The 57,671-nt window shown below is 42.6% G+C and carries 53 protein-coding genes and 1 riboswitch (1 of these 54 running past the window's edge); of the genes, 50 read left to right on the top strand and 3 right to left on the bottom strand.

Annotation, left to right across the window (positions count from 1 at the left end; genetic code table 11):
* The 6 genes from G587_RS0113340 to G587_RS0113315 form a co-directional block, all read left to right on the top strand.
* On the top strand, positions 1-408 hold the 3' portion of the coding sequence (locus tag G587_RS0113340) for a bifunctional 4-hydroxy-2-oxoglutarate aldolase/2-dehydro-3-deoxy-phosphogluconate aldolase (RefSeq protein WP_026492664.1). It extends 234 nt beyond the left edge of the window; 408 of the gene's 642 nt are visible here — the last part of the coding sequence; its start codon lies off the left edge, out of view; it ends in the stop codon at positions 406-408.
* Between the two features lie 7 nt (positions 409-415).
* Complete coding sequence (locus tag G587_RS0113335; protein ID WP_026492663.1) at positions 416-1,912, top strand: mannitol dehydrogenase family protein; 1,497 nt, start codon at positions 416-418, stop codon at positions 1,910-1,912.
* The gene (gene uxaC / locus G587_RS0113330; protein ID WP_026492662.1) at positions 1,909-3,312 is read left to right on the top strand and encodes a glucuronate isomerase; all 1,404 of its coding nucleotides are present in this window, start codon (positions 1,909-1,911) and stop codon (positions 3,310-3,312) included. Before G587_RS0113335 ends, uxaC begins: the two co-directional genes overlap by 4 nt.
* 65 nt (positions 3,313-3,377) lie before the next feature.
* Positions 3,378-4,475, top strand: a complete 1,098-nt coding sequence (locus tag G587_RS0113325) for a sugar kinase (RefSeq protein WP_026492661.1) — start codon at positions 3,378-3,380, stop codon at positions 4,473-4,475.
* 138 nt (positions 4,476-4,613) lie between these two features.
* Positions 4,614-4,853 carry a hypothetical protein gene (locus G587_RS0113320; RefSeq protein WP_026492660.1) on the top strand — a complete coding sequence of 80 codons (240 nt, stop codon included), beginning with the start codon at positions 4,614-4,616 and terminating at the stop codon, positions 4,851-4,853.
* A gap of 39 nt (positions 4,854-4,892) precedes the next feature.
* Positions 4,893-6,170, top strand: a complete 1,278-nt coding sequence (locus G587_RS0113315) for an O-acetylhomoserine aminocarboxypropyltransferase/cysteine synthase family protein (RefSeq protein WP_026492659.1) — start codon at positions 4,893-4,895, stop codon at positions 6,168-6,170.
* On the opposite strand, the gene G587_RS0113310 is transcribed toward G587_RS0113315, so the two are convergent.
* Positions 6,167-7,393: a ribonuclease H-like domain-containing protein gene (locus G587_RS0113310; RefSeq protein ID WP_026492658.1), complete on the bottom strand. Its 1,227-nt coding sequence runs from the start codon at positions 7,391-7,393 to the stop codon at positions 6,167-6,169. The two genes, G587_RS0113315 and G587_RS0113310, sit on opposite strands and share 4 nt — an antisense overlap.
* A gap of 267 nt (positions 7,394-7,660) precedes the next feature.
* Here G587_RS0113310 and rsxC point away from each other — a divergent pair, with 267 nt between their 5' ends.
* The 13 genes from rsxC (at position 7,661) to G587_RS0113245 (ending at position 20,921) form a co-directional block, all read left to right on the top strand.
* A complete protein-coding gene (rsxC, locus tag G587_RS0113305) occupies positions 7,661-8,977 on the top strand; it encodes an electron transport complex subunit RsxC (protein ID WP_026492657.1) in 1,317 nt (438 codons plus the stop codon).
* Positions 8,978-8,993: 16 nt separating this feature from the next.
* Entirely contained in the window at positions 8,994-9,944 is a 951-nt protein-coding gene (locus G587_RS0113300; protein ID WP_026492656.1) for an RnfABCDGE type electron transport complex subunit D, read from the top strand.
* A complete protein-coding gene (locus tag G587_RS0113295; protein WP_026492655.1) occupies positions 9,941-10,543 on the top strand; it encodes an RnfABCDGE type electron transport complex subunit G in 603 nt (200 codons plus the stop codon). Before G587_RS0113300 ends, G587_RS0113295 begins: the two co-directional genes overlap by 4 nt.
* 12 nt (positions 10,544-10,555) lie before the next feature.
* Positions 10,556-11,434, top strand: coding sequence for an electron transport complex subunit E (locus G587_RS22780; RefSeq protein ID WP_330364481.1), 879 nt, complete (start codon positions 10,556-10,558; stop codon positions 11,432-11,434).
* Complete coding sequence (locus G587_RS0113285) at positions 11,431-12,018, top strand: RnfABCDGE type electron transport complex subunit A (RefSeq protein WP_026492654.1); 588 nt, start codon at positions 11,431-11,433, stop codon at positions 12,016-12,018. The genes G587_RS22780 and G587_RS0113285 overlap by 4 nt, the downstream gene beginning before the upstream one ends.
* An 11-nt stretch (positions 12,019-12,029) precedes the next feature.
* Positions 12,030-12,824 (top strand): RnfABCDGE type electron transport complex subunit B, encoded by a 795-nt coding sequence (locus G587_RS0113280; protein ID WP_330364480.1) that lies wholly within the window; start codon positions 12,030-12,032, stop codon positions 12,822-12,824.
* A 102-nt stretch (positions 12,825-12,926) separates the two neighbouring features.
* Positions 12,927-13,694, top strand: a complete 768-nt coding sequence (locus G587_RS0113275; RefSeq protein ID WP_035786727.1) for a heparan-alpha-glucosaminide N-acetyltransferase — start codon at positions 12,927-12,929, stop codon at positions 13,692-13,694.
* Positions 13,695-13,807: 113 nt separating this feature from the next.
* The gene (locus G587_RS0113270; protein WP_026492651.1) at positions 13,808-14,290 is read left to right on the top strand and encodes a hypothetical protein; all 483 of its coding nucleotides are present in this window, start codon (positions 13,808-13,810) and stop codon (positions 14,288-14,290) included.
* A gap of 55 nt (positions 14,291-14,345) precedes the next feature.
* Positions 14,346-15,761, top strand: coding sequence for a pyruvate kinase (gene pyk / locus G587_RS0113265; RefSeq protein WP_026492650.1), 1,416 nt, complete (start codon positions 14,346-14,348; stop codon positions 15,759-15,761).
* A gap of 32 nt (positions 15,762-15,793) precedes the next feature.
* The gene (locus tag G587_RS26280) at positions 15,794-17,500 is read left to right on the top strand and encodes an N-acetylmuramoyl-L-alanine amidase family protein (RefSeq protein ID WP_051201035.1); all 1,707 of its coding nucleotides are present in this window, start codon (positions 15,794-15,796) and stop codon (positions 17,498-17,500) included.
* Between the two features lie 216 nt (positions 17,501-17,716).
* A complete protein-coding gene (locus G587_RS0113255; protein WP_026492649.1) occupies positions 17,717-19,102 on the top strand; it encodes a condensation domain-containing protein in 1,386 nt (461 codons plus the stop codon).
* A gap of 61 nt (positions 19,103-19,163) precedes the next feature.
* Positions 19,164-19,400 (top strand): acyl carrier protein, encoded by a 237-nt coding sequence (locus G587_RS0113250; protein WP_026492648.1) that lies wholly within the window; start codon positions 19,164-19,166, stop codon positions 19,398-19,400.
* Between the two features lie 27 nt (positions 19,401-19,427).
* Complete coding sequence (locus tag G587_RS0113245; RefSeq protein WP_035786686.1) at positions 19,428-20,921, top strand: AMP-binding protein; 1,494 nt, start codon at positions 19,428-19,430, stop codon at positions 20,919-20,921.
* A gap of 1 nt (position 20,922) precedes the next feature.
* Here the strand turns inward: G587_RS0113245 and G587_RS0113240 are convergent, their stop codons facing one another.
* The gene (locus G587_RS0113240; protein WP_026492646.1) at positions 20,923-21,495 is read right to left on the bottom strand and encodes a TetR/AcrR family transcriptional regulator; all 573 of its coding nucleotides are present in this window, start codon (positions 21,493-21,495) and stop codon (positions 20,923-20,925) included.
* A gap of 82 nt (positions 21,496-21,577) precedes the next feature.
* Between G587_RS0113240 and G587_RS24560 the strand changes: the two genes are divergently transcribed.
* The 31 genes from G587_RS24560 (at position 21,578) to G587_RS0113085 (ending at position 57,293) form a co-directional block, all read left to right on the top strand.
* A complete protein-coding gene (locus tag G587_RS24560; RefSeq protein WP_051201034.1) occupies positions 21,578-22,024 on the top strand; it encodes a DUF2752 domain-containing protein in 447 nt (148 codons plus the stop codon).
* A 74-nt stretch (positions 22,025-22,098) separates the two neighbouring features.
* Positions 22,099-23,175, top strand: coding sequence for an alpha/beta hydrolase (locus tag G587_RS24555; RefSeq protein ID WP_026492645.1), 1,077 nt, complete (start codon positions 22,099-22,101; stop codon positions 23,173-23,175).
* Positions 23,176-23,606: 431 nt separating this feature from the next.
* Positions 23,607-25,463, top strand: coding sequence for a hybrid sensor histidine kinase/response regulator (locus G587_RS0113225; RefSeq protein WP_155829545.1), 1,857 nt, complete (start codon positions 23,607-23,609; stop codon positions 25,461-25,463).
* Positions 25,460-28,945 carry a DegV family protein gene (locus G587_RS22760; protein ID WP_051201033.1) on the top strand — a complete coding sequence of 1,162 codons (3,486 nt, stop codon included), beginning with the start codon at positions 25,460-25,462 and terminating at the stop codon, positions 28,943-28,945. The genes G587_RS0113225 and G587_RS22760 overlap by 4 nt, the downstream gene beginning before the upstream one ends.
* A 16-nt stretch (positions 28,946-28,961) precedes the next feature.
* Positions 28,962-29,759, top strand: coding sequence for a response regulator (locus G587_RS0113215; RefSeq protein ID WP_026492643.1), 798 nt, complete (start codon positions 28,962-28,964; stop codon positions 29,757-29,759).
* Positions 29,756-30,901 (top strand): diguanylate cyclase domain-containing protein, encoded by a 1,146-nt coding sequence (locus G587_RS0113210; protein WP_026492642.1) that lies wholly within the window; start codon positions 29,756-29,758, stop codon positions 30,899-30,901. Before G587_RS0113215 ends, G587_RS0113210 begins: the two co-directional genes overlap by 4 nt.
* A gap of 28 nt (positions 30,902-30,929) precedes the next feature.
* Positions 30,930-31,138, top strand: a riboswitch (cobalamin riboswitch).
* A 172-nt stretch (positions 31,139-31,310) separates the two neighbouring features.
* Entirely contained in the window at positions 31,311-33,014 is a 1,704-nt protein-coding gene (locus G587_RS26275) for a sirohydrochlorin cobaltochelatase (RefSeq protein ID WP_242830085.1), read from the top strand.
* Between the two features lie 5 nt (positions 33,015-33,019).
* Positions 33,020-34,543: an ABC transporter substrate-binding protein gene (locus G587_RS22745; RefSeq protein WP_051201032.1), complete on the top strand. Its 1,524-nt coding sequence runs from the start codon at positions 33,020-33,022 to the stop codon at positions 34,541-34,543.
* A 10-nt stretch (positions 34,544-34,553) separates the two neighbouring features.
* The gene (locus G587_RS0113195; protein ID WP_026492641.1) at positions 34,554-36,023 is read left to right on the top strand and encodes a cobyric acid synthase; all 1,470 of its coding nucleotides are present in this window, start codon (positions 34,554-34,556) and stop codon (positions 36,021-36,023) included.
* A gap of 5 nt (positions 36,024-36,028) precedes the next feature.
* Positions 36,029-36,655 carry a precorrin-8X methylmutase gene (locus tag G587_RS0113190; RefSeq protein ID WP_026492640.1) on the top strand — a complete coding sequence of 209 codons (627 nt, stop codon included), beginning with the start codon at positions 36,029-36,031 and terminating at the stop codon, positions 36,653-36,655.
* 5 nt (positions 36,656-36,660) lie between these two features.
* Positions 36,661-37,803 (top strand): cobalt-precorrin-5B (C(1))-methyltransferase CbiD, encoded by a 1,143-nt coding sequence (gene cbiD / locus G587_RS0113185; RefSeq protein ID WP_051201031.1) that lies wholly within the window; start codon positions 36,661-36,663, stop codon positions 37,801-37,803.
* A 28-nt stretch (positions 37,804-37,831) separates the two neighbouring features.
* The gene (gene cobM / locus G587_RS0113180) at positions 37,832-38,590 is read left to right on the top strand and encodes a precorrin-4 C(11)-methyltransferase (RefSeq protein ID WP_026492638.1); all 759 of its coding nucleotides are present in this window, start codon (positions 37,832-37,834) and stop codon (positions 38,588-38,590) included.
* 36 nt (positions 38,591-38,626) lie between these two features.
* A complete protein-coding gene (locus G587_RS0113175) occupies positions 38,627-39,652 on the top strand; it encodes a FecCD family ABC transporter permease (protein ID WP_026492637.1) in 1,026 nt (341 codons plus the stop codon).
* On the top strand, positions 39,639-40,700 hold the full coding sequence (locus tag G587_RS22740) for an ATP-binding cassette domain-containing protein (protein WP_051201030.1): 1,062 nt from the start codon (positions 39,639-39,641) through the stop codon (positions 40,698-40,700). Before G587_RS0113175 ends, G587_RS22740 begins: the two co-directional genes overlap by 14 nt.
* Positions 40,687-41,712, top strand: a complete 1,026-nt coding sequence (locus G587_RS22735) for a cobalt-precorrin 5A hydrolase (protein ID WP_051201029.1) — start codon at positions 40,687-40,689, stop codon at positions 41,710-41,712. The genes G587_RS22740 and G587_RS22735 overlap by 14 nt, the downstream gene beginning before the upstream one ends.
* Complete coding sequence (gene cobJ / locus G587_RS0113160) at positions 41,705-42,445, top strand: precorrin-3B C(17)-methyltransferase (protein ID WP_026492636.1); 741 nt, start codon at positions 41,705-41,707, stop codon at positions 42,443-42,445. The genes G587_RS22735 and cobJ overlap by 8 nt, the downstream gene beginning before the upstream one ends.
* Complete coding sequence (cobK, locus tag G587_RS0113155; RefSeq protein ID WP_026492635.1) at positions 42,435-44,447, top strand: precorrin-6A reductase; 2,013 nt, start codon at positions 42,435-42,437, stop codon at positions 44,445-44,447. Before cobJ ends, cobK begins: the two co-directional genes overlap by 11 nt.
* Positions 44,448-44,493: 46 nt before the next feature.
* On the top strand, positions 44,494-45,882 hold the full coding sequence (locus tag G587_RS0113150) for a cobyrinate a,c-diamide synthase (protein ID WP_026492634.1): 1,389 nt from the start codon (positions 44,494-44,496) through the stop codon (positions 45,880-45,882).
* Between the two features lie 7 nt (positions 45,883-45,889).
* Positions 45,890-46,975 carry a nicotinate-nucleotide--dimethylbenzimidazole phosphoribosyltransferase gene (gene cobT, locus G587_RS0113145; RefSeq protein ID WP_026492633.1) on the top strand — a complete coding sequence of 362 codons (1,086 nt, stop codon included), beginning with the start codon at positions 45,890-45,892 and terminating at the stop codon, positions 46,973-46,975.
* A complete protein-coding gene (locus tag G587_RS0113140) occupies positions 46,975-47,517 on the top strand; it encodes a bifunctional adenosylcobinamide kinase/adenosylcobinamide-phosphate guanylyltransferase (protein ID WP_026492632.1) in 543 nt (180 codons plus the stop codon). Before cobT ends, G587_RS0113140 begins: the two co-directional genes overlap by 1 nt.
* Positions 47,504-48,286 carry an adenosylcobinamide-GDP ribazoletransferase gene (locus G587_RS0113135; RefSeq protein ID WP_026492631.1) on the top strand — a complete coding sequence of 261 codons (783 nt, stop codon included), beginning with the start codon at positions 47,504-47,506 and terminating at the stop codon, positions 48,284-48,286. Before G587_RS0113140 ends, G587_RS0113135 begins: the two co-directional genes overlap by 14 nt.
* Before the next feature lie 13 nt (positions 48,287-48,299).
* Positions 48,300-49,283, top strand: a complete 984-nt coding sequence (gene cbiB / locus G587_RS0113130) for an adenosylcobinamide-phosphate synthase CbiB (RefSeq protein ID WP_026492630.1) — start codon at positions 48,300-48,302, stop codon at positions 49,281-49,283.
* The gene (locus G587_RS0113125) at positions 49,267-50,292 is read left to right on the top strand and encodes a pyridoxal phosphate-dependent aminotransferase (protein WP_026492629.1); all 1,026 of its coding nucleotides are present in this window, start codon (positions 49,267-49,269) and stop codon (positions 50,290-50,292) included. Before cbiB ends, G587_RS0113125 begins: the two co-directional genes overlap by 17 nt.
* Before the next feature lie 16 nt (positions 50,293-50,308).
* Positions 50,309-50,539: a hypothetical protein gene (locus G587_RS0113120; RefSeq protein WP_026492628.1), complete on the top strand. Its 231-nt coding sequence runs from the start codon at positions 50,309-50,311 to the stop codon at positions 50,537-50,539.
* A gap of 24 nt (positions 50,540-50,563) precedes the next feature.
* A complete protein-coding gene (locus tag G587_RS22730; RefSeq protein WP_035786682.1) occupies positions 50,564-50,821 on the top strand; it encodes an Ig-like domain-containing protein in 258 nt (85 codons plus the stop codon).
* A gap of 24 nt (positions 50,822-50,845) precedes the next feature.
* The gene (locus tag G587_RS0113110) at positions 50,846-51,163 is read left to right on the top strand and encodes a hypothetical protein (protein ID WP_026492627.1); all 318 of its coding nucleotides are present in this window, start codon (positions 50,846-50,848) and stop codon (positions 51,161-51,163) included.
* Positions 51,164-51,360: 197 nt separating this feature from the next.
* The gene (speD, locus tag G587_RS0113105) at positions 51,361-51,726 is read left to right on the top strand and encodes an adenosylmethionine decarboxylase (protein ID WP_026492626.1); all 366 of its coding nucleotides are present in this window, start codon (positions 51,361-51,363) and stop codon (positions 51,724-51,726) included.
* The gene (locus G587_RS24550) at positions 51,723-52,805 is read left to right on the top strand and encodes a DUF4178 domain-containing protein (RefSeq protein ID WP_026492625.1); all 1,083 of its coding nucleotides are present in this window, start codon (positions 51,723-51,725) and stop codon (positions 52,803-52,805) included. Before speD ends, G587_RS24550 begins: the two co-directional genes overlap by 4 nt.
* A gap of 31 nt (positions 52,806-52,836) precedes the next feature.
* Positions 52,837-53,253, top strand: a complete 417-nt coding sequence (locus G587_RS0113095) for a DUF350 domain-containing protein (RefSeq protein WP_026492624.1) — start codon at positions 52,837-52,839, stop codon at positions 53,251-53,253.
* Positions 53,254-53,272: 19 nt separating this feature from the next.
* Positions 53,273-54,778, top strand: coding sequence for a polyamine aminopropyltransferase (locus G587_RS0113090; protein ID WP_026492623.1), 1,506 nt, complete (start codon positions 53,273-53,275; stop codon positions 54,776-54,778).
* 157 nt (positions 54,779-54,935) lie between these two features.
* On the top strand, positions 54,936-57,293 hold the full coding sequence (locus G587_RS0113085; protein ID WP_026492622.1) for an EAL domain-containing protein: 2,358 nt from the start codon (positions 54,936-54,938) through the stop codon (positions 57,291-57,293).
* 198 nt (positions 57,294-57,491) lie between these two features.
* On the opposite strand, the gene G587_RS25890 is transcribed toward G587_RS0113085, so the two are convergent.
* Positions 57,492-57,671 (bottom strand): transposase (locus tag G587_RS25890; RefSeq protein ID WP_026491028.1); only part of this gene is annotated, 180 nt, incomplete at its 5' end.

The raw sequence follows: 57,671 nt of genomic DNA, 5'->3' as shown, positions 1-57,671 counted from the left end.
AGAGCTGTAGCAGCAGGCGCAAAGTTTATCGTTGCTCCCGGCTTTAATCCCACAGTAGTTAAGCACTGCATCGAGAAGGGATATCCCGTAGCACCCGGTGTTCAGACACCTTCAGAGATGGAGCAGGCTATGGAGCTTGGTCTTGATTTTGTTAAGTTCTTCCCCGCAGAGCCTGCAGGCGGACTTCCCATGATCAAGGCAGTTGCAGCACCCTACACAAATCTTACATTCATGCCCACAGGCGGTATCAATAAGGACAATGTAAGAGACTACCTTGGCTTTAAGAAAATAGTTGCCTGCGGCGGCACATGGATGGTTAAAAATGATCTCATCAAGTCCGGAGATTTTGCAAAGATCCGGGAGATGACAAGAGAAGCTGCAGAGATAGTAAAAGAGATTAGAGGTTAAAACTATGCTGAAATTAACTAACGAAGGAATTCAGGACAGAGCATCCTGGGAGAACAAAGGCTATAAGCTTCCCCAGTACGACAGGGAGAAGATGATCGAGGAGACAAAAAAGAATCCTGCATGGATTCATTTTGGAGCCGGCAATATTTTCAGAGCTTTTCAGGCAAATGTATGTGAGGAGCTTCTTAATAAAGGAGTTATAAGCACAGGTCTTATCGTTGCAGAGGGCTACGACTACGAAATAATCGAGAAGTACAACAGACCTTCAGATAACCTCAGCATTCTTGCTACACTTAAGGCTGATGGCACAGTTGAGAAGAAGGTTATCGGTTCAATCGCTGAGTCCTGCATTCTTGATGAGGACAATGAGAAGGAAATTGAGAGACTTAAGGAAATCTTCAGAGCACCTTCGCTTCAGATCGTAAGCTTTACGATCACAGAGAAGGGTTATAAGACCAGAAGCTACATGAACAAGGTGGTAGGCCTTCTTCTCGAAAGATATAACGCAGGCAAGCTCCCTGTTTCCGTAGTAAGCATGGATAACTGCTCACACAACGGAGATAAGCTTAAGGAAGCTGTAACAGAGATCGCAGCACAGTGGATTTCTGAAGGTAAGTGCGACAAGGGATTTCTTGATTATATAAATGATGAATCAAAGATGGCCTTTCCGCTTACAATGATCGACAAGATAACACCCCGTCCGGATGATACTGTAAAGCAGATGATAGTAGCTGATGGCGTTGAAAACGCTGAGCCTATCATTACTTCTAAGAATACCTACGTTGCAAACTTTGTAAACGCAGAGGAGACAGAGTACCTTGTGCTGGAGGATAAGTTCCCCAACGGCAGAGCGCCTTATGAAAAGGGCGGCTTCATTTTCACAGACAGAGAGACTGTTGATAAAACTGAGAGAATGAAGGTTTGCACCTGCCTCAATCCGCTTCATACCTGCCTTGCAATATTCGGATGCCTCCTTGGCTACACAACTATTCATGATGAAATGGATGACGAGGACTTAAAGAGAATCGTTACTATACTTGGAAAAGATGAGGGAATGAAGGTTGTTACAGATCCCAGGGTTCTTTCACCTGAGGAGTTCCTTGATGCAGTCCTCACAAAGAGACTTCCTAATCCATTCATGCCTGATACACCGCAGAGAATCGCCTGCGATACATCACAAAAGCTCCCTATCCGCTTTGGAGAGACTATAAAGGCCTACAGAAAGGACGCTAAGCTCAGCACAGATGATCTTAACGTAATTCCTGCAGTGATCGCCGGTTACCTTAGATATCTTCAGGGAACAGACGATGAAGGCAATGCCTTCGAGCAGAGTCCCGATCCGCTTCTTGATGAGCTTAAGGCACTTTCACCCGAAGAGGTTCTTAAGAGAACTGACGTATTCGGAGTGGACCTTTACGAGGATAACCTTGCAGACAGAGCACTTGTAATCTTCGAGAGAATGCAGGGCAAAGGAAATGTAAGAAGGGAACTTGAAAAGCTATGAAAAAATTCATGGATGAGAACTTTTTACTAAATAACGAAACTGCAATTTCACTTTTTAATAATGCAGCAAAGGATGAGCCTATTATAGATTTCCATAATCATTTAAATCCGAAGGAAATCTATGAGGATCAGTGCTTTGACAACATCGCGGATGTGTGGCTTTCAGGTGATCACTACAAGTGGAGAGCCATGAGAGCAAACGGAATCCCGGAGAGACTTGTAACCGGTGACGGAGAGCCCTTTGACAAGTTTATGGCCTGGGCAGATACAGTTCAGAATCTTATCGGGAACCCTCTGTATCACTGGACTCACATGGAGCTTCAAAGATACTTTGGAATAGATAAGCCCTTAAATCCTGAAACTGCCAAGGAAATCTGGGACAGCTGTAATGAGAAGCTTAGAACCCGCGAGTACTCAGTAAGAAATCTTCTCAGAATGCAGAAGGTCAGCGTTCTCTGCACAACGGATGATCCGGCAGATGACCTTATGTGGCATAAGAAGATAAAGGAGGACGGCTTTGAAATAAAGGTCCTTCCTTCCTTTAGACCGGAGAGAGCAATCGGTATTGAAAAGGCAGACTTTGCAGATTATATGAAAAAGCTCGCTGAGGCTTCAGAGACCGAAATCTGCGACGTGACTTCACTTCTTGAAGCACTGGATAAGAGACTTTCATATTTTGATGAGGTTGGCTGCAGAGTTTCTGATCATAGTCTTGAGAGCTGCTTCTATGTAAAGACAAGCCTTGAAGAGGTAGATGGGCTTTTTAAAGCCAAGCTTGGCGGAAAACAGCTCACTGAAGAAGAGTGCGGTAAGTTCAAAGGTTATATGCTCACAGAGCTTGCTAAAAAGTATCATAAACGCAACATGGTTATGCAGCTCCATATCGGCGCACTTAGAAGTAACTCAAAGAGAATGTTTGAGAAAATAGGACCTGACACCGGCTTTGATTCACTTAATGACTTTGATTATGCTCCTCAGCTATCAGCTCTTCTCAATGAGATCGACTACACGGATGAGATGCCAAGAACAATTCTGTATTGCCTTAATCCCAAGGATACAGAGATGCTTGCAGCTATGGCCGGTAACTTCAACAGCAACGACGAGGGCATAAAGGGCAAGGTTCAGCTTGGCGCAGCATGGTGGTTCTGCGATCACAAGAACGGCATGGAGAGACAGATCGATTCCATGGCGGACGTATCACTTATTTCAACCTCAGTGGGAATGCTTACAGATTCCAGAAGCTTTTTATCATTCCCAAGACACGAGCTCTACAGAAGAATTCTTTGTAATAAGGTAGGAGCATGGGTTGAAAACGGCGAATATCCCGCTGATAATAAATATCTGGAAGAGATGGTAAGAGGAATCTGCGGAAGAAACGCAGTTAAATACTTTGGATTTTAACAGCCTTCTCCCTAAGGGAGAAGGTGCCCCGTAGGGGCGGATGAGGGTATTAAAGGAGGATGAACATGAATTTAAATATAAAAGATAAGAAGGATTGCAAATATGATGCTGTATCACTTGGAGAGGTAATGCTACGTTTTGATCCCGGTGAAGGAAGAATCCGCACAGCAAGAGAATTTAAGGTATGGGAAGGCGGCGGAGAGTACAACGTTATCCGCGGCCTCAGAAGATGCTTTGGCATGACAACAGGCGTAATTACAGCCTTTGCTGATAATGAAGTAGGACACCTTGTAGAGGATTTCATTCTTCAGGGCGGTGTTGATACATCTATGATCTACTGGAAAAAGACAGACGGAATTGGTCGTGAATGCAGAAACGGTCTTAACTTTGTTGAGAGAGGCTTTGGAATAAGAGGCGCTCTTTCCTGCTCAGACAGAGCAAACACAGCTATTTCACAGGCTACTGATAAGGATTTTGATTTTGACAAGATCTTCGGTGAGATGGGCGTGAGATGGTTCCATACAGGCGGAATCTATGCAGCACTTTCCGAGCAGTCCGCTGAGACAGTTATCAAGGCTATTAAAACTGCTAAAAAGTACGGAACAATCGTATCCTACGACCTCAACTACAGAGCTTCCATGTGGTCTGCAATCGGCGGCCAGAAGAAGGCTCAGGAGGTTAACAAGGAGATCGCAAAGTACGTTGACGTAATGATCGGTAACGAGGAAGATTTCACCGCATGCCTTGGCTTTGAGATTGAAGGTAACGATGCAAATCTTAAGGAGCTTAATCTTGACGGCTACAAGAAGATGATTGATGAAGCTGCAAAGGTTTATCCTAACTTCAAGGTTGTTGCAACAACCCTTAGAACCGTTAAGACAGCTACAGTAAATGACTGGTCAGCTCTTTGCTGGGCAGATGGCCAGATCTACAAGGCTAAGGATTACAAGGGACTTGAGATTCTTGACCGTGTTGGAGGCGGAGACTCATTCGCTTCAGGTCTTGTTTACGGACTTATGACAACCGGTGATCCCGAAAAGGCTGTTAACTACGGAACTGCTCACGGAGCACTTGCCATGACAACTCCCGGTGATACTACAATGGCTACTGTTTCCGAGGTCGAAGCTATCATGGGAGGCGCCGGAGCCAGAGTTAAGCGCTAAAGTTACAAGTTTAATGGTATTTTAATACTCTTTTAATGGTACTTGATTCGCACCGATTATAGAATAAAGTTGTAAAGCTGTGTGCAAAAAACACTTGAAGGAGTAAGTGTTCTGGGCTAATAATATAGAGGTGATGCCATGCTGGACAAGTTTATTCTTATCGGGGCGACAACCCTGACATTAAGCGGAATTGTCGGTGCCATTCTTATAATTTCATGGCCGGATAAACCGGTAGATGGAACCTTTAAAGAAGTGATTAAGGGATTACATTTGAAATGGAAGATTCCGCTTTTGATAGAGATTTTACTTATTCTGGCATCGATTGTTTTATGCATTTTATCGCTGGTATTTTGGATAAAAGGCGGTAAAACCTTGTGACACTTTGAGGAGTAATAGTATGAGAGGAGTATTATTATAATGAGTAATTACAAGATTAATACCAAGTGCGTTCAGGGAGGGTACAGACCCGGTAACGGTGAACCCAGACAGATTCCCATTGTTCAGTCGACTACATTCAAATACGATACAAGTAGTGACATGGGAAAGCTTTTTGACCTGGAGGCTTCAGGATATTTCTATACCAGACTTCAGAATCCCACTAACGATTATGTAGCTGCAAAGATAGCTGAACTCGAGGGAGGAACAGCAGCAATGCTTACATCTTCCGGACAGGCAGCCAATTTTTTTGCGCTTTTTAATATCTGCGAAGCAGGTGACCATATAGTTTCATCAGCTTCAATCTATGGTGGTACTTTTAATCTCTTGGCTGTAACTATGGCTAAGATGGGAATCACAACAACCTTTGTTGCACCTGACTGCTCAGAGGAAGAGCTGAACGCTGCATTTAAAGAGAATACCAAGGCAGTATTCGGTGAGACCATCGCTAACCCTGCACTTACAGTTCTTGATATCGAGAAATTTGCAAAGGCTGCTCACGAGCACGGTGTACCGCTTATCGTTGATAACACATTCCCTACACCTGTTAACTGCAGACCTATAGAGTGGGGCGCTGATATCGTTACACATTCCACAACCAAATACATGGATGGTCATGGCGCTGCAGTAGGCGGAGCTATCGTTGATTCAGGTAACTTTGACTGGATGGCTCACGCTGACAAGTTCCCGGGACTTACACAGCCCGATGAATCCTATCACGGAATCGTCTATGCAGAAAAATTCGGAAAAGAGGGTGCATTCATTACAAAGGCAACCTCACAGCTTATGAGAGACTTGGGAAGCATTCAGTCTCCTCAGAACGCTTTCTATTTAAATCTCGGACTTGAGTCACTTCACGTTCGCATGCCCCGTCATGTTGAAAATGGTACAGCTGTGGCTGAGTTCCTTGAAAAGCATCCCAAGGTAGTTAAGGTTAATTACCCCGGATTAAAGAGCAATGCTTACTATGATACAGCTATGAAATACATGGGTAATGGTGGATGCGGAGTAGTATCCTTTGAAATAGAGGGCGGAAGAAAAGCCGCTGAAGAATTTATGGGCAAGTTAAAGCTCTGCGCAATTGAGACTCACGTTGCAGATGCCCGCACATGCTGCCTGAACCCTGCAACCTCAACACACCGTCAGATGACTGATGAGCAGCTTGAAGCAGCCGGAATCCCTGCAGGACTTATAAGAATATCCTGTGGTCTTGAGGATAAGGAAGATCTTATAGCAGATATTGAGCAGGCTCTCCTTTAAGCCCGCTCAATTATATGACCTAACACATGTACAGCATATAAGCTCATCGCAGCACGGCTCTGCTTAAGCTTATCTGTCAGTTCGAAATACAGAGTCTTATCACTATACTCTTTTTTGAAGACAGGAGTGAAAACGGAGTCCCACTGCACAAGGTACTGCCCGGGCTTTCTGGTATAGCAGGTAGCGGCGGTAGCCTGAACCCTGTGAGTCTTATCAACAAACTGTGCTACGGATTTATGAAGAGCCTGATCCTCTGAAGGAAGATAGTAATAATCCTTATAGTTGTTATAAAAATACTTGAGTTCAGCTTCGTAAAGCGGAATCCTTATGGTTGCGGAATCGCCTTCAGCCTTAAAGAAGCATCCGTCTGCTGAACCACCAATTGAAGAGGGAAGAACATCGGGAAGGGATACTTTCATAAGTATCTCTTCTTTTTGTTTGCCATCGATATCGTTATAATAATTGGCCTGAACCTTCATGGCACGGATAGGCAGATCGATAACTGCATCCGGATTCTCGTTGTCTGAGACCTCATCAATTGAGAAGCCTGTGCGGACCTGGGGAAACACAGGTGAATCTGTTTTGAAAATGATGACCTTCTGCTGAAGGATCATCCTGAAAAAGTCATGATAATAAAGTGCGGGGAGAAGAGAGAACATTCCGCGCACATCATCTGCATTGTGAAGGAGAAGAACTTCGTATTTTTCTTCATCGGGATCGATCAGGAAATCCTTGTATACCTTAATGAGCTCGCCGCCGGAGTAGATATCCTTGCGGTCGATGCCAAGAAACAGCTCCACGGTTTTCTGCTTGCAGTCAGGGATTCCAAGGAGATTTTTATATGGTGCAATACGCTTGTATATATCAATTGATTCCAACTTATCCAGAACGTTTTCAATATGGAATCTGTCACACTTAAACTGAATGAAGGGTATATCAAATCTGTTTCCGTTAAAATGTATCAGAACCTTATAATCCTTTGCAAAGGAGATGAAAGCTCTGACAATATCCTCCTCATCACCACGTCTGTCAGCAAAAAACTGCTTCAGATTCCAGGTGCCGTTTTTATAATAGGCGCAGCCTATGAGGTATATGGTGCTGTTTTTAGGAGAAAGCCCTGTGGTCTCGATATCAAGGAATAATATGTCTTCAGGACTGCCGGAAATTCTATCGATAGGATAGCCTTCTGTTGTGCAATTTATAATTTCATCTATTATTTTCATGGTGAAAATCCCCGCAAAATTAACAAAAATTTTTTGTAATCTCCAAACATTTTTATTTTAGCACATAAATAGTGAAAATAAATGAGGATTTTTCTTATAAAATCTGACTATTACATGAGAATTGTAGTATAATAATTGCAGTGATTTTATTCGTTTAGAATCATTATTCTTTGTTGGGGGGAAATTCTTATAATTAAATTCCATCTTTGAATAATCAGATTCTGACAAAAATATTGCCTCTAGGGCAGAAAAAAGGAAGGGTAGGAAATGGCTAAATTAACTTTTGTGGGGGGAGTTCATCCTTATGAAGGTAAAGAGCTTTCTAAGGATAAGCCCATCAAAGAAGTCCTGCCGAAGGGTGATCTCGTCTATCCGGTATCCCAGCATATCGGAGCACCTGCTAAGCCTATTGTAGAAAAGGGCGATCATGTGCTTGTCGGACAGAAGATTGCCGAAGCGGGAGGCTTCGTCTCAGCACCAATCTATGCAACGGTATCCGGAACAGTTAAGGGGATTGAAAAGAGAAGACTCGCAAATGGCGGCATGTGCGACTGCATAATTGTCGAAAATGACGGTCTTTACGAGGAAGGCGAAATGCTTCCGACCAAACCCCTGGAGGAGCTTACAACTCAGGAAAAGATCGATCTCATTAGAGAGGCCGGAGTTGTCGGAATGGGTGGAGCCGGTTTCCCTACCGCTGTCAAATTATCTCCTAAGGAACCTGAGAAAATTGAATATGTTATCGCAAACTGCTCAGAGTGTGAGCCTTATCTTACCAGCGACTATCGCCGTATGGTTGAGGAACCTGAGCTCCTTCTTAGTGGTCTTAGAATTGCGGTTTCATTGTTCCCCAATGCACGAGGAATTCTTGCAATAGAGGATAACAAGCCTGATTGTATTGCCAAGTTCCGCGAGCTCACAAAGGATGATGATAAGATCATGGTCAAGGCCCTTCAGACCAAATATCCTGAAGGCGCTGAGAGAATGCTTATTTATGCCTGCACTAAAAGAGAGATCAATTCTTCAATGCTTCCTGCAGATGCAGGCTGCATAGTTGATAACGTGGATACACTGTGTGCGGTATCAAGAGCTGTCACTGAGGGACGTCCCCTCATGGAGAGAATAGTTACTATCACAGGTGATGCGGTAGCTGATCCCCGTAACTATAAGGTAAGGATAGGAACAAACTACAGAGAACTTCTTGAGGATGCCGGCGGATTCGTTAAGGCTCCTGCCAAGATCATCTCAGGTGGACCTATGATGGGATTTGCCCTGTTTGATCTTGATGTTCCTACTACCAAGACTGCTTCAGCTCTTACATGTCTTACCGAGGACGCGGTATCTGCCATAGAGCCCAGTGCCTGCATCAACTGCGCAAAGTGCGTTGAGGTTTGTCCTGAGAGACTTATTCCTAAGAATCTTGCGGATGACGTTGAGAACGGACAGGAAGAGAAGTTCCTTGCAGAATATGGTATGGAGTGCTGCGAATGTGGTTGCTGCAGCTATATTTGTCCTGCAAGAAGACAGCTTACCCAGCTCATAAAGGGCATGCGTAAGATACAACTTGGAAAGAGGAAGAAGTAATAGAAAGGAAAAGACAATGAGCGATATGATGAAAGTTTCGTCAAATCCGCATGTTCGGTCCGGTGTGACAACCTCAAACATTATGATGTGGGTAGTCATCGCACTTCTTCCGGCTGCTGGATTTGGAATTTATAACTTCGGAATAGATGCACTGATAATACTTTTACTGTCTGTATTCTCAACTGTAGCTACCGAATTCTGCTATGAAAAGATACTTGATAAAAAGATAACCATAGGTGATTTTTCAGCGGTTGTCACAGGACTGCTTCTCGGAATGAACCTTCCCTGCACAGCTCCTTGGTGGCTTCCCATCATCGGCGGTATATTTGCAATTCTTGTTGTAAAGATGCTTTTTGGAGGTCTTGGACAGAACTTCATGAACCCGGCACTTGGCGCAAGATGCTTTTTGCTTATATCCTTCCCGGCACTTATGACCAACTTTGTTACCGATACATACACATCTGCAACTCCTCTGGCTGCTCTTAAGGCAGGAGAAGAGGTTTCAGTTATCGATATGATAATCGGTAAGATCCCCGGAACAATCGGTGAGACTTCAATGATCGCCATCGTGATCGGTGCTTGTATCCTGATCATGCTTGGAATCATCGATCTTAAGATCCCCGGAACATATATTGTTTCCTTCGTGATCTTCATAATCCTCTTTGGAGGACATGGCCTTAACGGTGCATACATTTCTGCACAACTTGCAGGTGGCGGACTTATGCTTGGTGCTTTCTTCATGGCAACGGATTATGTCACGAGTCCTATCACCACGAAGGGTAAATATATTTACGGTGTTTTCCTTGGAGTCCTGACCGGTATTTTCCGTGTGTTTGGTGTGTCCGCAGAGGGTGTATCCTATGCGATCATAATCGGCAATCTTATCGTTCCGCTTATTGAGAAGTACACAATCCCGAGAGCGTTCGGTATCAGACCCGTAGAAAAGAAGGAGGAGAAGAAAGCATGACAGATGTAAAGACAATGCTGAAAAATGCACTCATCCTTTTCATTATCACTCTTGTAGCAGGTGTCTCACTTGGATTTGTTTATCAGGTTACAAAGGAGCCCATTGCCTACCAGGAGGAGCTTGCTCAGATCAAGGCTAATCAGGCAGTATTCCCTGATGCAGCTGATTTTGAAGATGTAGAGCTTGACACTGACAAGGCTGCTTCAGTTCTTAGCGGCGCAGACTACAGCAAGATTGAGATCAACAGTGTTAAAAAGGCAGTTGACGGATCCGGCAACGGACTTGGATATGTTGTTCAGGTTACCAGCGGTGGATATGGTGACAAGATCGTATTTACAGTTGGTATTACAAACGATTCACAGGTCAACGGAATTTCTCTTATTTCCATTAACGAGACTCCCGGACTTGGAATGAATGCAGAGAAGGTTCTGGTGCCTCAGTTTGCAGGAAAACCGGCTGCTCAGTTTTCAGTAACTAAAAATGCTGCTTCCTCTGACAGTAAGATAGAGGCTATTTCCGGCGCTACCATCACTTCAAAGGCAGTTACTTTTGGCGTTAATGCGGCTGTAGCTTATTTCCAGGCTGCGCTTAACGGTTAAGGAGGTGTTCAGATGAGTGAAGAGAATAAAGGAGCTTTAGGCTTCAAACAGGACACCCCTATGGAGCGTTTCCTGAATGGACTTATAGTAGAGAACCCGACACTGGTTCTTATGATCGGTATGTGTCCTACACTGGCGGTTACAACCTCTGCTATTAACGGTGTCACAATGGGACTTGCAACAACCTTCGTTCTGGCACTTAGTAATGCGGTTATTTCACTTCTCAGAAAAGTGATTCCGGATACAGTTCGTATCCCTGCATTTATTGTAGTTATCGCATCCTTCGTTACATTGGTTCAGCTTGTTATGCAGGCTTATGTACCTGTTATGTATCAGGCACTTGGCGTTTATATTCCGCTTATAGTTGTTAACTGTATCATCTTCGGAAGAGCCGAGGCTTATGCATCCAAGCATGAAATTGTTCCTTCCTTCTTTGATGGAATAGGAATGGGACTTGGCTTTACCTGCGCGATTACTGTCATCGGACTTTTCCGTGAGCTTATCGGCGGCGGCACAATGTTTGATGTTCAGGTATTCGGAGAGGGGTCGGTTGTTCCCGGACCGGTTGGTTACTTCTTTAGCCAGTATCAGCCTATTCGTATTTTCATTCAGCAGGCCGGTGCGTTTATCGTACTTGCAGTTCTGATAGCTATTATGAATCAGGTTAAGTTCAATATGGAAAAGAAGGGCAAGGATACTTCCAAGTTCGGTGTTGGCGGATGCTGCAGCGACATTGAGATCAAGGATCCCAAGAAGGTTAAGGAAGAACTTCTTGCAAAGGAAAGAGCAGAGAAGGCACAGATCGGCGTAAAGCAGGAGCAGATTAAGCCTTCAGATATCAAGGTTCCTGAGAAAGAGCCGGTTAAAGTAGGAGAGGAGGATAAGAAATGACAGATACAATAGTAGGACTTTTGTCCATCATGATTACAGCCTCTCTTGTAAATAACGTAGTCCTTAGTCAGTTCCTTGGACTGTGTCCCTTCCTTGGAGTTTCAAGAAAGACAGAGACGGCTTTCGGAATGGGTATGGCGTGCGTATTCGTTATATCCCTTGCATCACTTGTTACGAATGCAATTTACAAGTTTATACTTTCACCACTTGATTTATCATTCCTTCAGACCATCGTCTTCATCATGGTCATTGCGATGCTGGTTCAGTTCGTAGAGATGTTCTTAAAGAAGTTTGTTGTATCACTTTATCAGTCACTGGGTGTTTACCTTCCCCTCATCACAACAAACTGCGCAGTTCTCGGTGTTGCACTCAACAACGTAACTGATGGCTACAGCCTTTTACAGAGCACGATCTGCGGCTTTGCTACTGCAGTAGGTTTTACGATCGCAATAGTAATTCTTGCCGGAATCCGTGAGAAGATTCAGTTTAACGACATTCCCAAGCCCTTCAAGGGAATGCCCACTGTACTTCTTGCTTCAGCACTTATGGCAATTGCATTTACAGGATTTTCTGCACTAAGATAAAGGAGACAATTATGATTAGTGGTGTACTCATTGCTACGGCAGTAGTAGCCGGTGTCGGTATTCTTATAGGAATAATCCTTGGTGTTGCCGACATGAAGCTGCACGTAGATGTAGATGAGAAAGAACAGGCTATTTTAGAAGCACTTCCCGGTAATAACTGCGGTGGATGCGGATTCCCGGGATGCTCAGGATGTGCTGCCGCCATTGCAAAGGGCGAGGCTCCGGTTTCACAGTGTCCGGTAGGCGGACCGCCTGTAGCTGCTGTAATATCAGGTATTATGGGAGTTGACGCAGGTGATGCAAAGCGTATGGTTGCATACGTTCACTGCGGCGGTGACTGTGAGAAGGCAACACAGAGATATGAATACTACGGCGCTGACGACTGTCGCGTTATCAATCAGGTGCCCGGTTCAGGTCCCAAGACCTGTACCTTCGGCTGCCTCGGCGGCGGAACCTGTGTAAGTGTATGTCAGTTTGATGCAATTCATATTGTTAACGGTATTGCAGTAGTTGATAAGGAAGCATGTAAGGCATGCGGACAGTGCGTAAACATCTGTCCACGCCATCTGATCGATCTTATTCCTTACGACGCTGCAGAGTCCGTTCGCTGTAAGTCTAATGATGCCGGACAGGCTGTTAACAAGTACTGTAAGGTTGGCTGTATCGCATGCCACATCTGCGAGAAGAACTGTCCTGCAGGTGCTATCACAGTAGAGAACAATGTAGCAACAATAGATCAGGAAAAGTGCACGCACTGCGGCTTATGCGCAGAGAAGTGTCCGAAGAAGGCAATCGAAGTATTGTAAGATTTTAGCCCCGAGTTTTCTCGGGGCTTTTTTTATGTGAATATGATAAACTATCAGTAGTGTGTTTTAAAATTATGAGGAGAGGTGAAAAAAGTGGAGAATATGGAGAACATTGAAAATAAGAAGCTTCGCTTAGAAATTATTGATGTTATCAGGGGAATTACGATCATCAGTATGATACTTTATCATTTTTGCTGGGATTTAAAATATTTAAAGGGCTTTAATATGCCCTGGTACGACACCCTTGGTTCGTACATATGGCAACAGAGTATCTGCTGGTGCTTTATATTTATAGCGGGCTTTTGCGTTCATTTGGCCAGGAACCCCATTAGGAACGGAGCGATTGTACTTCTTTGCGGTGTGATAATAACTGCAGTAACTGAGCTCCTTATCCCGGATGCTGTTGTGTATTATGGAGTCCTGACTTTTCTTGGATCAGCCATGATACTTGTGGGCTTACTTAAGAAGATACCGTTAAAGCTTGATGCCTTCTGGTGCTTTATAATAAGTATACTTTTGTTCTGCATTACAAAGCCCATAAACAGCAGAATGCTCAATCTCTTTGTCACAAAGATAAATCTTCCCGATTCGCTATATGTGACAAACGGGTACTATGGAGTTGGCAATTCAATTCTGACATATCTTGGTTTTATGCAGGATGAGTTTTATTCCACAGATTATTTTTCGCTGATGCCGTGGATATTCCTGTTTTTGGCGGGCTTTTACGGATATGGTGTTGGGAAGAGACGCTTTGATAACGGACTTTTTCATATAAACATCAAGCCCCTTGCATTTATAGGAAGACATTCTCTTCTTATATATATGCTGCATCAGCCTGTGCTGTATGGGATTTCAATGCTTATAAAGTAATAAAAAGCTGAAATTATGAGGATTTAGTACAGTATGGTTTTTTACGGAAACTTTTTATGGTACAATCATTAGCTGTACGCATTTACAGAAATATTTATTACCGGAGGGAACGTATGAAGAAAAAAGTTAATTTGGGGGTTGTTATTGCAGCAGTATTTATCACCGTTTTTGCAGTGTTACTTGCGCTGTTTATCTATATGCTTAATACATCGAACAAGCTCAGGGAATTCAAGGTTGATATGTTTGTTCTTTGTAATGAAGCGGATCTTTGCGTAAGGGACAGTGATGAGGGCAAAATCAGAATAGACAGTGATAATCTTAGCGCTTTGAATTCCATTATTTATGGTACAAGAGGCTACTTTACATTAGGTACTCCCAAGACAAGCGAAGAGATTACTCTTGATTTTGACCATCAGGATGATAAATGGAATATGACTATTGCCAGAGCCGGTGAGAACAGACTTATGATCGACCTTGAGGGACCCAGGAAATATAAGGTTTATATCAAGGACAATAAGAAGTTCGAAGAAATCAAGAAATGTGTTTCAAAAGATGGCTATCATACTGCAAATAAGCTTATAGGAAGTAAACAGTAACAACCATAGTGTGGATTTTTTCACACTCAAATTTCAAAGTAAAGAGGAGATTTTAATGAGAAAAACAAAAATCGTTTGTACAATTGGTCCTGCAAGTGAATCAGAGGAGATGATCGCAGCCCTTTGCAAGGCTGGAATGAACGTTGCCAGACTCAACTTTTCACACGGAGACCATGAAGAGCAGCTCGCCAGGATTAAGAGAATCAAGAAGATAAGAAAAGAGCTTGGACTTCCCATCGCTATCCTTCTTGATACAAAGGGACCTGAGTATCGTATCGGTACCTTTAAGAACGGTAAGGTTAATCTTGAAGCCGGAAAGAAGTTCACCTTTACTACAGAGGATATAAAGGGTGACGACACAATCGTATCAGTAAGCTACAAGAATCTTGCCAAGGAGCTCTACAAGGGCGACAGAATCCTTTTGAACAATGCTCTTTTAGAGTTCAAAGTAACAAGTACAGACGGCACCAGAATCGAGACTGAGATAGTAACAGGCGGTGAGCTTTCTGATAAGAAGAGCATGAGCTTCCCCGGAAAGCACATCAAGCAGGTTTACCTCTCAGAGCAGGATAAGTCTGATATTCTTTTCGGTGTTGAGAATGATGTTGATTTCATTGCATGCTCCTTTGTATCAGTTAAGCAGGATCTCGTTGATGTTCACGAGTTCCTTAAGACTCATAACGGCAATGATAAGGTTCAGCTTATTGCGAAGATTGAGAACCAGTCAGGTTATGAAAATATTGAAGATATCTGCACAGAGTGTGACGGTATCATGGTTGCCCGTGGTGACATGGGTGTAGAGGTTCCCTTCGAGCAGCTTCCTGCTATCCAGAAGGATCTTATCACCAAGTGCCGTATGCTTGGTAAGCGTGTAATCACTGCAACAGAGATGCTTGAGTCCATGATACACAATCCGAGACCTACAAGAGCTGAGACTTCAGACGTAGCAAACGCTGTATATGACGGAACAAGTGCTATCATGCTTTCAGGTGAGACTGCTGCAGGCGCATATCCTGTACAGGCTGTTGAGACAATGGCTAAGATCGCAGAGACTACTGAGCAGAACATTCACTACAACAAGCGCTTCTACAACTATGACTTCATTATAAAAAATGACGTGGATGCTATATCACACGCTACCTGTGGAATGGCTATCGACCTTGATGCTAAGGCAATCGTAGCCTGCACACTTTCAGGTCGTACAGCAAGAATGGTTTCAAGATTCCGTTCACCTGTAGATATCATCGGTCTTACTACCAATGAGAAGACCTGGAGATGGCTCTCACTTTCATGGGCAGTTACTCCCAAGATGTGTGATGTATTCCCATCTACAGACGTTCTGTTCTACAGCGCCAAGAAGGTAGCAATCGAAACCTTTGATCTCAAGGAAGGTGATAAGATTGTTATAACAGGTGGTGTTACAAACGGTGAGTCAGGTAATACAAACCTTATCAAGATCGAGGATGTTTAATACATTCATAAATTTATCAGGGGGACTATTTTATGAAAAAGAAATTGCTTGCAGGTCTGCTTCTTAGCACGGCACTTGTTGCCTGCGCCTGCGGAAGTAAGGTTCCGGGTGAGACAGTGACAGAACCTGCTGCAGAGGAAGCTGACAAGGACTGGACAGAAGAAGTTAAGGCAGATGAGAGTACAGAAGAAATCGCTGACACTTCTGCAGAAGCTGAGCCTGAAACCGAAGAAAACCAGGATACAGAAGAAACTCAGGAAGCAGAGCCTGAAGAAACTACTGAAGCTGAAGAGAATACCGCTGATGATCCTGCTGGGGACATAGAGAAATCACCTATGGCTTTATGGGCATACGAGGGATATGTGGACGAATGCCGTGAATACTATTGGGTATCAGATTTTGTGGATCAGGATTATGACGGCGATGGTACAACTGACAGGGTAAACAGGACTTATCATGAGGAAGACCAGAAGGCTGATTATGTTATCGAGTTTGGTAACGGTAATAAGCTTGAGATCGACGGTGTTTGGGAGACAGGCTTTCCGCATATTCAGATGGACGACTTAAATGGGGATGGAGAGAAGGATTTATTATTTACTCTTTCCTATGATACCAGTACTGATCCCCTTGCCTTTGGCAATATGCTCATATATGAATATGACAGCGCTGCTAAAAGCTATAATCAGGCACAGCTCCCCTTTGATAAGTCAGAGGATGAAGAGGTCGGTGGATGTGCACTTTTAGTGGACTTCGAGGCTCCTACTGATAATGGTGATATAGCTTTTCAGGTTAAGAAGACCGGCTACTCTGGCACCGTACAGGCAGGCTCTGACTATGTATCTTCCTTCTGGACTAATGATGCAGCCAGTGAGAATCGAAACGTATATGAAGCCTCAATCGAGGATCATAATGGCCAGAAAGCTGTGCATTGTAATATGGAGCTTCTTCATAAGCTTGGTGCGGTAATAAACTTTTATCTGGTTTATGAAAACGGAGAGTATGTCATAAAGGATATGGGAAGTGACGATGAGCTCATTCAGGGTGAAATGAAGGATATGTCTGCTACAGACCCGGTTGCTCCGGCTGCTCCTTCTGAAACACCTAAGACCGGTGGTCATGTTGTTGTAATAGACCCCGGACACCAGGCCAAAGGAATGTCTGAAAAGGAGCCCAACGGTCCTGGTTCTTCCGAGATGAAGGCTAAGGTAACCAGCGGAACATCAGGTAAGACCTCAGGACTTGCTGAATATCAGTTGACACTTACAATAGGTCTTAAGCTTCGCGATGAGCTCCAGAACAGAGGCTACACGGTAATAATGACAAGGGAAACCCATGATGTCAGCTTAAGTAATGTAGACCGTGCTCAGATAGCCAATAATGCAGGAGCAGAGGCCTTTATCAGAATTCATGCTAACGGAGCTGATGATACCTCGGTTAATGGTGCCATGACACTATGCCAGACACCATCTAATCCTTACAATGCAGCGTTCTATCCCCAGTCTAGAAAGCTTTCTGACTGTGTGCTTGATGCCTATGTGGCAGCTACAGGCTTTAAGAAGCGCTCTGTATGGGAGACAGATACCATGACAGGAATCAACTGGGCAAACGTACCTTCAACCATCATTGAGATGGGCTATATGTCCAATCCTACAGATGATGCCAATATGGCAAATGAAGCTATGCAGCAGCAGATGGTAATCGGAATTGCCAATGGTATAGATAATTACTTTGCCCAGTAAGGCTATTTAAATACAAACTACGGAAAAGCAGATTGACCGTGATATATCGAACAGTTTTTATAAATGTGTTCGATATGTCTCGGTCAATTTTTGTTTATGTGTTCATTAAGCCGTAAAGCCTATGGAATGAGGGAACCAATTATGATAACTTCGTTGTTGTTAACAGGAACCACTTACATGAGGGGAAACTAATAAGGATTCCTAGAGGAGGAGATTATGAAAAAGACCTATCCGCTTACGGCAGCCCAGAACATGCATTACAGATGGATAAAGGAGTACGGCACTCAGCAGGTGTCAGGCCTCAGTATAGTTGCTGCACTTAAAGCAGAGCTCGACTTCGGACTTCTGAAAAAATGCATTGAACTGGAAATGGAAAGATATGGCTGCATGAGAGTCCGCTTTACAAAGGCAGATAAGGATGGAAATGTTCAGCAGTATCTTGTGGAAAAGGATCACAGAGATATTCCCATAAAGGACTTAACGGGAATGAGCATGAAGGAAGCAGATGACCTTATGCAGAGCTGGGCATATCAGACCTTTGATGGAGATGACATCCCGATGTGCGACGTGTATATGATGAAGCTTCCTGAAGGCTACAGGGGATTTTTCATACACATGGATCACAGACTTATTGATTCCTGCGGAGTTGTGGTGATGACAAACGACATCATGTCGCTCTATACACATTACAAATTCGGAGCAGCCTATCCGGCAGACCTTGCTGACTTTGAGACTGTGCTTGAATCTGACCTGAAAAAAGCAGGTAATGAGAAGCGATTCCTAAAGGATAAAAAGTTCTGGGATGATCAGCTTGATGCCTATGGCGAACCCTTATATTCAGATATTCAGGGGCCTTCTGTTTTAAATGATTCCCGAAAAAAGCATAAGAATAAAAAGCTAAGGAGTGCAGACATCGAGCGAAAGAAACTTTTCGTAGCAGTAAAGGACTATAAGCTTGAGGCTGAGCCCACAAAGAGACTCATCGATTTTTGCATGAACCATGGAATATCGATGACAAATCTGCTTCTTCTTGGAATAAGGACCTACCTGTCCAAGCAGAACGATGGTCAGGAGGACATCTCCATTCAGAACTTTATATCAAGAAGGTCCACGAAGGACGAGTGGACATCAGGTGGAAGCAGAACGATCATGTTCCCCTGCAGAACCGTTATAAGCGGGGATACAGATTTTATGTCAGCGGTCTATGAAATTCAGAACGTGCAGAACAGAATATATATGCACAGCAATTACGATCCGGCACTTATCTATGAGGAAATAAAAAAGCGCTACAACACGCCGGAGGATACGACCTATGAAAGCTGCTACCTGACCTACCAGCCAATGCCGGTAAAGATGGACAACCCTTTCCTTAAGAATATTCCAATGCATGCCAAGTGGTTTGCAAACGGAGCAGCTACAAAGAAGATGTACCTCACGGTGTCCCACACGGAGGATGGAGGCATGAACTTTTCATACCATTATCAGACAGTGCAGCTTACCGAGAAGGATGTGGAGCTTATGAACTATTACCTCATGAGGATTCTCTTTAGAGGAATTGAGCAGCCTGACATGACAGTGGGCGAGATAATGGAAGCCGTATAAAGCATATTTTTAATACATATATTCAGAACCAGTAAAAGACAAATTTGAGGAGGAGATATTTATGAGTAGAGAAATGAAATTCAAAGAAATCATCGCACAGTACTGTGAGGTAGCACCTAAGGATATGAAGGATGCACTCAGATTCCGTGAGGACCTGGGCTTTAGCTCCCTTGACTTCATGTCATTTCTTGGAGAGCTTGAGGATGAGTTTGACGTAGAGCTTGAGCAGGAAAAGGTGGTTCAGATTCACACTATCGGGGAAGCGATGGATCTTCTTAATGATGTAGAAGTTGCGTAAATATATACGCACCGGGAGGAGGAGTTTATGAATAATATCAGAGCTATTTGGGATGAGTCAGTTAAGAATTATAAAGATATACCCGCTGTGAGGTGGCTTGTAAAAAAAGACATCCACGAAAAGACCTATGGCGAACTTGATGGCAAAATAAAGAGCATAAGAGCTTACCTTGAAAAGGAGGGCTTTAGAGGAGCACATGTAGCTTTAATAGGAAAAAGCTCACCTGAGTGGGTTGAAGCATATCTTGGAATTGTAACAGGCGTCAATATCGCAGTTCCTCTCGATGCAGGTCTTCCCGATGAGGAGCTTGTAGAGCTTATCCAGAGATCAGATTCAGAGGCACTTTTTCTTGGTAAGGAGAGAATAACCCTGATGGAGAAGGTGCAAAAGGACTGTCCCAAGGTAAAGAAGATATGGCTTCTTACAGAGGAGGAATTCGCAGCCTTTACCGAGGATAAGGTCAATGTACCGGGGGCTGCGGGATACGAGATTGCTACAATTATCTACACTTCAGGAACAACCGGAAAGAGTAAGGGCGTAATGCTTACCCAGGAAAACCTTGCCGACAACGTGAAGTATGTTGAATATGATGGCAAAGTTGGCGGAGTCACCTTAAGCGTTCTTCCGATACATCACGCTTATTGCCTTGTAATGGACTGGCTTAAGACTTTATCCCTTGGAACAACTATATGTATAAATGATTCATTCATGCATATGGTAAGGAATATGGGAATCTTCAAGCCCGAGGTCATGCTTATGGTTCCGCTTATGATAGAGACTATCTATAAGAGAGTTTCCATGCTTGATAAAGAAGCTGTAAAGGCTGCTCTTGGTGGCAACCTTAGGACCATTTTTACAGGTGGAGCTCATCTTGATCCCTTCTATATTGAGAAGTTTTCAGAATATGGAGTGGAGATTCTTGAGGGCTATGGAATGAGCGAATGCTCACCTGTAATAACCACCAATACAATAAATGACCACAAACCCGGATCTATAGGAAAGCCTCTTGGTAACGTTGAAATAACCTTTGAAAACGGAGAGATTCTTGTCCGCGGAAGCTCAGTCATGAAGGGCTATTACAAGATGCCGGCTGAGACAGATGAAGCAATTAAGGATGGCTGGCTTCATACCGGAGATAAGGGATACCTTGATGAGGATGGATATCTTTTCATAAACGGAAGAGTAAAGAACCTTATCATAATGTCCAATGGTGAAAATGTATCACCTGAGGAGATTGAGAATAAGCTGGCACTTAATCCTCTTATTGCAGAGGTTATTGTGACAGGTGAGAACAACGGCCTTACAGCCAGAATTTTCCCTGAGGCAGAGGTTGTAGATAAAAAAGGACTTGATACCAATGAGCTTTATGCTGAGCTTCAGCTGTTCATTGATGAGTACAACAGCGGACAGCCTACCTACAGACATATCACATCTATAGTGATAAGGAGCACACCTTTTATCAGGAATTCTACAGGTAAAATAAAAAGGCAGGACGCTCTCAAGGAGAATCCTGCTGCATAATTTAAATCATGAATGGAAGTATTCCGTTTAGGAAAATGGTAGTTAATATATCAGCTATGTTCTCAGCCGGGGATTCAAAGTCCTCGGCTGTCCATTTGTGAAGGACACCAAGGGTGCTGCCGATGATACCGGCGATGAGATAGGAGTACTTCTCTCTCGAAACATTGCCATTTCTTTTTACATCGGAAACCTGTGTTACATACTGGTGGAACATTGTCATGGCCTTTTCAAAAAATCCGTCGCCTCTTGCGCTCTCTAAGAGACTTGCAAGGAACGGATTTTTCTTTGTGTAATTACAGATGGCAAGGAAATATGATTTGCATAGCTCCCTGTCGTTCGCGGGATGGAAGCTCTCCATCATATGGAAAATATCATCTATAGTTTTGTCCTCTGCAGCTGTAAAGAGTGCAGGGATATTTTCGTAGTGATTATAAAAGGTGCTTCTTACGATTCCCGCCTTTTTTATAACATCGGAAACCGTGATCTTTTCAAAATCCTTTTCCTTTATCAAAAGAAAAAAGGCATCTATTATTGCTTCTTCAGCAGTGCTGTAACGTTCATCAAGCTCGTTCATATCAATCCCCTCGAAATTTGCTTTTTCGGCTATTTTATCATAAATTCTATTAGAAAGGAAAAGGCGTTTACTTAAATTCACTATGGAAAGTATAAGAACAGATAACGATATTCAGAAAAAAAGAAAAATAAAGGCGGCCCTGACAGAAACAGCAATCATCGCAGGCATACTGGTGGTAAACTCTGTGGTTTACGCTCTGACAGGTTTCGGCATTCCATGCATATTCAGACTTGCCACAGGATTAAAGTGTCCCGGATGCGGTCTTACCCATGCGTACCTGGCACTTTTTAAAGGGAATATCCATGGTGCTATGGATTACAACATATTGTCGGTTACCCTGATGCCGGTCTTGGGACTGTTTTTATTATATAAAGGGATAGTTCTGATAAGAACAGGGAGCACACGGATGAAAAGGTGGGAAAATATATTTCTGATCATCTGTGCTGTTATTATTGTCATATTTTTTGTTTGCAGAAATATACCGGAGCTGATAAATCATCCGTTATTCAGGTTGATCATTTCAAAATGAGAACTTGTTCGCAATAATCAGGTAGAGATTGAATTAAGTAGACATCATAATTATTACTCAGGAGGAACTATGGTATGAAGAAAAAAACAATATGGGGAATGATTATGCTAATGGGAGCACTTGCTGCCTGTGGAAAGGCAGATACAAAAACTGAAGAAAAGATTGAAGTTACAGTAGAGGAAGAGAAGCCGGAAGGCGACAATGCCTATGCTGAGGCAATAGCAGAAGAGACATCGGTTTCCGAGGAAGCTACAGAAAGTGAAGAAGCTTCATCTGAGGAGAGAGTGCCTACAGCTGAAATTGGCGATCACGTCCTTCCTAAATACACCAATCTTAGAACTGACGAGGCAGGAACTATAGAGCATATATCCTACACCGGTCATGACTATGCAGGTGACGGAAGTGAGATCACAAAGGAAGCTAACGTATACCTTCCGCCTAACTATGATCCTGAGAAGAAATACAATGTGATGATTCTTCTTCACGGTATCGGTGGTAATGAGGATGAGTGGGGACTTACAAAGACCACCTCAAGAGTAAAGGCTATCATGGATAACCTCACATATTATGGAGACATAGAGCCCTTCATAGTGGTTACACCTAACGGAAGAGCCGGTGCTGAAAACAATAAGGACACAAGTAAGATTGACTCCTTCTATAAATTCGGAGAAGAGCTCAGAAACGACCTTATCCCTTACATGGATTCACACTATAGTACCTACGGCGAGTACAGCGAGGACGGCTACGACCTCAGCGCTGCAAGAGCCCACAGAGCAATCGCAGGCTTATCAATGGGAGGAATGCAGACCATAAACATTGGCCTTGATGAGTGCAATGACATGTTCGGATACTTCGGAGCATTCTCCGCTGCACCTACAAGTAATGCAGCCACCAAGACAGCAAGCATTATGGAGAACTGCGAATATCCCATCTATTATTTCTATAATATATGCGGGCTTCAGGACAGAATAGCTTACCAGTCCTCATCAGCAGCTGCAAAGAACCTCCCCGCCCTCTGCGACAAATTCAAGGACGGCGAGAACTTCATGTGGCAGGAGATGGACGGAGGCCACGACTTCCACATCTGGTACCAGGGCTTCTACAACTTCGCTCAGATTGCCTTTAAACATGATGACGAGAACGTACAATAAAAAAATATATCTACCCCTCCACGGAGGAGCGTGATGGAATAATAAATATTAAAGTCGGTGCGAAATAATATTTCATTTTGCACCGGCTAATTTTATACTTTTTATTCATGGAATGTTTATGGAAATTTAAGTCCATGAATAAAAATACGTATATATAAACATGATAAAATACATATGTTAGGTGAAGGATGCGGTGGAATGTCATGATCGTTTGAGGGGATGTAGAGGTGAATGATAATACAGGCCGGAATCTGAAATCACATAATGTTGTAATTGTCATTATTACCATTGCGTGCATCGGGGCTATTATAGAATGTGTAAACCTGAGATGGGAATTTTGGGTTGCACCTTTAATTTTATGCGGCGTTATCGCAGTTTGGGCCATTCATATAAGTCAGTATCGTGACATCAGATTCAGAGAAAATTTCTATATGATTTTTTCGATGATGGTGGCGTTTTTTCATGGTGTTCATTTAACCAGCTTTTTCGATGTCTTTATTATATCTTCACTACTTCTTGTTACCGCGACACTCTTAAAGAGAAAAATCTTTTTACATCTAAATCTGGCAGAATTCTATCTGATCATGATAATACAGACCGTGGTCTTGGCATTAAATAACTATATCGAATTTGATTCCCTTGTAATTTCCAGAATAATATTGCATTGCGTAGCCGAAGTGTGCTTGTATAAGGCTTTACTTAATCTCCTTGAGGAGCATCAAAAGATAGAGACCGAGCTTGATGCAAAGCAGCGTGATGAGGAGATGAGCAGCGCCACAATGGAGGATTTCCTTGTGAACATCTCACATGAGCTGAGGACACCTGTAAATGTCATAACGGGAATGTCTGAGCTTATCTTGAAAAACAGGTTCAGTGAGGATGTTGTCTCCATAAGAAATGCAGGAATCCGTCTTTCACATCAGATAGAAGACATCCAGGATTACAGTGAGATACAAAGAGGCGATGCGATCATTGTTGAGGAAAAGTACAGCATCATATCCCTTGTCAATAATATAGTTGCCGGCATCAATATTATGGGTATAAAGAAGGGGATTGAGCTTATCATTGATCTTGATCCCAACCTTCCGACGCTTCTTAAGGGTGATGGCGCAAGACTGAATAAGATCATCACTCAGCTTCTTGATAATGCCATCAAATACACAAAGTCAGGTGGAGTATGCCTTAAGATAACCGGAAAGAGAAAGGATTATGGAATAAATCTCATAATCGAAGTTACGGATACCGGTGTCGGGATGAAACGAGCTGAAATAGAAAAGGTTTCAAAGGGCGGATATCAGGCTAATAAGAAAAGAAACAGAAGTACCGGAGGTATCGGTCTTGGACTATCCATAGTTTATGGCTTTGTCAGACTGATGAATGGCTTTGTGTCCATAGAGAGTGAAAAGAAGAAGGGGACTACTGTGCGCATCAGCGTTGTACAGGGAGTCCTTGATGCTTCGCCATGCCTTAAGGTGAAAACCAGAAACTTCGTAAATATCGCTTACCATGTTAATCCTGAGAATTTTAATAACTTAAAGGTCAGGGCTTTTTATAATGAGATGGCCATCAATATGGCATCCGGATTAAGGGTTAATCTGTATGCTACGCCCAGTCTGGCAGAGCTTAAGAAAATTCTCGAAAGAGGAGATATTACACATATCCTTATGGGTTATGAGGAGTATAAATGCGCGCCGAAATTCTTTGATGATATAGCAAAGGGAGACATTAAGGTTGCAGTATTTTCAGACAGAGGAGTCAATTTATCAAAGGGAACCTCTGTAATAAGCATGCCAAAGCCCATCTATGCCTATCCGGTTGTAAGAATACTTAATAATGATGAGCTGGGATACCTGCCCGGTAAGGCCGGAATGAGACCTGAGCTTGATGGTGTTAAGACCCTTATTGTCGATGATGAACCCATGAACCTTGTTGTGGCATCAGGACTGTTTAAGGATTACAACATGATAACTGATACCGCTGAGAGTGGACAGGAGGCTATTTCAAAATACGAGCGGGAAGATTATGATGTGATTTTCCTTGATCATATGATGCCTGAAATGGATGGTGTCGAAGCCATGAAGAAGCTAAAGCTTATAGCAGAAAGAAAGGGTAAACGGCTTTGTACTATAGCCCTTACGGCAAATGCAATAAGCGGCGCAAAGGAGATGTTTATAAGAGAGGGCTTCGATGGATTTATCAGTAAGCCTATTAAAATAATAGAATTTGAAAGTGTAATGAATCGCGCTCTTGCCGATGGCAGGATAAGTCGTAACGGAGGTGCGAAATGATACGCAGATTATTGAGAAAAATAATCGCGATGATCAAAGATCCCTCCAGAGACTTCAGGGAGCGCATATTCATTTTGCTGACTTTGGTCATCTCACCGGTAATTATACTGGCGCTGGCAGGCGACATTTATTTTGGTGAAAACATCATAGAAATCGGGGCACTGATTTTCTCTGTTATTATGGTTCCGATAATGACCTTTATTTCCGTCAAGAGAGATAAGGTTAATCAGGTTGCAAAGATAGTGGTGCTTGGACTTGTTTTTGTGCTGCTACCGATTCTGTTCTTCTGTGGAGGCGGAATTGAGGGCGGTGGCATCCTCTGGGTTATATTTGCATATTTGTATATAGGACTTGTACTTTCCGGAAAATGGAAGCCTGTGATCCTTGTAATCTTAACTGTCGAAGTAGTTCTGTTCTATGCAATGGGATATTTTTATCCTGAGACAGTATATCAGCATACTCACAAAATGTTTTATGTGGATTCGATGCTTTCCATTATTATGGTGGGTGTGATCATCACATTGACGGTGTGGTTCGAAGAGGGACTCTATAAGGAAGAGAACAAGAGAGCTAAGGAAGAGAACAAAAAGATCGAGGAGCTCATCAACAATCAGAACAGCTTCTTCTCAAGCATGAGCCATGAGATCAGAACTCCTATAAACACAATCCTTGGATTAAATGAGATCATTTTAAGACAGGAAGACGCATCGGATGAAATACTGAAGGACTCACAGCACATTCAGGGTGCGGGACGTATGCTCCTTACACTTGTAAATGATATCCTTGATATTTCCAAGATGGAAGCAGGGGAAATGGATATCGTTCCTGTTAACTACAATATGGAAAACATGGTCTCTGATATTGTAAATATCATGTGGCTAAGAGCAGAGGAAAAGGGCCTTGAGTTTAACGTTGAGGTGGATCCCACCATCCCGGTAGAGCTCTTTGGTGATGAGACGAGAATTAAGCAGATTCTCATAAATCTTCTTAATAATGCGGTCAAGTACACGGACGAGGGCGCTGTAACACTGCATATTGAAAAGGGTGAAATAAACGGCGATTATGTACTTCTTCTGTTTTCCATAATTGACACAGGTATTGGAATTAAGCAGGATGCAATTCCATATCTTTTTGATGCCTTCAGAAGAGTTGATGAGGAGAGAAATGCAGGAATCGAGGGAACAGGTCTTGGTCTTGCGATCGTAAAGCGCCTTGTTGATCTTATGAACGGCAAGATAACTGTCAGCAGTGTGTACACGGAAGGCTCTACATTTATCGTTACATTAAGGCAGAAGGTTGCAAGACATGACAGCATAGGTGAGATAGACATTCGGAACTTTGGCTTTAAGAGACCGGATAAAAAGTACATGCCAAGCTTCACTGCTCCTGATGCAAGAATCCTTATCGTAGATGACAATGAGATGAACCTTGAAGTGGAAAGGAAGCTCATTGCCGATACCATGATGACGATTGATACAGTCACCAGCGGAGATGAAGCCCTCTCCATGACCTTAAGTGAGAAGTATGACATTATTTTCCTTGATCACCTAATGCCTGACATGGATGGAATAGAATGTCTTCAGTATATAAGGAAGCAGGCCGGAGGACTTAACAATCAGGTACCTGCGATAGCACTTACTGCCAATGCGGGAAGTGATGTAAGAGAGCTTTATAACAAGAGTGGATTTGACGGCTACCTCCTTAAGCCTATATCAGGCAATCAGTTGGAGGAGATGCTTTTAGAGCACCTGCCTGAGCTTAAGGTAAAGCGGACAGTTACGGATAATAATACTAAGGTCAGAATGAATTCTACAAGAGGGTACAGCAAGAAGATTTCCGTCATAGTTGCCACAAGCAGCATGTGCGATCTTCCCCAGAGTACCCTTAGGAATTGCCAGATTGATATTATACCCTTCAATATTATTGCTGATGGTAAGACATATTCTGACCGTATTGAGGCCAGCACGGATGAAGTAATAAATTATATGAAGCAGGGCGTATCCTTTGAATCCATGCCGCCTTCAGTGGAGGATTTTGAGCGTTTCTTCGGAAAAGAAATAAAGAAGGCTCACGAAGTTATTTATTTGTCACTTCCTCCTGCTATCAGTAAGGAATATGAAAATGCCCTTGAGGCAGCAAAGGAATATGGCAACGTTAAGGTATTTGATTCCGGTTACAATTCCGGAGCAATGGGTATGCTGACACTTATTGCCTACAAGCTGTCCATGCAGGGCGCCAGCACAGAAAGAATACTGGAGGAGTTAGAAGAAGCCAAGCAGAGAACAAGATGCAGCTTTATCACAGGTGATGCGGAGCTGTTGATGAAGCGTGGTTCCATAGGAAAATGGATATATGGCTTTATAAGTACCTTTGGATTCAGACCAAGTATCAATGTGAAAAACGGAAGCATTTATATCGGCAGAATGTATGTAGGTGATTATCTGAAATGCTATGAGGAATATATCGAAAACACACTTCCTAAGAGGATAAGGCCTGACCTTGATGTGATAATAGTTGAATATATTGAGCTTACTGAGGAAGGACGCACCAGAATAAAGGAGGCTATCAGGAAAAGATTTTCTTTCGAGCATATTCTTATGCAGAAGGTGTCAGCGGTGGTATCCCTTAACTGTGGAATGGGAGCTGTTGGCCTGTCCTTCATGATGAAGGGCGATAATTCCTATGAGCTTAGTAAGCTGTTATGTGAAGATGAAGCAGAGGATAACGAGGAAGCTGAGAATCTGGTTCAATATGCCATAGAAGAAAATGAATCATCAGAGACTGAAGAAGAAAATGATGAGTCAAAAGACGCGGAAGATACGGAAGAAACCACGACTATTGAAGCCAAAAGCAGTGATAATAAGAAGTGGTATGAAAAGCTTCCGGGAATTGACAGTGCGATAGCTCTTGATTACTCGGGATCCGAGGAGGCACTTTTATCAATAATTGAGATATTCTATGAATCAATAGATAAAAAGGCAGATGAGATAGAAGCTCTTTATAACAGCGGCGATTATAAGAATTATACGATAAAGGTCCATGCCCTGAAGAGCTCAGCAAGACTAATTGGAGCAACAGAGCTTGGAGAGCATGCAGAAGCCCTGGAGATGGCAGGAAAAGCTAACAACCTTGAGTTTATAAAGGAGAATACTGCTAAAACCCTTGATGAACTCAGGAATTACAAGAAGGTATTTGGACCGCTTTTTAATAATGAGAATGAAAAGGGTGAAGAGACCGTAGAGAACGATGAGAAGGAAAATACACCTGGGGTAAACGAAAAGTTCGACAGCAATCTTCTTGTAAGTGTTTATGAGGGAATACTGGAAGGCGCAGATAACTGTGATGAGAATATGATCGCAGAAATACTGGATGAAATTGCTGATTATGATCTGCCAGACGAGGATATGGAAATCCTCAAAAAGGTTAAGGAACATCTGGATAAAAAGGAATTTAATGAAATCAGAAACCTGATAGATAATTGACACAGGGGGTAAGCAAATGAGCAGGGTCGTACTTATTTCAAACCACTTCAGTGTGGTTGTCAGATCGATAGAGAAAAGTCTCACAGAGCAGCATTTTAATGTGACCTTACTGGAGATTGATATGGAACAGATCATGGCCTTTATGGAGAAGGCTGATATTTTCCTGATATATCTTCAGAATACAATTCTTGATGAAGAGAAAAAGGTTAAGGATCTCTTCAAGCTTTGTGATGCGGTAAGGGATCATAACAGGAGACTTATTCTTATTGGTGCAGACAGAGATAGGGATATGTTTATTCAAAGTGTACCTGCATTCCATGACTGTACCTGGATGGGAAGACCTGTGGATATGGAGGCTCTGACCGATGAAATCAAGGGTGAGATAGAACGACTTGCAGATGAAAACGCCCATTACAGCATTCTCATAATAGACGATGACCCGGTTTACGCGAGAATGGTAAGAGAGTGGCTAAGGTTTAATTATACTGTCAGCACAGTTGAGGACGGTACCCAGGGAATAACATATATATCAAGGCGAAGGGTGGATCTCATACTTCTTGACTACGATATGCCGGTGGTTGATGGCCCTACCATTTTGGAGATGCTAAAGTCATTCCCTGCAACCTCACAGATTCCGGTTATGTTCCTTACAGGCAAGGGTGACAGGGAGAGCATTAAGCGTGTTGTTTCGCTAAAGCCAGAAGGCTATATCCTGAAAACAGTAACCAAGCAGGAGCTGCTAAAAACGTTAAACGAATTCTTTGAGAAGGTTCCAAAGAGTTTTGAGATTACGGATGGTGATGCTAAAGCATGAAAAAAGCACTGACGCTAAATAAAAATCTCATAGGGATATGCGGCTATCTGATGGCTGTTGTCGCTCTTTATGCACTTCTTCTAAAGGATAGGATAAACATTGGAAGTTACATCATGTTAAGAACGCTTCTGATGTCTGTTTTAATAGTAAATTTTATTATCTGGTGGAAGAAGGATTATAAGGCGAAGGAGAGAGACCGCTTTATTAATCGTGCAATTCAGTACGCTGTAGCTTCTAATTCTCCTGAGGAAAACATAAATTCCATGATAAGGTTCCTGGGAAAAGAGCTTAGTGCCATGCGTATTTTTATCTTCGAGGATCAGAAAAACGGCAAATACAGAGGAACCTACGAATGGTTTGACGAGGAGCTTGAAGCAACATCCCTTGAGCTTATGTATGTTCCCTATGATGGTTTTATAGATAAAATTCTGGAGGCCTTCGAGGATAATAATAACCGTCTGATCATTGGAAGTGCGGAGTCCTGTAAGACGTCTATTCCGTCACTTTACGACTTTATAAAGACCAATGATATAGATAATGTGGTGCTGGGACCCTTGGAATTTAGGGGGACTACATTCGGAGTATGCGGAGTAACGGATGTTCCGAAGAACCAGCTTGAAGATGTAGCAGAGATCATAAGGCTGATATCATACTTTATTGCCCAGCTCATCATGCAGCGTGAGGAGCAAAAGCGCAGCTTTTTCTATAGCTATAACGATACGCTTACAGGTGCCTATAACAATATCGCTTATAAAAAATATATTGAAAAGGATCTCGACAAAGGGCAGCCCTTCGGATTTCTTCGCTGTGACTTAATAGGCCTTATGGAGATAAATGTGTCCCAGGGCTATGAAGTAGGCGACATGATAGTTATCATTCTAGCCAAGGCACTTATGGAGGTATTTGGAGAGAATAACGTATACCGTATGAACGGAACGGAGTTTGTTGCATTTGGATTTGAGACAGATGAGGTGTTCTTTAATACAGACGTTGAGAGAGTAAAGAAGCTGATCTCTGAAAAGGGCATAAATGTTGCGTTTGCACCTGTCTATTGCATGTATGGAACCTCGGATATGAGCATAGTTGTTAAAAGAGCTGAGAACCTCATGCATGAAAACTTTGAGAAAATGATGATGAAATGAAATCATCGTTGTGATATTATTAACAGAACAATTGCATAAAGCGTAAGGTGTCTGCAGGCGTATATGCTATGTATGTCGTGCAGGTGAAAAGGGAAGCAGGTGAGAATCCTGCACGATCTCGTCACCGTGTTTCGAGAGCCGGTTTCAAATACCACTGGAGTAATCCGGGAAGGTGAAGCTGGCGCTGCAAGTGCTGAATCGATCAGCCGGGAGACCTGCCTTTCGCTGTACATGGATTATCCGGGCTACGAGGAATTAGCCGTACGAATACTTTGGGGCAAATATTTTTTGTTTGCCTTAATTGCGTGCGTATTTTTTGACCTCTGCCTTCTGGTGGAGGTTTTCTATTTTTCTTTAATTTCCTGATTATCCATCGATGCAAAAAAAAGCAAAAGGAGAGAGGCATATTATGAAAAGAAAAACTATTGCACTGATCATGACCACTGTACTCGCAATTTCTTTGATGAGTGGCTGCGGTCAGAAGGCAGCACCTGCAGAGGAGAATCAGACTGCTACAGAAACAGTAACAGAGGATACTGCTGAAGCACAGACTGAGGAATCTGTAGAGGAGAAGGCCGAGGAGCCTGCAGAGGAAGAAAAGTCTGAAGAAAATACAGATGCCACTGCAGAGGAGAGTACTGAGACAGCCGAAGAGGGAGCCCTTGAGGATGGTGAGTACAGCGCAAAATTCACAACTGACAGCAGCATGTTCCATATTAATGAAGCTTATGCTGACAGAGGAACACTTACAGTTAAAGACGGTGAGATGACAATTCACATCACACTTCCTTCCAAGAATATCGTTAATCTTTTCCCCGGAACAGCTGAGGATGCACAGAAGGACGGAGCAGTTCTTCTTGAGCCCACAACTGATCAGGTTAAATATGAGGATGGAACAGAGGAAGAGGTATATGGCTTTGATGTACCTGTTCCCGCAATCGATGAGCCCTTCCAGCTTGCACTTATCGGAACAAAGGGTAAGTGGTATGACCATGAGGTAACAGTATCTGACGTACAGACTGGCGAAGCAGGGGAAGGTGATGACGACATGGCGGCAGCAAAAAAGGTGGCAGATCTGATTGACTCCATTTATGTACAGACATGGACAGAGGAGACAGATTCACTTTGTGAGGAAGCAAAGAAAGCCTGGGATGAGCTTACAGATGCTCAGAAGGAGCTTGTAGAAGGTGAAGATGCAGATCCTGATTACTTTGGTAATGACACAGGAGATGCTTCCAAGGATGATCCGTTAAATGCAGATGATATCGGTGAAAACGAGCTTCTCGTTGTAAGCTTTGGTACATCCTTTAACGACAGCAGGGCAGAGGACATCGGAGGAATCGAGAAGGCACTTGCGGCAGCTTATCCTGACTGGTCTGTAAGAAGAGCATTCACAGCTCAGATCATCATCAACCATGTATATGCAAGAGATGGTGAGAAAATCGATAACGTTGATCAGGCCCTTCAGAGAGCTGTAGACAACGGTGTAAAGAATCTTGTAGTTCAGCCTACACACCTTATGCACGGTGCTGAGTACGACGAGCTTGTAGAAGCTCTTGATAAGTACAGCGATAAGTTTGAGTCAGTAAAAATCGCAGAGCCTCTTCTTGGAGAAGTTGGTAAGGATGCAACTATCATCAACGAGGACAAGGAAAAGGTTGCAAAGGCTATTACAAACGCAGCTGTTAAGGAAGCAGGCTTCGACAGTATAGAAGCAGCTGATGAGGATGGAACAGCCTTCGTATTTATGGGACACGGAACATCACACACAGCTAACGTAACATACTCCCAGATGCAGACACAGATGGAGAAGCTTGGACATAAGAATGTTTTCATCGGAACAGTTGAAGGTCTTCCGGAGGAGACAGCTCTTGATGCAGTGATCGAAGCTGTTAAGGCTGCAGGCTATAAGAAGGTTATTCTTCGTCCCCTTATGGTTGTTGCAGGTGACCATGCTAACAACGATATGGCTGGTGATGATGAGGACAGCTGGAAGAGTGGCTTTGAAAAGGACGGTTCATTCGAAAGTATCGAGTGCCAGATAGCAGGACTTGGCGGAATTTCCGAGGTTCAGGAAGTATACGTTTCACATACAGGTGATGTGATCAAATAAAATTTATGAATAATATAAAAAGAAGAATAGAAATAGTATGGATTGCTTTTCTAACACTTCTTTTTACCTTAAGTCTGACAGGATGCGGTAATATTTCCGATGGGGAGTATACCGCATCTGTGTCACTTATGGGAGGAAGCGGAAAAGCATATATAGAAAGTCCCTGCAAGGTAACGGTTAAGAATAAAAGGGCAGAGGCGGATATCGTATGGAGCAGTCCCAACTACGATTATATGATTGTTGGAGATGAAACCTATTATCCGGTTAATTCTGAGGGCAATTCGGAGTTTATAATTCCGATTGAGCTTGATAAGGATATGGCAGTTCAGGCTGATACTACAGCCATGAGCCAGCCACATTTAATAGATTATCAGCTTAGATTTACTCTTATCACAGCTGATGGTAATGACAAAGAAAACAGCGCAGAGCAGGAAGCGGATGAAACGGCATCTATAGAAGATGATGATCAGAAGTATGATGTTCAGGCCAATCCTGAAATAGAGGGATTAAGCTACGTTTCAACTGATGAAAATGAATATGCGGAATGCTTTGCAATACATAGATATAATGATGGATATGCAGTTATAGCTGTGGATGATGGAAGAAATTATCTGGTGGTACCTGAAGGTAAGAGTGCTCCTGAAGGAGACGATTTTATAATCCTTCAAAAGCCTCTTGATAAAATCTACTGCGCAGCCTCAGGGGTTATGTGTCAGTTTGACACCCTTGGAGAAACGGGCAAAGTTATACTTTCAGGAATAGAAAAGGATAAGTGGTACGTGGACTCAGCCAGGAAGGCTATGGAGGAAGGTACCATGGAATACGGAGGAAAATACAGTGCTCCGGACTATGAAAAGATAATAATGAAGGAAGTTGATCTTGCTATAGAGAACACCATGATCCTTCACACACCTAAGGTTATTGATAAGCTTGGTGAGTTGTCCATTCCTGTTTTTATTGACAGATGCAGCTATGAAAGGGATCCTCTTGGACGTCTTGAATGGATCAGGATTTACGGACTATTAACAGATAAAGAAGCTGAAGCAAAAAGCTCCTTTGAAAGTCAGACAGAGCTTGTAAAAAAGCTTGATGACATAGATGCATCAGAAAAAACGGTTGTTGTGTTCTCCATAAAATCCAATCATATGGTAAGCACCAAAAAGAGAAGTGACTACTTCTCAAAGATGATTGAAATCGCAGGTGGACAATATCTTGGCCCGGACATGGAGGATGATGAGAAGGCAACCTCCCAGGTGACTATAAGTATGGAGAGCTTTTACAGATACGCTTCAGAGGCAGACATCATTATTTATAATTCCACAATAGAAGAAGCTCCCGAGTCCCTTGAATCACTTATGAGTACGGATACTACCTTCAGTGATTTCAAGGCCTTTAAAAGCGGAGAGGTATATTACACTGATAAAGCTCTTTATCAGTTTGCAAACGAGACAGGAACAATTATAGATAACCTCGGGGACATTATCTCCGGTGAAAAAGAGGACACGGAGTTTTTCCATAAACTGAGGTAAGGGGAGAAAATTGGCTAAAAATCTAATGATACAGGGCACCATGTCAGGTGCTGGAAAGAGCATATTGACTGCAGGAATTCTGAGAGTTTTAAAGCAGGATGGCTATAGGGTAGCTCCCTTTAAATCCCAGAACATGGCCCTTAATTCCTTTGTGACAAGAGATGGGAAGGAGATGGGAAGAGCCCAGGTGGTACAGGCCTATGCTTCAGGAATGGAACCCTCCGCAGACATGAATCCCATCTTATTAAAGCCCATGGGAAATACCACTTCCCAGGTCATTGTAAATGGACTTCCGATTGGGAATATGAGAGCTGCTGATTATTTCAAGATGAAGAAGCAGCTCATCCCTGACATAAAAGCCGCATATGAAAGACTGTCCGATAAATCGGACATCATTGTTATTGAAGGAGCAGGAAGTCCTGTTGAAATCAACCTGAGGGATAACGACATTGTGAATATGGGACTTGCAGAAATTCTGGATGCTCCCGTTCTTATTGCAGGTAATATTGATCCCGGCGGCGTCTTTGCGCAGCTTCTTGGCACGGTAAATCTGTTGTCAAATAGTGAGAGGGAAAGAGTAAAAGGACTAATTATCAATAAGTTCAGGGGCGACGTTTCACTGCTTACTCCAGGACTTGATATGTTCGCCAAATACTGTGACATTCCCTTTGCCGGAATTGTGCCCTTCGTTCCACTTGATATAGATGAGGAGGACAGCATTTCAGAGAGACTTGATAATAAGCTTACAAAAAGTGATAGTGCGGTCTTGATAAAAATAGCTGTTGTTAGGCTTCCGTTTATTAGTAATTATTCGGATTTTTCAGTTTTAGAAAGGGTAGACGGAGTAAGTCTTCATTATGCAAAGACCGCAGTCGAGCTTAAAGATGCTGACCTTATAATGCTTCCGGGAACAAAGAACACCCTAAAGGATCTTGAATGGCTAAAGGAAAGCGGAATTCGTGAAGTGATATTGGACAGAGCAAAGAGTGGAACTCCTGTAGTTGGAATCTGCGGCGGCTTCCAGATGCTGGGAGAAAAAATAGATGACAGCGATAATCTTGAAGGTGGCGGAAGCTGTAATGGGCTTGGACTTCTTCCGGTTTCAACTGTCTTTGGACATGAAAAAATGCTCAGACAGACCACGGGAATAATCGAAGGTGTATCAGGAGATTTTGCGGTAATAAACGGAGCAGAGGTAAGCGGCTACGAGATTCACATGGGAATCAGCAATAAGGGTGAAATGAGTTTTCCTCTTGTGGCAAACGGAAATGTACTTGGCACTTATCTTCATGGCATTTTTGATTCAGCAGATTTTTGCAAAAGGATACTCGATGTCACCTGCAAAAAGAAGGGGATTGCTAATCCTGAATTTGTAATTGAGGACGCAGGAAGTCACCAGGAAAAGGAGCTTGATAAGCTTGCTGATGTGCTTAGGCAGAGCCTTGATTTTGAACTTATTTACAGAGCTATAGGAATTTAACTTTTATGGAAATAAAACACATACTTCCTTCTGATATAGAGAAGGAGAGCTTTAGGATAATTAAAGAAGAGCTTTCGGAGATGGGAAAGAGCTTTCCTGAAATCCTTGAGCCAACCATTATAAGGGTGATACATACCACAGCTGATTTTGAATATGCGGATACAATGACCTTTTCTAAGGACGCAGTCACAAAGGCCAAGGATGCCATAAGAAGAGGTGCCCATATTGTAACGGATACCAATATGGCGCTGCAGGGGATAAGTAAAAAGACGCTGGGTAAATATGGCGGAGAGGTTCACTGCTTCATGGCTGATGAAGAGGTCGCAAAGGAAGCAAAGGAAAGACAGGTGACAAGAGCCTACGTCAGCATGGAAAAGGCGAGAGAGATAGATGCGCCAATTATCTATGCCATAGGTAATGCACCGACTGCACTTATTAAGCTTAGAGAAATGATAGATGAGGGCTATAGACCGGAGCTTATAATAGGTGTTCCGGTAGGCTTTGTTAATGTGGTTGAAGCTAAGGAACTGATTCTTGAAACAGATATCCCTTACATAATTAACAGGGGCAGGAAAGGCGGAAGCGGAGTTGCGGCTGCGATATGCAATTCGATTCTGTATAACATGGATTAGGTATTATGCCGGATGAGATGACAGTATTAAAAAACAAAAAAGAGCTAAGGTGCGGATATACAACAGGGAGCTGTGCAGCGGTTACCGCAAAGGCAGCTCTTATAATGCTGATATCCGGAGAGGACATTTTTAATGCCAGCATTGTTACGCCAAAGGGACCTGTTTATAACGCAGAGATACTTGATATTACAAGGACGGATGACTCTGTAAGCTGCGCAGTTATTAAGGATGGCGGAGATGATCCTGACATAACAAGTGGCAGTAAAGTGTTTGCTACGGTTCGATTTCTGGATGATCAGGGGATCACCATAAAGGGTGGCGAAGGCGTCGGAGTTATAACAAAGCCCGGACTTGATCAGCCCATAGGAGAAGCTGCAATTAACTCTGTCCCAAGGAAAATGATAAGGGAAAATCTCGAAGATGTCCTTGAAAAATATGGAAGAACGAATCAGGGAGTTGAGGTTACTATAAGCGTTCCTAATGGTAAGGCTCTTGCGGAGAAGACCTTTAATCCAAAGCTTGGCATAGTTGGCGGAATATCAATTCTTGGAACCACAGGAATAGTTGAGCCAATGAGTGATGCGGCTATTCTTGATACCATAAGAACTGAAGTTAGAGTAAAGCGCGCTGAAGATAAGAAAGTGCTTTTGGTAGCACCCGGGAACTACGGCCTTACATTTTTGAAGCAGAGCTATGGTATCGATGAAAATGATGCGGTGCTATGCTCTAACTTTGTATATGACACGGTGCAAATTGCCTGCGATGAGGGCTTTTCCAAAATGCTCTTTGTTGGACATATAGGAAAGCTTGTCAAGGTCGCAGGAAAAATAAAGAATACCCACTCCATGTACGGCGACCACAGAATGGAAATCCTTTCCGGAATAGTATCGGAGGTTCAGGAGGATACAGGAAGCAGCGATATAAAGGAAAAGGTTCTTAGCTGCGTAATGACAGATGAAGCCGTGAACATAATAAATGAAGCAGGTCTTGGGGATAAGGTATTTCCCAGGATGGTATCGAAAATAAAGGAAGCCATGGAAGAGTTTTCAGGCGGGAAAATAGAAACGGAAACAATAGTTTTTTCAAATGAATATACAGAGCTTGTAAGAACAGAAAATGCACAGCTGTTTTTGGAAATGACTAAATAGGTATTAAACATAGATGAGAGGACACGGAATGGTTCATTTTGTAGGCGCAGGACCGGGAGCTACGGACCTAATAACTATACGTGGGAAGAAGCTGATAGAGGAGGCTGACGTAATTATTTATGCAGGCTCACTTGTTAATCCCGAGCTTCTTCAATATGCAAAAGAGAATGCGGAGATTCATGACAGCGCCAGGCTTACGCTGGAAGAGGTTATAGAGATAATAAAAACAGCACGTAAGGAAAACAAGGATGTTGTGAGACTTCACACTGGTGATCCGTCAATCTACGGAGCAATAAGGGAGCAGATGGATATCCTTGATGAAGAAAAGATAACCTATGATGTAACTCCGGGAGTCAGCTCCTTTTGCGGAGCTGCGGCTGCACTTAATATGGAGTACACACTCCCCGGAATCAGCCAGAGCGTAATTATTACCAGAATGGATGGAAGAACACCGGTGCCTGAAAAGGAATCTGTTGAAGCACTTTCATCCCACGGTGCAACCATGGTATTTTTCCTCTCCGCAGGTGACCTTGAGAGACTTTCAAACAGACTCCAAAATGCAGGAATGGCTGCGGATACACCCTGTGCGATCGTATATAAAGCTACATGGGATGATGAGAAAAAATATGTATGCACGCTGGAGAGCCTTGCAAAGACAGCCGCTGATAACGGCATAAACAAGACGGCGCTCATTATCGTTGGTAAGACTGTGGCACAGTCAGGCTATGAAAAATCAAGACTTTACGCGGCAGATTTTTCTACAGGCTATAGAGAGAAAAAGCTTTGATAAAAGCTTATAAAAACAGATTAGGAAACAAAGCTTATGCACGATAACCATAAAAAGAGAACTGTAATAGTTTTCATATTGCTGATCATTCTGGTGATCGCGGGGCTTTTGATTAACATCTGCATCGGCAGTACAAGCATCAGCTTAAGTGATGTGCTTAAGTCGGTTTTTAAAGGAAATGCAGATGCCAAGACCGCCAATATCATCATGAATATCAGAATTCCAAGAACGGTCATGACACTTTTCCTTGGTGGAGCGCTGGCTGTATCGGGCTTCCTTCTTCAGACATATTTTGCCAATCCCATAGCGGGACCATATATCCTGGGAATTTCCTCGGGAGCAAAGATGGCAGTTGCGGTGACACTTATTTTTATAGTGGGAAGTACAGGCTATTCCTCCGGACTTATGCTTATCGTATCAGCGTTCGTGGGAGCGCTGATATCAACCGGATTCATTATACTGATATCATCTAAGATTAAAAACATGGCAGCTCTTCTTGCAGCCGGAATAATGGTGGGATATATATGCAGCGCCATCACGGATTTTCTGATAGCCTTTGCGGATGATTCGGATATTGTGAATCTCCATGGCTGGTCTCAGGGAAGCTTTTCCGGAGCCAACATGAACGGAGTAAGGTATTCGGTAGTCGTTGTAGTAATAGCGCTTGTATTATCGATGATGCTAAGTAAGAGTCTTGATGCTCTGAGGCTTGGTGAGACCTACGCGAAAAGTGTAGGAGTAAATGTAAAGGTGTGCAGGATCTGCATAATACTTTTATCAAGTCTGCTTGCAGCCTGTGTTACTGCCTTTGCAGGACCGGTATCCTTTATAGGAATAGCTGTTCCGTTCCTTATGAGGCAGTCATTAAAATCATCAAAGCCTATTATTCTTATTCCGTCATCCTTCCTCGCAGGCTCTGTATTTTGTACGTTCAGTGACCTTTTGGCGAGGGTGATGTTTGCTCCCATGGAGCTTAATATTTCAGCGGTGACATCACTGTTTGGTGCACCGATAGTAATTTTCATGATCATCAGGAGAAATAAAAACCATGGAGCTTCTTAAAGTAATAGCAGGCTATGGGAAAAATATAATAATAAACGGCGCTGAGGCTAAGCTCCAAAAGGGTGAGATCATTTCTCTTATAGGCCCAAACGGCGGCGGAAAATCAACGCTTCTTAAGACCATCTCAGGTCAGCTCCGTCTTCTTGGAGGAACAGTTCACATCGGAGAGGATGACATTAAAAGCATTTCACTTAAGGATTTGTCTGAGAGACTTTCAATCGTAACAACGGAGAGGGTTAAGCCGGAGCTGATGAGCTGCTTTGATGTCGTAATGTCAGGAAGACTTCCCTATACAGGAAGCTTTGGCTCCTTTTCAGAGGCTGACTATGAAGCAGGAAATAGAGCTTCGACTTTAATGAAAATAGATAAGCTAAAGGAAAAGCCCTTCGAAGCACTTAGCGATGGACAAAAGCAGAGAACTCTCATTGCGAGAGCGATATGCCAGGAGCCTTGGTACCTTATTATGGATGAGCCTACATCCTATCTTGATATCAGGTACAGGATGGAGCTTCTGGAGGTTTTGAAGGAGCTTTCGGATAAGGGCATAACAATAATAATTTCACTTCATGAGCTTGATCTTGCGCTGGAGATATCATCAAGAGTTCTCCTTATAGACGGCGAGGGTAAGGTGATCGTTGAGAGTCCGCAGGACGTTCTCGAAAAGGGAATGATTAAGGATCTGTATCGCCTTACAGATGATATGTACGAGAAGGTAAAGGCTCAGCTGCAGTACAGTCTGAAAGGGGCAGAAAAGGCTTCGGACGAAAATATTGAGAAAGCTTCAGATAAGCCTTCGGGGAATGTACGTCACTCATCATATTTTCTTAATAAGGAGTGTGAGTACTATCCCTGTCATAACCTTCCGGAGGAGTGCTTTAGCTGCATGTTCTGTTATTGTCCGCTTTACGATATGAAGGACTGTGGTGGCGAATATACCTACACGGAAAAGGGAGCCAAGAACTGTAAAAATTGTACCTTTCCTCATGACAGGAACAACTACGGCAAGGTGATAAAAAAGCTAAAGGAAAAGATGTATGGAGACCGCTGAATTTAAAAACTACAAATTCATATGCTTTACCGATGCCGGCTGTGAGCTCATGAAAAGGACAGTGGCAGCTCTTTGCGAAAATGAAGATGTTAATGAAAATGTCATAGTAAGTAAGGTAAATGACCTTAAAGATTGGACCGCTTCCAATTTTCAAAAGGGGAACACTCTGGTATTCATTGGTGCCATGGGAATAGCAGTAAGGGCAATAGCGCCTTTCGTTAAGGACAAGACCACTGATCCTGCGGTGATCGTTATTGATGAAAAGGGGCATTATGTTATTCCTGTTTTATCGGGGCACATCGGAGGCGGCGTTGAGTATTCAAAGCGCCTTGCCGAGATTGTCAGCGGAGAGGCTGTAATTACTACCGCCACTGATGTTGAAGGGCTCTTTGCAGTAGATGTTTTTGCGAAGGACCATGACATGGTCATATCCGACATGAAGAAGGCAAAGGAGTTTTCAGCAGGACTTTTGAGAAATAAAATCGCCACATATTATGTGGATGAATATTTTGAAGAATATTTAAAGCTTGCGACAATTCAGGCTGAACTTAGAAAGGTACATTGCATTGGTGATAACCCCGATATGATAATTACGCCTGCGAAGACTACAGGAAAAATATTGCAGCTGATTCCAAAATGCCTTGTCGTCGGCATGGGCTGCAAAAAGGGAACAGATGCAGATAAGCTGTGTGAATTTTGCAAAGAATACCTGGGGGAAGCAGGTTTTGATATACGCTCTGTGAAGGCAGTTACTTCCATAGATATCAAGGAAAAGGAGCTGGGACTAATTGAGCTTTCAAAGAGATTAAATGCAGAGTTTGTGACTTTCTCTGCCGAAAAGCTTATGGAACAGGAGGGAGATTTTTCATCCTCTGATTTTGTAAAAAACATCACCGGAGCTGACAATATCTGTGAGCGCTCCGTGATGGCTTATGGCTGCGAAAAGCTCCTTATAAAGAAAAGGTCGCAGGATGGAATGACCTTAGCTGTGGGGATAAAAAGATATGAGTAATGGAAAGATTTATATAGTCGGAATTGGTCCCGGGAAAATGGAGGGCATGACAAAAGCTGCCTTTAAGGCTCTTGAGGAAAGTCAGTATATAGCAGGCTACACCGTGTACTGCGACCTTGTAAGAGACTATTTAAAGGATAAGGAATACATCGAAACACCCATGACCGGGGAGGAAAAGAGAGTAACTCTTGCCTTCGAAAAGGCTGCGGAAGGAAAAAATGTTTCAATTATCTGCAGCGGAGATGCAGGAGTATATGGCATGGCAGGCCTTGCCTGTGCCAAGGCTCCCTACTATGAAGACGTTGAGATAAAGGTGATACCCGGAGTTACAGCGGCTTTAAGCGGAGCAGCGCTTCTCGGAGCACCGCTTATTCATGATTTTTGCGTAATAAGCCTGAGCGATCGCCTTACCCCAATGGAGATAATAGAAAAGAGACTTCGCCTGGCTGCACAGGCTGATATGGCGATAGCAATCTATAACCCTGAGAGTAAATCAAGAAGCGGGTACCTTGCTCATGCCTGCGAAATCTTAGAGGAAGTAATTGAACCTGCGAGAGTATGCGGAATTGCAAGGAATATAGGACGCGATGGTGAGGAGTGTGAGATCACAACGCTCGAAAAACTAAAGACCATAGATGCAGACATGTTTTCTACGGTTTTTATAGGCAATTCTTCTACAAAAAATGTTGGCGGATTTATGGTTACGGCAAGAGGATATAAGAGTGAAAAGTAAGGTCTTGATATTTGGCGGAACAACTGAAGGAAGAGAACTGGCAGAGCTTTTAGACAGAGCTATGATACCTCATGCGGTAAGCGTTGCTACTGAGTATGGCGAGGAGATAGAGGAAAACGCAGGAGAAAAAAATCTCTTTGTCGGAAGACGTAATGCGTCAGAAATGGCAGATATCATGCGTGATGGAGGCTTTGGCATTGTTGTGGATGCAACCCATCCCTTTGCTACAGGGGCATCGGAGGAAATACGAAAAGCTTCCATAGAGGCAGGCGTTAAATATCTTAGACTTTCAAGAGATACAGCATCAGGCTCTGAATATGGAGAAGATGTATTTGGTGTTTTAAATCTTGATGAAGCAGCAGGAAAGCTTATGGAAATCGGAGGCTCAGTACTTGTTCTTACAGGCAGTAAGGAGCTTAAGAACCTCACGTCAAAGCTTGGCAGTAATATCAATATCTATGCAAGAGTTCTGCCCAATGAGGACAGTCTTCAAAAATGCAAAGAGGCTGGACTTTCTGGGAGACAGATAATTGCTATGCAGGGGCCCTTTTCAAAGCAGATGAATATTGCGCTCATAGAGGAGACAGGCGTGGATGCCATTTTGACTAAGGAGAGCGGACAGACAGGCGGTTTTGCAGAAAAGCTCCAGGCAGCAAAGGAATGCGGGATAAAGACCATAGTGATAAGAAATCCCGAGAGTGTTTCAGAAAACAGTGACGGAAAAAGCATGTCTGAAATAATCAGGGAGATTGAAAAAGAGACAGGTGCCCTGGTACGAACAATTACTGTTGCGGGAATGGGACCGGGAGATGAAAAACTGTTCACGGTAGACATCAGAAGAGCCATTCAAGGCGCAGATATTATTTTCGGAGCAGCCACTGTTACTGCTGCATTTAGAGAACTGACAGGAACAAAAACACCCACAAAAGATATATACAGAGGGGAAGAGATTCTTGAATTTCTGGATGAGCATACTGAGTATATGAGACCCCTTGTAATCTACTCAGGTGACATCAGCTTATGCAGCGGAGCAATTAAGGCTACCGAGGTTTTTGAGAAGGCGGGCTACAGGGTAGAACGTATACCCGGGATATCATCGGTTACTCTTTTTGCTGAGAGACTCCGCATAGATCTACAGAATTGCAGCATCCTAAGTGCTCATGGAAAGGATGCCAATGTCACAGGGCATGCCATGAAAAACGAAAGGCTTATCGCTCTTACGTCAGGGTATAAGCATGCTTTGGAGATTGCAGATAAGCTCCCTGAAAACATGAAGGTAGTTCTTGGATACGAGCTTGGTAGTAAGGATGAAGAGATAATTGTTATTAAGGATAGCGCTGAGAAAGAAGCTTCAAAATGCGAGATACCTGATAGTAATATAAAGGACTACACCGGAAGGTGCCTGTTATACATTGAGAATCCGGAGGCTTATACAAATTCTGTTTATCCTGCCATTGGTGATAATGAATTCATAAGAGGGAAGGTCCCTATGACCAAGGAGGAAATACGATCCTTCTCGATCAGAAAGCTTGGCCTTACGGCAGAATCGATTCTCTACGATATAGGTGCAGGAACGGGCTCAGTCTCAATAGAAGCTGCTCTGGTTCATCCTGATATAAAGGTGTATTCCATCGAGAAAAAGCCTGAGGCCATAGAGCTTCTTAATAAAAACCGAAGGAAATTCCATGCGGATAATATGGAGATAATAGAGGGCACAGCACCTGATGCGATGGATGGACTTCCCGCGCCAACGCATGCTTTTATAGGTGGAAGCAACGGCAATATGAAGGAGATTATAGAAAAGGTCAGGGCTTTAAATGAGGAGGCAAAGATAGTTATTAACTGCCTTACACCCCAGACCTTGTCGGAGGTTATGGATATAGTAGCTACCTACGAAAATATTACTCCTGAGATAACACAGATTAGTGCCACAAGGTTTAAAAAGGCAGGAAGCTACGATCTTCCTGATGCCCAGAACCCTGTATATATAATTTCTTTTTGAGTATTTGATGATTTAAAACTAATAACATTTTTATCGGAGAAAAACATTGAACAGTAACAAACAAGTGCCGGGAATACTTATAGCGGCTCCCGGAAGTGGAAGCGGCAAGACACTTATTACCTGCGCACTTTTACAAATATTAAAAAGACATGGATACAGGCCGGCATCCTTTAAATGCGGACCTGATTATATAGACCCCATGTTTCATAAGAGAGTGCTGGACCTTCCTTCAAGAAATCTTGATGTCTATCTGGCAGGGGAAAGAGGACTTGTATCATGTCTCGAAAAGGGTATGGCAGATTCTGATATCGCTGTGATAGAAGGCGTGATGGGATTTTTCGATGGGATAAGTGCCACATCTACTAAAGGTTCATCCTATGACATCGCGGGGATTACAGGCATTCCTGCCATACTTGTTGTTAACGCAAGAGGTATGAGTAAATCCATTATTCCGCTTATAAAGGGTTTTGTGGATTACGGTGATGGTAAGCGGATTAAGGGCGTTATCCTTAATAACATTTCCGCCATGCTGGCAGAGAAGATCAGGGATGATATCTATGAGGAAACAGGTGCCCCTGTAATTGGACACCTTCCTGTAATGAAGGATGTGGCATTTGAGAGCAGACACCTGGGACTCGTTATGCCAAATGAGATAGCAGATGTCCTTGATAAGATAGAGCGGGTAGCTGATGAGTTTGAAAAGAGCCTTGATATTATGCAGCTCCTTGATATGGCAAAGTGCAACCTGAGCATAGATAAAGACAGTGCTGATCATGATCAGAGTGATGATTTACTAGAAAAAACAGAAGTGTTTAGGCAAACGCATGAGCCTGTCCGGGTTGGTGTTGCAATGGATGAAGCCTTCTGTTTTTACTACGAGGATAACCTTGATCTGTTAAGAGAGCTTGGGGCTGAGATTGTTCCCTTTTCACCAATACATGATGAGAGAATACCTGATGTTTCAAAGCTGATACTTGGAGGCGGATACCCTGAGCTTTATGCTAAGGAATTATCGGAAAATGTCTCTATGCTTGAGAGTATCAGAAACGCAGCAAATAATGGAATGCCGATTTTGGCAGAGTGCGGAGGGTTCCTCTATCTGCAAAAGAAAATGGCAGACGCTGGCGGTGAGAGCTATGATATGGCTGGCATTTTTCAAGGCGAGGCTCACATGACAACATCTCTTAAGCACTTCGGATACGTGGGAGTAACTGCAGAAAAAGATAATCCATATCTAAATTCAGGCGAGACCATAAGGGGACATGAATTCCACTATTACGACACAAGTGACAACGGAGATATATGTGCTATTAAAAAGCCTGTGGGTGACAGGCACTGGCAGGGCTACAGATTAAATGAGAATGTATTTGGCGGCTTCGCGCACCTCTATTATCCGTCATGCCCTGAATTTATATTTAGATTCCTGGAGAGATAAATACCAAATGACCATTACCAAAAAGGAAGACATTTTTCAAATAAAAATAGATAAACCTGTTGAAAAGGCAGCCTTAAGTGCAAAGGCAGCTTTTAACAGTATAGCTAAGCCTCTTGACGGACTTGGTGACTTTGAGGAGCTTATCTGTGACATAGCAAAGGTGCAGGGAACAGAGGACATAAACATAAGTAAACGCGCAGCCATCATCATGTGTGCGGATAACGGAATCGTTGAGGAGGGAGTTTCCCAGAGCGGCAAGGAGATTACACTTTCAGTTGCGAGGGCGCTGTCAAATGGGATCAGCTCAGCCTGCACACTTGCGAAATCTGCCGGAGTGGATGTCATACCTGTAGATATAGGAATAGATACAGATGAAAAGCTAGAGGGCGTAAGGAACTATAAGATTGCTAATGGAACTAAGAATTTTCTTAAAGAGCCTGCCATGTCCGAGGAGGAGCTGTGCAGAGCAATTGAAACCGGCATAACTCTTACAAAGGAATTATCAGAGCAAGGCTATAAGCTTCTTGTTACAGGAGAGATGGGAATTGGTAACACCACAACCTCAACTGCGGTTATTGCAGCCGCATTAGATATAGACAGTGATGAGATAACAGGAAGAGGAGCGGGAATAGATGACAATGGACTATCCCGTAAAAAAGAGGTCATAAAAAAGGGCCTTGAGAAATACCGCTTCGATGAAATAAGTGATGAAAAGGAAAGAGCCTTTAAGATACTGCAGAGTGTTGGCGGCCTTGATATAGCGGGAATGACAGGTATTGTTATAGGCGGAGCCATGTATCATGTGAGCATAGTTCTTGATGGGCTTATAAGCTCCACCGCTGCAGTTATCGCAGACATGCTTGTTCCTGGAGTAAGAGATTACCTTATTGCATCACATGCAGGAAGAGAAAAGGGGAATCTCATGGCACTTGATAAGCTGGGACTTAAGCCATATATGAACGGCAGCATGGCACTTGGTGAAGGAACGGGAGCGATAATGCTTTTTCCTTTGATCGATACAGTCTGCGATTTTTATAAAAAAGCAGCGAGATTTGAAGACTACAACATGGAAGAATATAAGAGGTATTCCTGATGATAGTGCTAATACTTGGAACGCCTGACAGCGGGAAATCCCTAAAGGCGGAGAGCCTTATTACAGAGATGTCTGAGGGCGGCGAAATACTATATGTCGCAACGATGATACCCTACGGAAAAGAGGGTGAGGAGCGCATCGCCCGCCACAGGAAAATGAGAGAAGGCAAGGGATTTATAACTATGGAATGCCCTACAGAAGTAGACAGACTTATAGATGACATAGACAGTCTTGAAGAGAAAAATATTCTTCTTGAATGTATGTCTAATCTTGTGGGAAATGAGATGCATTCTGAATCAAATAACGATTTGTCACAGGAAGAACTATCGGACAGGATAATTACAGAGACTATGATGCTTGGTGAAAAAAGCAAGAATCTTGTTATCGTATCCAACAGTTTTCCTGAGGATGATCCTCTTTACGATGAGGATACAAGACGATATGTGAAGCTTGTAAATAAGGTGAATGTTTTTTTAAAGGAAAAGTCAGATAAGACAATAGAGCTGACTGATGGAGAGTGGATAATAAGTGGGAATCTTTAAAAGTATAATAATTGCATTTTCATTATATTCAAGAATTCCGATGCCGGTTTTTACCTGGCAGGAAAAAGATATGAAGCATACCATAAGCGCACTTCCGCTTATAGGAGCTGTTATCGGTGGCCTTTCCTATGGAGTGTTCAGGATTTCTATGGCCTTTGATATTCCGGTGTTTTGCCTTACCTTGTTTCTCTCTGTATTGCCACTTATAGTGACCGGTGGCTTTCACATGGACGGCTTTATGGATGTGCAGGATGCAAAGAACTCATATCAGGATAAAGAGAAAAAGCTTGAGATCATGAAGGATCCTCACATAGGAGCCTTTGCCGTAATAAGTGTTTCTATCTTTGGGATGATCTGGCTCTCGTTTTTTTACCTGCTGTTATCAAAATCACTTGAAAAGGGAGATTATAAATATCTGTTTATTTATATGGCTTCATTTTTCTTTGTAAGAGCAATTTGCGGACTTACAAGTATCATTTTTGATAAGGCAAAAAAGTTTGGAATGTTAAACACAGAGACTAACAGCACGGGCAGCGTTGATAAAGTAATTCTTTTACTAGAAGCGCTTTGCGGAATAGGGAGCTTCTTATATTTTGATATCAAGGCAGGAATAGTATGCGCTACAGCACTTGCGCTTTTTACTGTTTTTTATAAGCACATGTGCAACAAGGAGTTTGGCGGAGTAACCGGAGATACTGCAGGGTACTTTGTGTGTATGGGCGAAGGCATAACCGTGATATGCCTAGCTGTTCTTAGCATAATTTTTTAAAGGCGAAGGAAATATGAAATACCATTTAATGGCTTTTGCAATAGGCTTTCTGATGGATCAGATAATTGGAGATCCTATGAATTTTCCTCATCCCATAAGGCTTATCGGGAATCTGATCCATTTTCTTGATGAAAAGCTTCTGGGGGATATAAAGGATAAAAAGCGAAACGAAAAATCAGAATTTTTAAAAGGAATACTACTTTGTATAGTAGTTATCACTGCTGTGATCCTGGTGACGGGCACTATCATGTTTGCATCATATAAGCTTCATCCATATCTGGGCGTTGCCATAGAGGCGATTCTTACCTGCTACATACTTGCAGCTAAGAGCCTCAGGGATGAGAGCATGAAGGTATATGATGCCCTTGAAAATAAGACCATAGAGGACGCCAGATATGCGGTATCCATGATAGTGGGACGAGATACGGCGGTGTTGGATGAAAAGGGAATAACCAAGGCAGCGGTTGAGACTGTTGCGGAGAACACCTCGGATGGAGTGATTGCACCGCTCATCTATACATTTATAGGCGGACCGGTTCTGGGCTTTGCCTACAAGGCTGTAAATACCATGGATTCCATGGTGGGCTATCACAATGACAGATATGAGCATTTTGGCACAGCTGCAGCAAGACTCGATGACGTCGTTAATTTCCTTCCTGCAAGAATAAGTGGGCTTCTGATGATTCTGGCTGCTTTTATAAGCGGGCCGGAATACAGCGGAAAAGGCGCTTACAGAATTTTCAAAAGAGACAGGTTCAACCATAAGAGCCCCAATTCCGCACAGACTGAGGCTGCCTGCGCAGGAGCACTATCTATCAGGCTTGCGGGAGATGCCAGGTACTTTGGCAAAATTGTGAAAAAGCCATTTATAGGCGATGATGTCAGACCAGTTGAAACAAAAGATATTAAGCGTGCATGCAGACTTATGTTTAATACTGAGTATCTTTGCATGGCAATATTATTATTACTTGGAGTGATCTATGTTACATGGCGGTGAGATATACGGACAAAAAATAGCATACGACTTCTCAGTGAATCTTAATCCTTATCCGTGTCCTGAGCAGGTAAAGAGGGCAGTTATTTATGCTGCTGAAAAAGTAGACCTGTACCCTGATATTCAGCAGACTGCGTTTAGAAAAGCGGTTGCTGCATCTGAAGGCTGTGACCTTAGCTATGAAAATATCATAGGAGGTAATGGTGCGTCGGAGCTTCTCGTATCGGCTCTTAGATACATAAATCCGAAGAGAGCTTTAATGCCCGTTCCGTCTTTTTACGGATACAGACATGCGCTTAATATGCTTGATAGATGTGTCACGGAGACTTACTTATTATCAGAGCAAAATGATTATGCATTGGATGAAGGCTTTATAGAAAAAATAACTGATGACATCGACGCAGTAATTATCGCAAATCCTAACAATCCAACTGGCAGATGCATAGATGAAAAGCTTCTTGACGCCATTATAAAAAAGTGTGTAAGTACAAATACGTTTCTTGTAATAGATGAGTGCTTCTTAAAGCTCTCATGTGGCAACAGCGCAAAAAGATACATAGGCTGTGTTCCTAAGCTTATTGTAATAGATGCGTATACAAAGCTATTCTCGATTCCGGGTGTCCGTGTTGGTTATGCCATCGCTGATGAGAAGGATATAACAGGTATAAGAAGATATTTACCTGAATGGAATCTGTCTGTCTTTGCAGAGAAGGCCGGTATCATCTGTGCGCAGATTTTAATGGATGATTCATACGTGGAGAAATCCCTTGAGATGATACGAAAAGGAAGAGAACAGTTATGTAATGGATTTAATGCTCTTGATATGAAGGTGTATAAATCCTATACTAATTTCATACTTATTAAATCAAATAGAAATCTTCAGGATGTTCTTTTGGAACATGGTATTCTTGTCCGCGATTGCAGTAATTTTGAAGGATTATCAAAAGGCTACTACCGCGTTGCAGTTAAGGATGAAGAGAATAATCAGCGACTTTTAGATGCATGTAAATAAAATTTAGGAGGGGGACATGGCTAAAGAAGTTGAGAGTGAATTCAGGTTATTACCTGAGGAGGCAGTAATTTTAAGAAATGACAAGGTTGGAACAGGATCATCAATTCTTCCTGTCAGGAGCGATGAGCTTGTTCTTACCAATCAGGCGTTAATCCACATCAAAAAAGAATTATTCGGAAAGGTAAAAGAGGACGAAGTGGTGGTATGTCCGTTCTGCGGAACAAGCAATAAGATGAGAGCTTGCTAAAATCTATAACAATCATAAATATAATTGCTTGGAGCAAAGAGTATATCTATTGCAAAGGGCCAGAGCTATAAGGTAAAGGCTTCTGTTAAACTTGAGGATAAGGGCAAAAAGCAGCTCTCAAATAACCATGCTCCCAAGCTTAGATATAGATCAACAAACTCCGCTGTGGCTGCAGTCGATAAGAAGGGTAACATAACCGGAATTGCTGCCGGAACCTGCGATGTCTATGTTTATGCTAAAAATGGAATTGCGAAGAAATTAACCGTTACGGTTACTGAATAAAAAAACTAATGGATGGGATTTTATATGGAACAAAAAAGAATTGAAGGGCTATGGGACTGTGTATTCTGTGGCACTAAGGGTATTCGTGCGCGTTTTGACACCTGCCCTAATTGTGGTAAGCCAAGAGGAATAGATACCTTATTCTATTTACCCGATGATATTGAGTCTGCAGAGCTTACTAAAGAGGAAGCTGCAAAGACAACGAATGAGCCGGATTGGCTTTGTGAATATTGCGATCACTATAATAGATCTGATGTAGCTGTGTGTCAAAAATGTGGTGCTCCAAGAACTGGCGCTAAGAAAAACTACGGAACTCTGCATCATCTTACGGGGAAGTTTTAAATAGTGTTTTTGGGGATTATTTGTTAGTATTAAAGAACTATGTTTTTTAATCTAAGAAAAATAACAAAAGATAACAGAAGATAAAAAACAATAACAGATAATAACAAAAGATAACAGAAGATAAAAAATAATAACAGATAATAACAAAAGATAAAAAATAGTAGATCCTATATCGAATGATAGGAAAGGAGTTTTAAATGGCTAAGCAGCTGGTGGCAGATCTTTATGGCTGCGGAGAGATTATAGATGATCCCAAGCGGATCGTGGAGGCCGCGCATACGGCTATCGAATATGTAGGGGCTGGTATCGTGGAGGAATGTGTTCACGAATTTGAGCCCATAGGAGTTACCTATTTTGCTGTTATAACTACTTCACATTTTTCAGTGCATACGTGGCCGGAGTACGGCTATGCTGCCATAGATATCTTTTCATGCTCAGATACTGTGGTGGATGGAATTGCTGAGAAGCTTAAGGAATTGTTTGAGGCAAAGCAGGTTAAAGTAAAGGTTATTGAAAGGGATATAAGTGCAGGCGGTATAGAGCCTGAGGGAATAGAGAAATGAACATAAGAGTTGGATCCAAACTACAGATTAGTAATCTGGAAGCCTATGTCATCGGAGAGGTTACATACAAAAATACTGAGGATGGCAATAAGAGGTGGACAGAATACAGACTAAAAACAAAGCATGGAGAGCGATGGCTTTCAATCGATGATGTGTATAAAGAGTATACACTGTCATGGCCGGAGAATGGAGTTCGCGGAAGAGTAGGCCCTGAGTGGCACGAGGTGGATAAGGGCCATCAGGTTGTAGTTCACGCATCAGGAGATGTGGATGTTGAGAGCGGAGATGAAGCTGACTTCGTTGAGTTTGAGGACGCATCCGAAGATAATACACTCTCTGTGGAAATATGGGATGACGGAACAGAGTATTCCAAGGGAGTATACCTTGATAAGAGTGACATCAGGGTTGTTGGCTATGAAAAGCCAAAGGTGAATTTAGTAAGCGGTGACAAATTTGGTCTTTATATGATGGTAGCTTTCATTGTCTTTGGAATTTTTGCCAGTCTTATTGATTATATTCCGGCACCTGTGAAGCAGATCAGTAAGTATATAAAATCCAATACCAATTATGCTTATGTAACCTCGATAACCGGCAATCAGGATCAAAAGGCGGATGTTTACGAATATAAAGTTAGTGGTGTTACGACGGACACCATCGCAAAGGACATCATAGATGGTGTAGAGGGAGAGACCGAATCCGTTACGCAGCAGGATGACATACTTAATCACAGCATTGCTATAGTTACCAAAAAGGAATACTGCCTCCTGTATCATCCCGATGATGATACCAACAGGGTTTACGTTCAGATATCACCCAGAAAGTACAACTATACATCTGACAATTCGCCCTATAGGAGCTCTGATTCGACCACACACTGGTACAGGAGTCATTACTATAACTCCAGCTATGCTAAGGACAGTACAAGCTATAAGAGAACGCCCTCTGCCTACAGCACCTATAGTGGCGACACCATTCACAATATAGGTAATGGCTATTTTGACAGCTATTCATCTTCGGTAAGGCAGCGAAGCATCAATGCCAGACGATCTTCAGGCGGCGGCATGGGCGGCGGTAAATAAGAAAGAAAATAAATCTTGGAGGATTAAAAATATGGTAGCACTTGAAACATTTGTATATCTCGCAATAGGACTTGCAGTAATGATCATAGGTCATTTCATCATAGACCTTTTGATTCCTGTTGATTTTCCTAGGGAAATCCATGAAGGCAACAAGGCAGTAGGCTGGGTATCAGCAGGCATTTATGCAGGCCTTGGATTCATTATTCGTTCAGCGATCATTTCCTTTGATATTTCAGAGTCGCAGGATCTTATGAGCGGTGCCATAAGCACAGGAATGTTTGCAGGCATCGGCGTGGCAGCATTACTTATCGGTTACTTCGTTGTTGATCTTGTAAACAGAAAGTTCAACTTTGGAGTAGAGCTTAAAGAAAAAAATGAAGCAGCCGGCATTATGATCTTTGGTATCTTTATGGGTGTTGCTTTCATCGTGAGCGGTGTAATTCAGTAATCTTAGGAAGGCGTTTTTAATGAGTAGCAAGTATAGACTTCTGATGCTGACGACCCTGATAATATCAGGGTGTTCGATGTGCTACGAGCTTATTATCAGCGCAGTTAGTTCTTACCTTTTGGGAAACAGTACGCTTCAGTACTCGGTGACAATCGGCCTTTACATGGCTTCACTGGGAATAGGCTCGTACATTTCCAAATATTTTTCAAAGAATCTATTTAATATATTTGTATCCATTGAGCTTGGAATAGGTGTTATCGGTGGAATCAGTTCCCTTGTGCTTTTCCTTGCAAACATTTACATATCAAACTATGCACTTGTCATGTATATGGAGATCATCATAATCGGAGCCTTTGCCGGCGCTGAGATTCCAATCATGACAAGGATCATCGAGCAGGATGAAAACAACCTTAAGGTTACGCTTTCTTCGATTTTCAGTTTTGACTACATCGGCGGACTTATTGGCTCGATCGCATTTCCGCTTATTCTTTTACCGAAGCTTGGATATTTCGCAACATCCTTTCTTTGCGGCTTTTTAAATATTCTTGCGGCCTTCCTCATCATGTGGAAGTTCGGTGAGAGGGTAGACAGGATAAAGGTATTCAGGACCATGGCAGTTGTGCTTGCGGGACTAATGCTTGTAGGAATGGTGATGGCTGATAATATTTCAGAGTCCATCGAGGGCGGTCTTTACAGAGACAGGGTGATTCTCATCGAGCAGACCCAGTACCAGAAGATAGTAATGACCAAGCACAAGGATGATGTCAGACTTTATATCGATGGGAACTGCCAGTTCTCAACCGAGGACGAATACCGTTACCACGAGGGACTGGTTCATATTCCGATGAATGAAACTAAGAGCAGGGAAAACATACTGATACTTGGTGGCGGCGATGGTCTTGCTGTGAGAGAGGTTTTAAAATATCCAGAGGTCAAAAGGATAGACCTTGTCGATCTTGATTCCGAGATGATAAGGATTTGCAGTACCAACGAGAATATCACCTCTATCAACAGCGGTAGTCTTTTATCTGAAAAGCTGAATATTTTCAATATGGATGCCTATAAGTATCTTGAGACCTGCCAGGATAAATATGATGTCATAATCGTGGACCTTCCGGATCCCAATACTGAGGTGTTAAATAAGCTCTATTCAAATGTGTTTTACAGGATGTGTGGCGGATGCCTTAACGATACGGGAGTTCTTGTGGTTCAGTCCACAAGCCCCTATTATGCGACTAAGGCATTCTGGTGCATAAACAAGACCATTGAGAGCGAGGGTTTTAATGTAAAGGCTTATCATATGCAGGTTCCGGCCTTTGGAGACTGGGGATTTAATATGGCCAGCAGAGGTGTGCTTTCGGAGGAGATATCCTTTGATGTGGATACGAGATACCTTACTGCTGATAATGTATCTGCATTTTTCAAGTTTGGAAAAGACGAAATTGATCAGGACGTGGAAATAAATCATCTTACTAAACCTGTTTTAATGGAATACTATAATAAAGCTGAGGAGCTGTGGAACTAATAGGATATGTTTCACAGCTTTTAGTTTATAAAACTCTAATAATTTGGAGTGTCTTTTTTAATAGTTATTTACATTTTATGGTTTTATAATATAAAGAGGACATTCATGTGAAAGAAAGTTGCAGGCTGTGAAATTTGTTTCTTGAGGGCGGTTGACTATGGTACTATACCTTACCAGCAGTTTCATTCCACATCAGGAACTGGGCTCGTATGAAAAATTAGAGCCCTTAGATAGCTACGGCTTTTTTGAGGATCTTAGAAAAGAATGGCCGGGACCTGCTAACTTTCTTTATGTTCCATGTAATCCCAAAGCGACTGAAGAAAATGAGCATCAGATGAAGCGGGTTCTGGATGCCTTTGAATTTTCAAAGCTTCCGATTAAGGACACAAAGGTTCTGGATGAGAAGTCATCTGCAAAGGCTTGTGTAGATTGGGCAGATGTTATATATCTTGCAGGTGGACATGCGCCTACTCAGCTTAATTTTATGAAGCGTGTTGGCTTAAAGAGTGCTATTTTCGATTTTGGTGGAATTGTTATAGGACTCAGTTCCGGTGCTGCCAACGCTGCCTATTATGTTTATCATATGCCTGAGCGTGAAGGCGAAGCAATGGATCCGAACTTTATCAGATTTACTGATGGTCTCGATCTTACTAATATTCAGATTATTCCCCATAAGGATTATATACAGACTTTGAAGGTTGATGGTCTTAGTCTTGTTGATGACATAATTATTCCCGACAGCTTTGGATGTAAATTCTATTTTATTTCCGATGAGAGCTATTTTAAGGCAAAAGATGGAAGAACCATTTTCAAAGGCAAGGGTGAAATAATAGAGGATGGACTTGTTACACCATTAAAACAAGGCGCAATAGTGCCTTTTATGGGGTATGTGGAGCAGCCTGTCATTAAAACTCTGTTTTCAGAGGGCTATGACATGGTATTCTGCGTTGAAAAGAATGACAAGCGGTGCGAGGTCTATTATCTTAATGATGACCTGAGAAATCTTTTCGTGCAGACACATCTGGAATATAACGAAATATGTGAAAAGCTTGCCCTGACAGTTGTTCCGGAAGAACGGGCATCTTATCTTGATCAGATAAGGCTTCCTGTCATAAAAAGAGAAATGAATAAGAGGGGAGATTACGTTAGAACTATCCATGTTGATACTCCTCTTGGTCGAAGGGCTAAAAACATAAGAGTTAAGGAAGTTCCCGGATATCCTGACTGGTATATGGTCATCTATATAGATATTACTACTATACTGGACCATGACTGGATGACTGATGAGTATGCAAGAACAGGCTTTTTGGATAGGGCTAATGTGTTCCTGGATGAGCTTACAGCTGACGATCATTACTCCCTTGTATACGCCAATGTAAAGGGATTTAAAGCGGTAAATGAGCTGTTTGGCAACCAAAAGGGTGATATGGTTATTATCCAGACAAGGGATGCCCTTAGGAAGCACCTTAAGCCTATGCTCATGGGAAGACTTGAGAGCGACCATTTTGCCGTAATAACAGCGGATGAGAACCTTAATGAAAAGAATTTAAAAATTATGTGCCGACAGGTTTTCAAAGGGGAATCTATGGAGTATACCTTTGAAATTCACTGTGGCATATACCAGATAAATAATCCGACTATTGATATCATGCAGATTATTGCCGGAGCAAAGCTTGCGGAAAAGAGTCTTAGAATCAGCAAAAGAAATATGCTTTTTGCATACTATGATGATTCTATGAAGGAAAACTATGTGAAGCAGCGTTTCCTTCTGTCTGACTTTGAGAGAGCTTTGGCAGACAATGAATTTGAACCCTATTATCAGCCGATAGTAAATGCTAAGACAGGAAAGATAGTAAGTGCCGAGATGCTTATAAGATGGCGTCACAGAGATCTTGGTATGGTATCGCCTGCTGATTTCATTCCGATCATCGAGTCTGAGGGCAAGACATCACTGCTTGATAAATTTATGGTCGAGAGGGGAATCGATTTTATAGAGAAGTGCTTTACACTTGGGAAGAGAGCTGTTCCATGCGCAATAAATCTCTCCAGGGTTGATTTCTATGACACGGCATTTATCGAGAGTCTCTTCGAGTACATAAAGCGTATTGAGCCTGCCATGGTAAGGTTCGAGGTAACAGAGTCTGCTTATGCCGACCTTGAGAGCAAGGCTTTGGAATATCTTGACAAGATGAAGAAGCATGGAATAAATATCCTTCTTGATGACTATGGTAGCGGTATGAGTTCACTGTCCATGCTGGAAACCTTTGACTTTGACATCATCAAGCTTGATATCGGTTTTGTCAGGAAAATAGGAATCAACAAGAAGTCAGAATCAATAATTATCTCCACGATCAAGCTCGCCCACGCAATAGGAGCGAAGGTTACGGCTGAAGGTGTGGAGACTGAAAAGCAGCTGAAGTTCCTGCAGGATGCAGACTGCGATTATATACAGGGATATTATTTCTACAAACCACTGCCGGAGGTATCCTTTGAGAATCTGCTGGATTCCCTGTAAGCTTTAATAATGAGTAAGGACATGAGAAAGGGGCTGTCGCATTAGATGATTAAATCATCTAGGCGATGGCCTTTTTTCAGGCCTAAAAATCGGTACTTATATCTGCTTTCTGCTCATATCTCATATTTTTAGAGTAACTTAATAGTCCGAAGATATCTTCGGATCAGATACAGGAGTTTGATTTTTAAGGATCAAAAATTATGCCGTTTTCTTTAGCTCAAAAAGATGAGTTCCTGTTCGGCCGGCCATGATCTTGTGATGCAGTTTATTGATATCGAATCCGATTGCAAGCAACACGCTTTGTGCAAGAACATTCTTCGTCCCCTTATACAAATATCTTCTGAAGTTCATGTCTTCTTTTACATTTGCAAATGAACC

The organism is Butyrivibrio sp. XPD2002 (genome assembly GCF_000423945.1).
In the GTDB taxonomy this organism is placed as follows: Bacteria; Bacillota; Clostridia; order Lachnospirales; family Lachnospiraceae; genus Butyrivibrio.
Note: the sequence above shows the minus strand (reverse complement) of the source record. Positions and strands in the feature narration are given on the sequence as shown.

What these genes read in the sequence shown, in the direction of transcription:
- G587_RS0113275 (WP_035786727.1), top strand. Translation starts at nt 12,927, where the DNA reads ATGGAGAACATTGAAAATAAGAAGCTTCGCTTAGAAATTATTGATGTT.
- G587_RS22745 (WP_051201032.1), top strand. Translation starts at nt 33,020, where the DNA reads ATGAATAATATAAAAAGAAGAATAGAAATAGTATGGATTGCTTTTCTA.
- G587_RS0113190 (WP_026492640.1), top strand. Translation starts at nt 36,029, where the DNA reads ATGGAAATAAAACACATACTTCCTTCTGATATAGAGAAGGAGAGCTTT.
- G587_RS26280 (WP_051201035.1), top strand. Translation starts at nt 15,794, where the DNA reads ATGAAAAAGAAATTGCTTGCAGGTCTGCTTCTTAGCACGGCACTTGTT.
- G587_RS0113320 (WP_026492660.1), top strand. Translation starts at nt 4,614, where the DNA reads ATGCTGGACAAGTTTATTCTTATCGGGGCGACAACCCTGACATTAAGC.
- G587_RS26275 (WP_242830085.1), top strand. Translation starts at nt 31,311, where the DNA reads ATGAAAAGAAAAACTATTGCACTGATCATGACCACTGTACTCGCAATT.
- G587_RS0113255 (WP_026492649.1), top strand. Translation starts at nt 17,717, where the DNA reads ATGAAAAAGACCTATCCGCTTACGGCAGCCCAGAACATGCATTACAGA.
- G587_RS0113325 (WP_026492661.1), top strand. Translation starts at nt 3,378, where the DNA reads ATGAATTTAAATATAAAAGATAAGAAGGATTGCAAATATGATGCTGTA.
- G587_RS0113270 (WP_026492651.1), top strand. Translation starts at nt 13,808, where the DNA reads ATGAAGAAAAAAGTTAATTTGGGGGTTGTTATTGCAGCAGTATTTATC.
- uxaC (WP_026492662.1), top strand. Translation starts at nt 1,909, where the DNA reads ATGAAAAAATTCATGGATGAGAACTTTTTACTAAATAACGAAACTGCA.
- cbiB (WP_026492630.1), top strand. Translation starts at nt 48,300, where the DNA reads ATGAAATACCATTTAATGGCTTTTGCAATAGGCTTTCTGATGGATCAG.
- G587_RS0113095 (WP_026492624.1), top strand. Translation starts at nt 52,837, where the DNA reads ATGGTAGCACTTGAAACATTTGTATATCTCGCAATAGGACTTGCAGTA.
- G587_RS24560 (WP_051201034.1), top strand. Translation starts at nt 21,578, where the DNA reads ATGGAAAGTATAAGAACAGATAACGATATTCAGAAAAAAAGAAAAATA.
- G587_RS0113125 (WP_026492629.1), top strand. Translation starts at nt 49,267, where the DNA reads ATGTTACATGGCGGTGAGATATACGGACAAAAAATAGCATACGACTTC.
- rsxC (WP_026492657.1), top strand. Translation starts at nt 7,661, where the DNA reads ATGGCTAAATTAACTTTTGTGGGGGGAGTTCATCCTTATGAAGGTAAA.
- G587_RS0113120 (WP_026492628.1), top strand. Translation starts at nt 50,309, where the DNA reads ATGGCTAAAGAAGTTGAGAGTGAATTCAGGTTATTACCTGAGGAGGCA.
- cobM (WP_026492638.1), top strand. Translation starts at nt 37,832, where the DNA reads ATGGTTCATTTTGTAGGCGCAGGACCGGGAGCTACGGACCTAATAACT.
- G587_RS0113300 (WP_026492656.1), top strand. Translation starts at nt 8,994, where the DNA reads ATGAGCGATATGATGAAAGTTTCGTCAAATCCGCATGTTCGGTCCGGT.
- cbiD (WP_051201031.1), top strand. Translation starts at nt 36,661, where the DNA reads ATGCCGGATGAGATGACAGTATTAAAAAACAAAAAAGAGCTAAGGTGC.
- G587_RS0113250 (WP_026492648.1), top strand. Translation starts at nt 19,164, where the DNA reads ATGAGTAGAGAAATGAAATTCAAAGAAATCATCGCACAGTACTGTGAG.
- cobJ (WP_026492636.1), top strand. Translation starts at nt 41,705, where the DNA reads ATGAGTAATGGAAAGATTTATATAGTCGGAATTGGTCCCGGGAAAATG.
- G587_RS0113140 (WP_026492632.1), top strand. Translation starts at nt 46,975, where the DNA reads ATGATAGTGCTAATACTTGGAACGCCTGACAGCGGGAAATCCCTAAAG.
- speD (WP_026492626.1), top strand. Translation starts at nt 51,361, where the DNA reads ATGGCTAAGCAGCTGGTGGCAGATCTTTATGGCTGCGGAGAGATTATA.
- G587_RS0113285 (WP_026492654.1), top strand. Translation starts at nt 11,431, where the DNA reads ATGACAGATACAATAGTAGGACTTTTGTCCATCATGATTACAGCCTCT.
- G587_RS22760 (WP_051201033.1), top strand. Translation starts at nt 25,460, where the DNA reads ATGATACGCAGATTATTGAGAAAAATAATCGCGATGATCAAAGATCCC.
- G587_RS0113110 (WP_026492627.1), top strand. Translation starts at nt 50,846, where the DNA reads ATGGAACAAAAAAGAATTGAAGGGCTATGGGACTGTGTATTCTGTGGC.
- cobT (WP_026492633.1), top strand. Translation starts at nt 45,890, where the DNA reads ATGACCATTACCAAAAAGGAAGACATTTTTCAAATAAAAATAGATAAA.
- G587_RS24550 (WP_026492625.1), top strand. Translation starts at nt 51,723, where the DNA reads ATGAACATAAGAGTTGGATCCAAACTACAGATTAGTAATCTGGAAGCC.
- G587_RS0113295 (WP_026492655.1), top strand. Translation starts at nt 9,941, where the DNA reads ATGACAGATGTAAAGACAATGCTGAAAAATGCACTCATCCTTTTCATT.
- G587_RS0113090 (WP_026492623.1), top strand. Translation starts at nt 53,273, where the DNA reads ATGAGTAGCAAGTATAGACTTCTGATGCTGACGACCCTGATAATATCA.
- G587_RS0113310 (WP_026492658.1), bottom strand. Translation starts at nt 7,393, where the DNA reads ATGAAAATAATAGATGAAATTATAAATTGCACAACAGAAGGCTATCCT.
- G587_RS22740 (WP_051201030.1), top strand. Translation starts at nt 39,639, where the DNA reads ATGGAGCTTCTTAAAGTAATAGCAGGCTATGGGAAAAATATAATAATA.
- G587_RS0113240 (WP_026492646.1), bottom strand. Translation starts at nt 21,495, where the DNA reads ATGAACGAGCTTGATGAACGTTACAGCACTGCTGAAGAAGCAATAATA.
- G587_RS0113215 (WP_026492643.1), top strand. Translation starts at nt 28,962, where the DNA reads ATGAGCAGGGTCGTACTTATTTCAAACCACTTCAGTGTGGTTGTCAGA.
- G587_RS0113245 (WP_035786686.1), top strand. Translation starts at nt 19,428, where the DNA reads ATGAATAATATCAGAGCTATTTGGGATGAGTCAGTTAAGAATTATAAA.
- G587_RS0113315 (WP_026492659.1), top strand. Translation starts at nt 4,893, where the DNA reads ATGAGTAATTACAAGATTAATACCAAGTGCGTTCAGGGAGGGTACAGA.
- G587_RS22735 (WP_051201029.1), top strand. Translation starts at nt 40,687, where the DNA reads ATGGAGACCGCTGAATTTAAAAACTACAAATTCATATGCTTTACCGAT.
- G587_RS0113225 (WP_155829545.1), top strand. Translation starts at nt 23,607, where the DNA reads ATGATTTTTTCGATGATGGTGGCGTTTTTTCATGGTGTTCATTTAACC.
- pyk (WP_026492650.1), top strand. Translation starts at nt 14,346, where the DNA reads ATGAGAAAAACAAAAATCGTTTGTACAATTGGTCCTGCAAGTGAATCA.
- G587_RS24555 (WP_026492645.1), top strand. Translation starts at nt 22,099, where the DNA reads ATGAAGAAAAAAACAATATGGGGAATGATTATGCTAATGGGAGCACTT.
- G587_RS22780 (WP_330364481.1), top strand. Translation starts at nt 10,556, where the DNA reads ATGAGTGAAGAGAATAAAGGAGCTTTAGGCTTCAAACAGGACACCCCT.
- G587_RS0113175 (WP_026492637.1), top strand. Translation starts at nt 38,627, where the DNA reads ATGCACGATAACCATAAAAAGAGAACTGTAATAGTTTTCATATTGCTG.
- G587_RS0113210 (WP_026492642.1), top strand. Translation starts at nt 29,756, where the DNA reads ATGAAAAAAGCACTGACGCTAAATAAAAATCTCATAGGGATATGCGGC.
- G587_RS0113085 (WP_026492622.1), top strand. Translation starts at nt 54,936, where the DNA reads ATGGTACTATACCTTACCAGCAGTTTCATTCCACATCAGGAACTGGGC.
- G587_RS0113280 (WP_330364480.1), top strand. Translation starts at nt 12,030, where the DNA reads ATGATTAGTGGTGTACTCATTGCTACGGCAGTAGTAGCCGGTGTCGGT.